We start from the raw sequence: 56,475 nt of genomic DNA on the forward strand, positions 1-56,475 counted from the left end.
CCATAATATATGGGCTATTGGCTGCTGTACCCAAACGGGTATGGCAGCTTTTTTATGTCTGCAACGAACGGAAAATCCGTAAAGTTCTATACAAAGTTTTTTGAGTTTGTAGTATAATCTATGGGTAATGCTTAACGAGTCAATAAGGAGGATGCAGAGGATGCATACATTTAGCACGGAGCTGGGGGGCAGACCCCTTACCATCGAAACAGGCAAGATTGCCAAGCAGGCCAATGGGTCTGTTCTCATCCGCTATGGGGAAACAGCCGTTGTGGTTGCTGTCACCGGTACGGATACACCGCGGGAAGGGGTTGATTTCTTTCCCCTGACGGTTGATTTTGAAGAGAAGATGTACGCTGTCGGGAAGATTCCTGGCGGCTTCCTGAGAAGAGAGGGCCGTCCGCCTGAAACGGCTATCCTGACGAGCCGTCTCATTGACCGACCAATCCGTCCCATGTTTCCTGATGGCTATCATAATGACGTGCAGATTGTTGCAACGGCTGTGTCCGTCGATCCCGATAATGCACCTGATATTCCTGCTATGATCGGTGCTTCCTGCGCTCTTTCCATTTCTGATATTCCTTTTGAAGGTCCGATTGCCGGTGTCCGTGTTGGCCGCGTGGATGGAAAATTCATCATCAACCCGACCCTTGAGCAGGCTGCGGTCAGCGAAATGAACGTTGCTGTTGCCGGAACCAAAGAGGCCATTCTCATGGTTGAAGCTGGGGCCAAGGAAGTTTCCGAACAGGTCATGCTTGATGCCATCTTGTTTGGACACGAAGAAATCAAGAAACTGGTTGCTTTTCAGGAACAGATTCAGGCTGAAGTAGGCAAACCCAAGATGGAATTTACCCCTTATGTGCCGCCTGAAGCCCTTTCCAAGGAAATCATGGAATACGGTGAACCGAAGATCCACGATGCCCTCATGGATCCCGATAAGCTTCATCGCGACAAGATGGTTTCCGAAACCAAGGAAGCGATCCTGGAACATTTTGTGGAGCTTTATCCTGAAAGTGAAATCGATATTGCCCATATTGTGCAGAAGCTTGTCAAGAAGGTCTTTCGTCACATCATTACCCATGATAAGATCCGTCCGGACGGCCGTGCCCTTGATGAGGTACGTCCTATCAGCTGCGAAGTTGGTCTTTTGGCCCGGCCTCATGGCTGCAGCCTCTTTACACGCGGTCAAACCCAGGTTCTCAACTGCCTTGCTTTGGCGCCGCTCCGCGAAGCCCAGACCCTTGATGGCCTTGGGACGGAGCTGACAAAACGTTACATCCACCACTACAATTTCCCGCCCTACAGCGTCGGTGAAACAAAACCCCTGCGCAGTCCGGGCCGCCGCGAAATCGGCCATGGTGCCCTGGCAGAACGGGCCTTGCTTCCGGTTATTCCTTCGGAAGAGGAATTTCCATACACGATCCGACTGGTTTCAGAAGTCCTGGAATCGAACGGTTCTTCCTCCATGGCCAGTACCTGCGCCAGCACCCTCAGCCTGATGGATGCCGGCGTGCCAATCAAGGCTCCTGTTTCCGGTGTGGCCATGGGCCTTGTCAAGGAAGGGGATGATATTACCATCCTGACGGATATTCAGGGCCTTGAAGACGCCAATGGTGATATGGACTTCAAGGTTGCCGGTACGGAAAAAGGCATTACGGCCATCCAAATGGATATCAAGATTGACGGCATCAACCGTCAGATCTTTGAACAGGCACTTGAACAGGCTCGCAAGGGCCGTGCCTATATCCTCGGCAAGATGCTTGAATGTATCCCGGCACCGCGGCCTTCCCTCAAGGAACATGCACCAAAAATTACGACCCTCAAGATCAATCCGGACAAGATCAAGGATGTGATTGGACCGGGCGGTAAGGTCATCAAGAAAATCACCGAGGAATCCGGTGCCAAGATTGATATCGAGGAAGATGGAACGGTTTACGTAGCTGCTGCTGATCAGGCCTCTGCCAACAAAGCTATTGAAGCCATCAATGCCATTACGGCTGAACCGGAAATTGGAAAGATTTATACAGGTAAAGTCACACGCCTGATGAATTTCGGCGCCTTTGTTGAATTCATGCCTGGCCGGGAAGGCTTGGTCCACATTTCGCAACTCGCCAAGGAACGGGTGGAAAAAGTGGAAGACGTGGTAAACGTGGGTGATGAAATTGTTGTTAAGCTCGTTGAAATCGACGCTAAGGGACGCATGAACCTGTCCCGCAAAGCGGCGCTGCAAAGCCACTGATTCTTGACCCTAAAAAGGGGCATGTTCTGAAAAAAGTCACGAACATGCCCCTTTCTTGCTATATCCAGATGGTAGAATGGGTTTCAACTTGTAAGGAGAGATCATCAATGGGATTTTTTAATTTCCATAAAAAAACAGAATTATTGGCCCCTATGACGGGACGTGTGATTCCTCTTGAAAAGGTGCCTGATGCCGTCTTTTCCCAAAAGACCCTAGGGGAGGGAGCGGCCATCATGCCTGAAGACGGTCTTGTAACCGCACCTTGTGACGGTACGATTGCCTATGTCCCGGATACGAAACATGCGATTGCCCTGACGAGTACCAAGGGAGTGGAAGTCTTGATCCATGTGGGAATCGACACCGTTTCCTTACAGGGGGAGGGCTTTGATGCCCTTGTAAAGGAAGGTGATTCCGTCTCAAGGGGACAGGGGCTTCTTCAGGTTGATCTTTCCCTTCTTGCCAGCAAGAAAATGAATCCTGTGACTCCCCTTGTTGTGACGGGTGGCGCGGCATCCATTACGCTGCTGCAAAAAGAAGGAACCCGTGTTGAAAGCGGAAAAGACGCCATTGTTTCTGTCAAGGAAGAGGAGGAGTGAAGCCATGGAAATCAACGGCAGCGGCGGCAGCCTTATCGAACGGAAATATCGTCTTCCTGTCACTGTCATTTGGCAGCTTGCCCTTGATACAGCCCGGGAGATGGAAATCAGCCTAAAGGAAGTGGATGAAAAGGAGCATCTTTTTCAGGGAAGTCTCCTCACGGGAGAAAAAACCTTTCTTTTTGGCGAGCCAAAGAAAAAAGAGGTTTCCCTCGTTGTGACGCCCGTAGAAGAAGGCTGTCAGGTCATCCTTGATATTCATAAGGAACGGATTGAGGTCTATAGCTTCCGGCCACAAAATAAGGAAACAGAAGCCTTCATGAAACGGCTTGAAGCTAAAATAGAGGCGTATACGCAGGACAGTCCTTGTCCTCACTGTGGCCGTCAGGTTCCTCATGATGCCAGATTCTGCCCCTACTGCGGCAATCTTTTGGCGTAAAGAAATAAAAAAGAACCAGTTACCGAAGTAACTGGTTCCTACCGTTTCCTCTAGCTTAGATGGCGCGGGTCACCTTGCCGGAACGTAAGCAGCGAGTGCAAACATTAACGCTCTTGACTTCGCCGTCTACAACTGCTTTGACCTTTTGAATGTTAGGTTTCCAAGAACGTTTCACATGTCTATTGGAATGGCTGACATTGTTGCCGCTCAGCTCACCTTTCTTGCAGATATCACAGATGCATGCCATGGTCCCACCTCCTTCTAGCTAATAAGGCAATGCTAATTTTTAACTCAATGCAAGTATTTTAACACAAACAAAGAGTTTCTTGCAAGTAAATTTTGGTGAAATCCTGAAGACCATAGGAAATGCCCCCATTAGGACAGAAAATCTGGTATGATTAAAAGAAATCATAGAGGAGGGATCCATCAATGAAAAAAATAGATGCCAAAACCCAGTCACTGCCATGGTGGAAAAAGCCCGTTTCCTCCTTGAAAGGGATTGGTCCTAAAAAGGCGATTGAGTTCGAAGGACTAGGAATTGTGACGATTGGAGACCTCTTGAATCATTTTCCCCGTCAAGGATGTTATCTTGATTATTCTCATGTAAAGACAATCCGGGAACTGACCCTTGATGGTTCCATGCAGCTTTTTCGCGGACAGATTGCCCGCATCATAAAACGGCGCAGTGCTCGGAATATGCGCTATGCGTCAGTCGTGGTCAGCGATGGGACGGCTTTTGCCGAAATCTTTCTTTTTGGGGCCCAAGTCTATGCCGTACGGTATCTGGAAAATGGGGATGATGTCCTTGTCATTGGGAAAGTCGGTCCGGGACGAACCGCCAAGGCTGTCACTCAGGCTGTCATTTCCAAGGTCAAAGATGAGCATCCGGAAGCTCCGGGTATCCTGCCGACCTATGCCTTAAGCGGCAGTCTTACCCAAAAAAATGTGCGTTCTGCTGTGCGCCAAGCCCTGCTTCTTGCAAAGCACCATCTCCCTGAATGCCTGCCTGATTGGATCATGAGAAAAAAAGGCTTCCTTTCCCGCTATGAGGCCTTGGAAGCCATTCACTTCCCGCCGTCCTTGGAAAAAATGGAAGAAGCAAGAAGACGCTTCATTTTTGAGGAACTCTTCTTTATCCAGTGTGGGCTTCTGCACCATCGAGCCAACATCAAGAAAAGGAGCCTAGGTATCAAGATGGGTCATTGCGGGCCCTTATGGCAGTCTGTTTTGGACCATTTAGGCTTTACCTTGACGGAAAGCCAAAAAAAAGCTTGGCAGGAAATCAATGATGATATGGAAAGTCCTGAACCCATGAATCGTCTCCTCCAAGGTGATGTTGGTTCAGGAAAGACGGCTGTCGCTATGCTGGCGCTTGCTAAAGCTGCTGAAAATGGCTATCAAGGCTGTCTGATGGCACCAACGGAAATCCTTGCAGAGCAGCATTACAAAGAAATGCAGAAGGTCTTGGAACCTTTGGGCATCCATACAGCCCTGCTTACGGGGAGCCTGGGGCAAGCGGCTCGGCGGGAGGTCTTGGAGGGACTTGCTGACGGCACCATCAAGGCCGTCGTTGGGACCTACGCTCTGATCCAAGATGCCGTTACTTTTCACTCCTTGGCACTTGCCATAACGGATGAACAGCATCGCTTTGGCGTGGAGCAGCGATCCCGCTTGTCGGGAAAATCAAGCTATACACCCCATGTCCTTGTCATGACAGCGACGCCCATTCCGCGAACCCTTGCCTTAACCGTTTATGGGGATCTTGATGTGTCTCTTATGAAGGGGCTCCCACCAGGACGCAAACCAATCAAGACCTTGTGCTACACCGATGAAAAACGGGCCGATGTCTATGCTGGCCTTATCCATCAAGTGAAAGAAGGGCATCAGGCTTACATTGTGGCCCCTCTGATTGAGGGTTCGGACACGGTCGATGCAAAATCCGCGACAGACCTATATGAGGAACTGACCCAGACTTTTTTGAAGGGTATTCCCTGCGGCCTCCTTCACGGACGCCTCAAAGCAGAGGAAAAGGATGCGGTCATGGCTGATTTTGTGAGTGGAAAGACCAAGGTCCTCATTGCTACAACGGTGATTGAAGTTGGCGTCAATGTACCCAATGCGACGCTGATGATCATTGAAGGGGCGGATCGTTTTGGACTGGCCCAGATGCACCAGCTCCGAGGCCGTGTCGGTCGTGGATCGAGTCAATCGTATTGTGTGCTGCTTACCGGTTCGAATCAGCCCCAGACATTGGAACGGCTCCAGATCATGCGCAGCTGCAGTGATGGCTTCCTGCTTGCCGAGAAAGATATGGAACTTCGAGGCGCCGGCCAGCTTTTTGGCGTTCGGCAGCATGGGCTGCCCGACCTCTATATTGCGGATATCCTTCGTGATACGGATACCCTTGTAGAAGCACGGGAATATGCCAAACGGATTATGGCCGATCCCCAAGGGGCCCGTTTCATTGAGGAAGGCGTCGCTACCACCCAGTTTGATGGACGGTTTGAACAGATTTTTAATTCCTGACTGAAGGATGGATGAAATGAATAAAAAAATTAATTGGAAAAGCGGAAGCTTTAAATGTATTACTTTTCTGCTTCTTATAGGATGCCTGTTGGCTATCCATGTTTTTGCGCCAGGCGTTACGGAAAATCTGTGTCATTTGGCCCGCGGTGGCAATCTTAAGGAGACAACGGATTATCTGAGGAGCTTTGGCCCTTGGGCCATCGTGGTCAGCTTTTTTCTCGATGTCCTCATCAATGCCCTCGGATTTTTGCCCTCCATTTTTTTATCAACGGCAAATGGTGTTATCTTTGGTTTGCCTCTTGGGATTACTGTATCCTGGCTGGCCGAAACCGTCGGTGTGGTGCTTAATTTTTTTGTGCTTCGCTATTTTTTGCGTGATGAAGCGGAAAAGCTCATTACAAAGAGCAATAACCTGAAGCGCCTTGATGAAATGAGCAGCAAGGGCGGGCTTACAGCTATGGCCCTTGCCCGGACGCTGCCTTATTTTCCGTCAGGAATCCTGACCGCGTTGGGCGCCGTAAGCCGGATGAGCGCACGGGATTATATTATTGCCAATCTGATTGGCAAATTCCCTTCAACCGCACTTGAAGTCGTCGTAGGGCATGATGTTGTCAATTTCCGGGCCCATATGGACCGCCTTGCCGTCTTGACTACCCTTGTTATCATCGTCTATGGGGGACTTCTGTACCACCGGAAACGGAAGGAGAAGAAATCGTCCTAGGATGTTATCGCTTCGTTTCAGATCCTTTCTAAACCTAATATTCACGGCAGTGAAACGTCTCTTGATCTGTAACTTACTATACAGATTAAGAGGCGTTTTTTACCGTTAAGGAAAGTCGTGCAAGAAAAGAAGGAAAATTCCAAGAAATCAGCGAAAAAGGATACCATGAGATTGTTACGAATAGATTCGATATAAAGGGGGCAATAACGTGAAAGAGTACACAGGTGATAAAATCAGGAACGTTGCTATTGTAGGGCACGGCGGTGCAGGGACGACTTCCCTTACGGAAGCCCTGCTTTATCGCAGCGGCGCCATCAGCCGGATGTGCAAAGTGGAGGATGGACAGACAACAACGGACTTTGAGCCAGAGGAAATCAAGCGCGGTGTTTCTGTCAGTGCGACCCTTGCGCCTGTTGAATGGAACGATGTCAAGATCAACTTCCTTGATACCCCGGGATTTGCTGATTTCGTAGCTGAAGTAAAGGGCGCTTTCCGCGCCGTTGACAGTGTGCTCATAGTGGTCAGTGCAACGAGCGGGGTCCAGATTGGAACGGAACAATGCTGGAATCTCGCAGAAGAAGCCGGATTGCCTCGATTGATTTTCGTTAATAAGATGGACCGTGAAAATGCTGACTTTGATCAAATCATGGATAACCTCCGGACCAAGATTGGTAAACGGGTTCTGCCGCTCCATCTGCCTTTGGGCAAGGAAGAGAATTTCTGTGGTGTCATCGACGTCTTCAATCAGAAGGCCTACCGCGGCAACGGCAATGGAGCCGATGAAATCGAAGTCCCGGATGAACTGAAGGACTGGGTCGCCGATGCTCACAGCAAGATGGTGGAAGCGGCTGTCGAAGCCGATGATGAGGTTATGGAAAAATACCTTGAAGGTGAGGAAATTCCAGACAATGTCATCATGAACTGCCTTGTTAAAGGTATCCGGCAAGGCATCATCTTCCCTGTGCTCTGCGGCAGTGCGTATAAGAACATTGGCCTTGGCCGCTGCCTGAATGCCATCGTAAACTATACTTTCCCCTCCGTTCTCAATGATTTTGAAGTGGAAAATCCGACCACCGGCAAAACGGAAGTCCGCGACTCGAACGCACCTATGGCTGCTCTCGTCTTTAAGACAACGGCAGATCCCTTTGTGGGCCGTCTGAGTTTTGTCAGGGTCTTTTCCGGTGCCATTTCGGCGGATAGTGCGGTCTATAATGCCAGCCGTGAGGAAATGGAAAAAGTCGGGCCTGTCTTTACCTTGCGCGGGAAGACGCAGATTCCTATGAAACAGATTGTAGCCGGTGATATTGGGGTCATTTCCCGTCTCCAGTTCACGGCAACGGGCGATACCTTAAGTGACAAGAACAACCCCGTCCTCTTTAAGCCCATTGAATTCCCGCTGCCTATGTACAGCCGGGCCATTTATCCGAAGAAGAAGGGTGATGAAGAAAAGATTGCCGGCGCTCTCACAAAACTCATGGATGAGGATCCGACCTTCATTGTAACTCGCAATAACGTAACAAAGGAAACGCTGATCAGTGGCATGGGGGATCAGCATCTTGAAATCATCATGGAGCGGATGACACGCAAGTTTGGTGTGGAAGCAGAACTTCGTGCACCGATTGTGGAATATAAGGAAACCATCCGCGGCACGGCAGAGGTTGAGGGCAAATACAAGAAACAAACGGGCGGTCATGGTCAGTATGGTCATGTTGTGGTTCGGCTTGAACCGCTGCCGCCTGGTGGAGGCTTTGAATTCGTCGATAAAATCTTCGGCGGTGCCGTTCCTCGCCAGTATATCCCAGCCGTAGAAAAGGGTATGCGCGAAGCCGTTGAACATGGAGTCCTTGCGGGCTATCCTGTAGTTGATATCAGGATCACCCTTCTTGATGGCTCCTATCATACGGTCGACTCTTCGGAAATGGCTTTTAAGGTGGCGGCTAACCAAGCCTTCCAGAAAGGCTGCGCGGAAGCAAAACCCGTTCTTATGGAACCGTATTATAACCTTGATGTTTACTGTGATGAACGGGTTACTGGCGACGTTATTTCCGACCTTAACAGCAAGCGGGGCCGCATCATGGGTATGCAGACCGCTGAAGATGGAAGAAGCTGTATCAAGGCCCAAGTGCCATATGCGGAGATCCTTGATTATGCAGTTGACCTCCGTGCCTTGACCCAAGGAACCGGAACCTTTGAGATGAAGTTCGATCATTATGAGGACGTTCCGCCAAAAATGGCTGAAAAGATCATTGAGGAGGCCAAGGAAAAAGAAGGAAAATAAGCACGTCATGGCCGCTGCCGCAGGCAGCGGCCCCTTTTTTGGAAGCTTTGTTGCGAAACCAAGCCAAATATCCTATAATCGTAAGGAAAGACCCAATATCCGAGTTATGGTAGGAGGAATATTGTTTTCATGAAAAAAATTGATCAAGAAAGCATCAATACCTTACGTTTCTTGTCCATTGATGAAGTCCAGGCTGCCAATTCCGGCCATCCCGGCCTTCCCCTTGGAACGGCTCCGCTTATGTATACGATCTGGGATCGTTTCATGAAGGTGAACCCCAAGGATCCGTCTTGGTTCGACCGCGATCGTTTTGTTCTTTCGCCAGGCCATGGTTCTGCCCTGCAATATGCCATGCTTCATTTGGCTGGATACAAGGTCTCCCTTGATGATTTGAAACAATTCCGTCAGTGGGGGTCCCTGACCCCGGGCCATCCGGAATATGGGGTCACGCCCGGTGTTGATGTTTCAACTGGTCCTTTAGGTCATGGATTTGCCATGGCCGTAGGTCTTGCCATGGCAGAAAAGATGCTTGCTGCCCGCTACAACAAAAAGGGGTTCCCCGTGGTAGACCATTATACCTATGGCATCACAAGCGACGGCGACCAGATGGAGGGTGTTGCTTCTGAAGCCGCTTCCCTTGCAGGGACGCTGGGACTAGGCAAATTAATTTTCCTTTATGACGATAACAAGATCACTATCGAAGGCCATACGGACATTGCCTTCAAGGAAGACGTGGGGGCTCGTTTTGTTGCCTATGGATGGCAGGTATTGCGTGTTTCTACCTCTGAGGATGTGGAAGAACTGGCCAAAGCCATCAAGGAAGCCAAAAGAGAAAAGAACCGTCCTTCCCTCATTATTGTTCCCACCCATATTGGTTTTGGCAGTCCGCGCCAGGATATGGCCAGTGCGCACGGCGAACCGCTGGGCGCTGAGAATGTGGCTGCCACTAAAAAAGCCGCCGGTTGGGATCCGGAAAAGTCCTTCTATGTGCCTGATGAAGTGCGGGCTCATTTCGAAGAAAAGATTCCCGCGGCAGAACGAAAAGAGGCTGAATGGGAAGCCCTTCTTGATGAATACGCCAAAAAATATCCTGATCTTGCAGCAGAACTGGTGGACCGCATGAATGGGAAGGTCGATCTTGATCTCAAGAAACTCATGGCTATCTTTGATGGTACGGAAAGCGCGGCTACACGTGCTGCTTCCGGTACAGTCCTGCAAAGCCTTGCCGATGCACTGCCAAGCCTTGTCGGCGGCAGTGCTGACCTTGGGCCATCCAACAAGACTGAAATGAAGGGCAAGGGGTTCTTCTCCGCGAGAACACCGGAAGGCCGCAATATCCACTTTGGAATCCGCGAACATGCCATGGGCTGTATCGTCAATGGGCTGAGCCTCCACGGCGGGCTCCTGCCTTTTGGCGCGACCTTCCTTGTCTTTGCTGATTTCATGCGTCCTGCTATCCGTATGGCCGCACTGATGGGCATTGGCAGCCATTTTGTCTTTACCCACGACAGCATCTTTGTCGGTGAAGATGGTCCGACCCATCAGCCTGTTGAACAGGCCATGAGCCTGCGGCTGATTCCTAACGTTTCCGTCATTCGGCCTGCTGATGCCCTTGAAACAGCGGCTGCTTGGAAGACGGCCTGTGAAACAAAAGACCGTCCGACCTGTCTGCTTCTTACCCGTCAGGGTATGCCCGTTCTTCATGATTATGCCAAAGTGATTGCTAAGGGTGCACCCAAAGGCGCTTACATCCTGAGCCCTTGCCCGAAAGAAGAAGACCTCAAGGCCGTTATCATTGCTACAGGCAGTGAAGTTCATTTAGCCCTTGAAGCCCAGAAAAAATTGACGAAACGTCATATCGGCGTTCAAGTTGTTTCCATGCCCAGCTGGGATCTTTTTGACAGCCAGAGTGCAGCCTACAGACGCCGCGTCCTTCCCAAGGATGTACCGGCGATTGCCGTCGAAGCAGGTGTCCGTACGGGCTGGGCCCGCTATACGGGCAGCGAGGACCACGTCATCGGTATCGATACATTTGGCGCTTCTGGTCCGGGTAAGACGGTCTATAAAGAATATGGATTCACCGTTGATCATATCGTTGATATGGTCCGCAAAGTAAAGTAGGGAGCCCGGCTCCTACGGTTCTTGGCGTCCTGTCAAATTGGCAGGACGCTCTTTGTACAGGAAAGGAAGATCCATCATGAAACATCTGCTCACCATTGCAGGTTCTGATTCCTCCGGCGGCGCGGGAATCCAGGCTGATCTAAAGACGTTTGCTGCCCATGGCACCTTTGGAATGAGTGTTATTACTGCAGTAACCGCCCAAAATACGACCGGCGTTACGAGAATCCAAAATATTGACGCTGAAGTTGTCGCCGCCCAGATTGATGCAGTTTTTTCCGATATTCATGTCGATGCCGTCAAGGTGGGCATGGTTTCCATTACGCCCATCATCGAGACCATTGCGAAAAAGATGAAAGCCTATGTACCTTCCTATCTTGTTGTCGATCCGGTCATGGTGGCGACAAGCGGAGCCTATCTTCTTGAGGAGACGGCCCGGCGGACCCTCTTGGAAAAGCTCCTGCCCCTTGCTTCAGTCATCACGCCGAATATGATGGAAGGAGAAGTCCTATCAGGCATGACAATCCGCTCAAAAGACGATATGGAAAAGGCAGCCCATGCAATCCTAGATGCCTGCGGTGCGGCTGTGCTCCTTAAGGGCGGTCATCTTGCCCAGACTGCTGATGACTATCTTTTGGAAAAAGATGGGCGCGGGACTTGGCTTTTGGGCCGTCATATCGATAACTCCAATACGCATGGAACGGGCTGCAGTTTATCGTCCGCCCTTGCTTCAGAATTGGCTTTGGGCCACACCCTTCCAGAAGCGGCTCAACTTGCCAAGGACTATGTGGCACTCGGCATTGAGCATGGCCTTCCTGTCGGTCATGGGCACGGCCCTATCCATCACTTTGTCTCTCTTTATGAAAAGGCAGGGATTGGGAAATGATGCCCCTTGAAAAGGCCTTTTGCTCCATCAGTGAGGCCATGCGGTCCCATCATCCGTTGGTTCATCACATAACAAATTATGTGACGGCCGGATTCTGTGCGGATGCGGCCCTTGCCATTGGGGCATCTCCCATGATGGCTGACGAGGAAGGGGAAATGCCCGCCATCTCACAGCTTTCTGACGCTTTGGTCCTCAATTTGGGAACTATGAATGAACGAACCTATGGCGCCATGAAAAAAGCCCTTGTCGGAACCGCTGCCTGTGGACGGCCTATCCTGCTTGACCCTGTTGGGGTCATGTCGTCGTCCTTCCGCTTTGATGCGGCCCGTACCCTGCTTCAGACTGGGGCCATCACGGTCATCAAGGGCAACAGTGCCGAAGGAAAGGCCCTCCTTTCTTGGCAGGGCGAAGGGGGAAAGGGCGTGGATTCCCTTTCTGATGACCATCCGGAACGGATTGCCAAAGCTTTGGCCTGCAAGTTTCACTGCACGGCTGCTGTAACGGGTGCCACTGATGCTGTAAGCGACGGAACCGTAACTTATCTGGCTCATAATGGAACGGCTTATCTGGGCCGGATTACGGGGGCTGGCTGCATGACGGGAACGCTTATGGCGGCAGCCCTGGGAGTCTATCCTGAATCCCCCCTTTATGCTGCCCTATGGGGCCTTACGGTCATGAATACGGGAGCTGAACTTGCGGAAAAGGACGTTCCCGGCCCTGGGACCTTCCGGGCCCATTTGATGGATGCCATCAGCCAACACGAGGGGCATAGGCTTTATAACCTTTTTAAAGGAGGGCCAGCAAAATGAAACGAACCATTGATTACAGCCTCTATTTGGTCACGGACCGAAAGGTGACGGACAAAAAGGGCCGCGATTTTTATGAAGCTGTCGAAGAAGCCCTCCAAGCGGGCATTACTTTGGTCCAGCTGAGGGAAAAGGACGTGACGACGGAAGAACGTATTGCCATTGGCCGCAAGGTCAAGATCCTGTGCGACCACTACGACGTACCGCTTCTTGTCGATGACGATATTGCCTGCGCCAAGGCCATCGGCGCTGATGGGGTCCATTTGGGACAAAGCGATGAATCCCTTGCCCGGGGACGGCAGGAATTAGGAAATGATGCCATCATCGGTATTTCTGCCCATAACCTTGAAGAGGCGCAGGCGGCCCTTCGTGGCGGCGCCGATTACCTCGGCGTGGGCGCCCTTTACCCAACAGAGACTAAAAAGGATGCGTCCTGTCTAGGCCTCGGTCCCTTCCGGGAAATCATTGCGGCCATTTCCCTTCCCATTGTTGGAATCGGCGGTATCGGTAAAAAGGAATTCCCGGAAGTCATGAAGTGCGGGGCCGCAGGCTGCGCCATGATCAGTTCTATTCTCGGCGCCGAAGACATCACAGCAACGGTAAAGGCCATGAAGATGGCCTATGAGGCTCTGCGCAAAGGGGAGTAGCCTATGCGGGAAAAAAGAAAGATTGAACGTTTGGGGCGGAAGGCCATTACCGCTTTTACAAAACGCCTGACTGATGAAATCTTCCTGTTCATCGAGCGCGACCCGGCCCTTTTGAAGGAATACAAGGAAGCGGTGAAAACCTATTCGGCCCACAGCGTCAATGCAACCTTGGGCAAGATGATTGCCGAAGCTTATGGCCTAGGCAATCTCCAAAAGGAAAGCAATCCGGACAGTGCGCTCTTAAAGCGTTATACCTGTCATTATGTCTATTGGGATCGCAACAAGGAAGAAAAGAAACGGCGGGAAAAGGAACGGGAACAGGCCTTGGGGCTTTTTGGCAGAAGCAGGAGAAAACGTAGGACAAAGGCTGTCAAAAAGCCTCGTGTGGCGTCTGCTCCGTCCCTTGAAAAGAATCTCTTCGATGGGTCAGGACATGACCCATCAGTATCATGATAAAGGATCCGTGGAGGAAGTTCTCCTCCCACATTCCTTTTTCCTAGGAGGGAAAAAGCTTCATGCAGGATGAGACGCTGTTTGCCAAAAGGATCCGCATTGGCAGACTTTATGATGTATATGGGAGTCTTCTTACGGTGCGGCAGCAAAAAATCATGGAACAGTATTTTTATGATGACCTGTCCCTTGGCGAGATTGCTGATGCCGGCGGAACAAGCCGGCAGGCTGTCTATGATCTCTTAAAGCGAGTAGAGGAGTCCCTTGAAAAGTATGAAAAGAAGCTCCGCGTCCTCCAAAAGGAAGAATCCATGCAGTTTGAACTGCGGGGGGCCCTCCATCTCCTGGGTGCGCTCAAGGAAGAAGGACTAGGGGATGAACGGCTTCAAAAAATTGAAGACATCATCCATAAGGTCATGGGTGATGCATGAAAATCAGGTGTCAAGGGAAAATACTTGACACCTTGCTGTTTATCCGCTATACTACATAAGTCGGTAAAGGACCTAGAGGTCCCACGGCCAGACAGAAAGCAGGTACACCATGGCTTTTGAAATGCTGACCGATAAATTGACGGCAGCCATCCAAAAGATTCGCGGCCAAAAGACCGTTACGGAGCAGGACCTTAAGGAAACCTTGAGGGACGTGCGGTTGGCCCTTTTGGAAGCAGATGTCAATTTCAAGGTTGTCAAGGAATTTACCACAAAGATCAAGGAACGGGTGCAAGGTCAAAAAATTGATCCTAACCTGACCGCTGGTCAATATATCGTCAAAGTCGTCCACGAGGAACTGATAGCCCTTTTAGGCGGGGAACAGAGCAAGCTCCAATTTTCCTCGAATCCACCTACGGTGATCATGCTTGCCGGGCTTCAGGGTGCAGGTAAGACTACTTCCATCGGAAAGCTGGCCAATTACCTCCGCAAAAATGGAAAGAAGCCGCTCATGGTTGCTGGTGACGTTTATCGTCCCGCTGCCATTACCCAGCTCGAAGTCATTGGAAAGGAACTGGACATGCCAGTCTTTTCCATGGGCAGTGAGGTCTCCCCTGTGACGATTGCCCAAGAGGCCATCAAAAGGGCCAATGCCCTTTTGTGCGATACGGTCCTCATCGATACAGCCGGGCGATTGCATATTGATGAAAAGCTCATGGATGAGCTGAAAAACATCAAAACCGCGGTTCATCCAGATGAAATCCTTCTTGTCGTCGACGCAATGACGGGACAGGATGCCGTGACGGTTGCAGAGGCCTTCAATAAAGCCCTTGGGATTACGGGCCTTATTGTGACGAAACTTGATGGCGACGCTCGCGGTGGTGCTGTTCTCAGCGTCAAATCCGTAGCCGATTGCCCGGTGAAGTTTGTAGGTATGGGTGAAAAGCTGGATGCACTCCAGCCATTTTATCCGGACCGCATGGCTTCCCGCATCCTTGGAATGGGGGATGTCCTATCCCTCATAGAAAAGGCCCAAGAGGCCATTGATGTTGATTCGGCCAAGAGACTGGCTGAGTCAATGAAACATAACGAGTTCACCCTCGATATGTTCCTTGACCAAATGAAACAGGTCAAGAGGCTGGGTTCCTTGGAATCCATCCTGAGCATGATTCCCGGCATGGGAAAATTCAGCAAGCAGTTTGAAGGCGTGGATCTTGATGGCAAGGAAGTCCGCAGGTTGGAGGCCATCATCACGTCCATGACTCCGAAGGAGCGGCAGAATCCCCGCATTATCAACGGGTCCCGTCGTAAGCGCATTGCCGCGGGCTGTGGCCAGCGTGTCCAGGATGTCAATCGCTTGCTCAAGCAGTTTGAAGAGAGCAAGAAGCTCATGAAGACCATGCAGGGGATGAACAAGTATGCACGGAAAGGCAGATTCAAACTGCCTTTCATGCAATAAATCAAATTCCTTTAAGGAGGTGAAAATTGTGGCAGTAAAAATTCGTCTGAAACGTATGGGTGCTAAGAAAAGACCCTTCTATCGTATCGTTGTTGCCGATGAACGCGCTCCGCGTGATGGCCGCATCATTGAAACGGTTGGGACCTACGATTCCAACGTCGATCCTGCTGTTGTAAAGATTGATGAGGAAAAGGCTCTGAGCTGGATGATGAAAGGCGCACAGCCGACGGATACGGTTCGCTCCATGTTCAGCAAGGAAGGCCTCATGACCAAACTGGCTGACAAGAAGGCTGCGAAATAAGGAGGAGACCTATGAAAGAGATAGTTGAAGTCATTGCTAAGGCTATCGTCAATCATCCCTCCGAGGTGCAGGTGGAGGAAGAAAGGCGTGGTTCCACTGTCGTTCTTAAACTCCACGTGGCACCCGATGATATGGGTAAGGTCATCGGCAAGCAAGGCCGGATTGCAAAAGCCATCCGTATGGTCATGAAGGCCGCGGCCACCCGTGAAAATGTCAAAGTGATCGTCGATATTGATTAAAGGTGGGCAAACCATGGATAAAATGATCGTAAAAGTCCCTGTAACCATTAAGGCGAAGGTGACGGAAGATCTGAAGGCACAACTGATTGCCGATATGAAACGCCAGGTCCAGGCTGCTGAACTTGATTTTGAACGGTTCCAATTCAGTGCCAAAAAGGCCTTGGATAACAATGCCGGCGCCGCTCCCCAGCTGGTTGCCAGCATGCGGGACCAGATTGAATACGAAAAGAACCAACGTGGCCATGCTCTCCAGGAGCTTAAAGATAAACTGGAACGAGCAGAAAACCTCGAAATCGGTAGCGAAATCGGTCACGGCACATTGGAGCGTTCCGTGGAAATTACCATAGGGTCCGATCTGGAAGCCCTCATGGGCGCTGAAATTGTCGTTGAAGACGGCAAGGTCATTGCATTTCGGGCGTGATGACCATGGAACAGCAAATTGTGATTGGCAAAATCGTCGCCCCGCATGGTGTGCGGGGCGAATTTCGTATCATGCCCCTGACCGACCAGCCGCAGCGCTATGCCAAGATGAAGATTGTCCATCTTGATGATGGACGGGATCTCACGGTTGTTTCCGTTCGGCAGCATAAAAATGTCTATCTCATGATGGTGAAGGAAATCACCAATATGGACGAAGCCGAAGCCCTGCGGGGCCGTCAGCTTGTCATTTCCCCCAAGGAACTTCCTCCCTTGCCGAAAGGACAGTTCTATGTGCGGGATATCTTGGGATTTGCTGTCGAAAGTCCTGACGGGGAAGCCTTTGGCACCGTAAAGGATGTCATTTCCCCGGGCAGTACCGATGTTTTTGTGATTGCTTCCCCGACAGGCGAGGAGATTCTCCTTGCCGCCATCAAGGAGAACATCCTTACCATCGATTGGGCAGAGCATAAGGTTGTTGCTAAACTGCCGGAGTGGATTTGATGAAATTTGTTTTTATTACCTTGTTCCCTGAACTCATTGCAGGCGCCGCTTCCGTGAGTATCTTGGGACGGGCCCAAAAAGAAGGCCTCATTGAGGTTCTTTGCGTCAATCCCCGTGATTATGCGACGGACCGCCACCGCAGCGTTGACGATACAACCTGCGGCGGCGGTGCCGGCATGGTCCTGCGTGTGGACACATATCTGGCGGCTCTTGAAAAAGCCAGGTGCCTTGCCCCGGATGCACTTGTGGCTGCGCTGACGCCTGTAGGTGAAACTCTTTGCCAAGCACGCGTCACCGCTCTTTCCCGAGCTGGCCGGGATCTTATTTTTCTTTGCGGCCATTATGAAGGGTTCGATGAGCGGATCCTAGAGGAAGCTGATCTGCGCCTATCCGTAGGGGATTTTGTCATGACAGGCGGTGAATTACCCGCGCTTTCCGTTATGGACGCGGTCGCTCGTTTCGTGCCAGGCGTTCTGGGAAAACTGGTGAGCGCCGAAGAGGACTCTTTTTCCGGTTCCCTTTTGGAGCATCCTCAGTACACGCGGCCCATTTCTTATGAGGGGAAAAAAGTGCCGGATATTCTCCTATCTGGAGATCACGAAAAGATTGGTGCCTGGCGCCGTAAGAAAGAATTTGAAGCCACGCTCCAGCACCGTCCGGATCTTTTTTCGACAATGACGTGGCAAAAAGGAGACGGCCGGCTCTTTCTTGAGATGCTTGGAGAACGGCACAAAAAATAGGGCAGCTGCAGCCCTTACCAGGGAGGAAAACTTCTTGCATGGGGTTTTCCCTTATGGTATAATACAGCGTATGCATTAACGGGCGGTCCGCTGTTAGCACGTGGCTAGACATGAACGTCTTGGATTCTGAGGAGGAACTAGTAAATGAACGTTATCGAAGCAATTGAAAAGGAACAGCTGCGTTCCGACATTCCTGACTTCCGTCCCGGCGATACCCTGAAAGTATACGTCAAGGTTGTTGAAGGAAACCGTGAACGTGTTCAGTTATTTGAAGGTGTCTGTATCTCCCGCAACGGTACTGGTGTCCGTGAAATGTTCACCGTCCGCCGTATCGCATCCGGTGTTGGTGTAGAAAGAACGTTCCCCGTGCATTCTCCGCGTCTGGAAAAGATTACTGTTTCCCATCGTGGTATTGTTCGGAGAGCCAAACTGTACTACTTGCGCAAACTTACGGGTAAAGCTGCCCGCATCAAGGAGCGCCGCTAATTGGAAAACGAAAAGGGGGCTGTCCTGCAGTCCTCTTTTTTTGTATACGAGAGACATGTTGCTGTATCATGTTAGAAACAGGTGAAATCCATGAGTGAAGAAAAAGAAAAGAAATCCTGGCAGGATACTGCCAGTGACTGGCTGTTTTCCATTATCATCGCTGTGGTCCTGGCTCTGGGAATCCGAACTTTTCTGGTCGAGCCCTATATGGTTTCCGGTCCGTCCATGCGGCCTACCCTGCAGAATGAAGAACGTCTGATTGTCAATAAGCTGGTTTACTACCTGCGTGAGCCGCAGCGGGGGGAAATCATTGTCTTCAAGTACCCCAGTGATACGCGGCGTGATTTCATCAAGCGTGTCATTGCTGTTGGCGGGGATACCATTGAAATCCGAGATGGCAAGACCTTCGTCAATGGGGAAGCCATTGATGAAAGCTATATCAAGGAGCCCTTTCATACCAATTACGGAAAGGTGACGGTCCCTAAGGGATTTATTTTTGTTATGGGCGATAACCGCAACAATTCCGAAGACAGTCGTTATGCTGATGTGGGTTTTGTTGATCTGTCCCTTGTGAAAGGAAAGGCCAGTGTTGTCTTTTGGCCTTTCTCGGAATTCAAGGCCCTGCCGTAAGGAGGGGAATTCATGCCAGAACTTTTGGAAGGCTATGCCTTTACGATCCAGTGGTTCCCCGGTCATATGACAAAGGCCAAACGGCAGATGGAAAGCGAGCTTAGGATGGTTGATGTCGTCGTTGAGCTCCTTGATGCTCGCATTCCTCGGGCAAGTGCCAACCCGCTCCTTAAAGGACTCATTGGCAGTAAGGTAAAGATTGTAGCCCTAAACAAAACGGATATGGCTGACCCCCTTGCCACCAAGGCCTGGCTTACCTATTTCAAGGAAGCGGGCCTTAAGGCTTTGGAAGTTGACTGCCAAAAAGGACGCGGGGTCAAAGCCCTTCTGACGGCAATGCGGGAAGCCGGACAGCCGGTAATTGATAAGTGGCTGAAAAAAGGCGTGCGGAACCATCCCATCCGAATCATGATTGTGGGGATCCCTAATGTAGGAAAATCGACACTTATCAATCGCATCTTGGGAAAAAACAAGGCGGCGGCCCAGAATCGTCCCGGCGTGACCCGCAATACACAATGGGTGGAAATTGGAAAGAATCTAGAACTTCTTGATACGCCTGGCGTGCTTTGGCCAAAGTTTGAAAAGGTGGAAACCGGTTTTCACCTTGCTGTGACAGGCGCCATCAAGGAAGACGTCTTTGATCGGGAAATGGCTGCCTCCATTCTGCTCTTGCGCCTTAAAAAGCGGTATCCTCAGGAACTGGGTGCCTCTTATGGCATTGCCGTGGAAGAGATGGATACGGCCGAATCCCTCCTTGATAAAATCGGCCGGGCACGGGGTGCCTTAAAGAGCGGTGGGGAAGTAAACCGTTCCAAGGTTGTCGATCTTTTTCTCCGCGATTTTAAATTTGGGAAATTGGGTCCCATGACACTGGAAGAACCCTAAACGCAGACTGCTGTACTTTTTGTGCAGCAGTCTTTTTGCTTTTTGATAAAACAATTCATTAGGGCCGTTCATCCCTTGAAAAAGGACTTTTAGCACGCTTGGAGACCCATTCAGCCAAAGCACCCCACATAGCCCTGGATTCATGATATAATGACGCCCATAAGGTCCTTGGACCACTCAACCAGAAAGAAAAGGAAGATGATGAGATGCATTCCATTGCAGAAATAAAAGCCGCCCTTTCTCATATGCCTGCTAAGGAGGATCTTGCTGTCTGGCGCAGGGATGAACGGAAAGGGGTCCAGCGCCTCCTTGCGTCCTATGATAAACGGTGTGCCCGCATGGCGGCGGAAAAGGAGCGCCTTGCTGCCCTTATGGAACCGGAACGGATCTTTTGGGAACAAGGATTTGTCCATGTCGCTGGAACCGATGAGGCGGGTCGAGGGCCGTTAGCAGGCCCCTTGGTAACAGCTGCCGTTATCCTGCCCCATGAAATTGACCTGCCGGGACTCAATGATTCCAAGAAAGTCCCTCCGAAACGCCGAGAGGCACTTTATGACGAAATCTTGCAGCAGGCACTTGCCGTGACGGTTCGCATCCTAGGGCCGCAGGAAATTGACACGCTTAATATCTATCAGGCGGCAAAACAATCCATGCAGATGTGTCTGACTCATCTTTCAGCAGCCCCGGATGCAGCACTGACCGATGCTATGCCACTTTCCCTGGTCGGTATTCCCGTGAAGGATCTTGTTCATGGTGATGCCCGCAGTGCGGCGATTGCGGCCGCTTCCATCATTGCGAAGGTGACCCGTGACCGTATCATGGTGGAACTCGATCAGACCTATCCGGGATATGGCTTTTCTTCGAATAAAGGCTATGGGTCAAAGGCCCATTTGGATGCCCTTGCGGCCTTGGGTGTAACGCCGTGGCACCGTAGGACCTATGAACCCATCAAGGGACTTGCCAGCCGGCTCGCCTTACCGCCTGCCATCAGCGAAGACAAGCTCCTGAAGCTCAAATAGCGCGATGCACGAACGGACTCGTTTCGGCCGCTGGGGGGAGCGGGCAGCCGCGGCCTATCTCCGGCATCAAGGGTATATCATTGAGGCCCAAAACTACAGTTCCAGTCATGGGGAACTTGATCTTGTGGCCCGCAAGGGGCATCTGCTTGTCTTTGTTGAAGTCAAGAGCCGCCGAACTGACCTTTATGGCAGACCCCGCGATGCCGTTACGGAGGAAAAAGCCGCTCGCATCAGGGAAACCGCCTATGAGTATCTGCAGGACCATAAACGCCCCGGCGACCGGATCCGCTATGACGTCATTGAAATCATGATGCTCTTTGGCCATTTTCAGCTCAATCATTTAAAAAACTATTTGTAACCGGGAACAAAGGCGGGACCTGTTGACTGTTTTTAGGCAGCTTGTCCCAAAGAAGGAGTGACGATATTGTACGCACGGACATGGGGAGAAACGACTTGCGGCATCAATGGCGAAATGATTGTTGTTGAGGTTGATGTGGCCAATGGAAAGTTTAATTTTGAAATTGTGGGACTGGCTGATACAGCTGTCAAGGAATCCCGGGAGCGTGTCCGCAGTGCCATCAAGAATTCAAGCTGCAAGTTTCCCGATCAGCATATTACGGTCAACCTTGCTCCTGCCGATCTAAAAAAAGACGGATCCGGTCTCGATCTGCCCATTGCCATAGGTATCCTGGCTGCCCAGGCAAGATTGGAACTGCCTAAGGATGATGCCCCTGTCTTTGTAGGTGAATTCGCCCTTGATGGGTCCCTGCGGCCGGTGAGCGGTATTCTGCCCATGATTTTACGAGCACGGGACGAAGGGCGGGGAAGCATCTTTATTCCCGCAGGCAATGCCGAGGAAGGGGAACTCGTAGATGGCATCAATGTTTTTACGGCCCATCATTTAAGTGAGATTGTCCGTCATCTCAAAGGGGAAGCGGCACTTTTGCCGTTAAAAAAATGCCTGCGGTTTTCTGAAGAGGAAATTCCGACAACTGTCGATTTTTCCGATGTCCAAGGACAGGTCGTGGCCAAAAGGGCCCTCGAAATCGCAGCCGCCGGCGGACATAATATCCTTATGGTAGGCGCGCCTGGCGCAGGTAAGACTATGCTGGCACGGCGTCTTCCGACCATTCTGCCGCCTATGACTGAGGAAGAAGCCCTTGAGGTTACAAAAATCTATAGTATTGCTGGTCTCCTCAGTCATCGCCATGGCATTGTCATGGAACGACCCTTTCGCAGTCCTCATCATACGGTTTCAAACAGTGCCCTTATAGGCGGCGGCAGTATCCCCAAACCGGGGGAAGTGACCTTAAGTCATCATGGGGTACTCTTTCTTGATGAACTGCCGGAATTTACTCGCAGTTCCCTGGAGGTTCTCCGGCAGCCGCTGGAGGACCGGATTGTTACCATCAGCCGCGTTCAGGCAACACTGACTTTCCCTGCTGATTTCATCTTGGTAGCAGCCCAGAATCCCTGCCCCTGCGGCTTTTGGGGAGAAGAGGACGGCATCCATCAGTGTACTTGCCGGCCCGGGGATATCCAGCGTTACCAGAAAAAGATCAGCGGGCCTCTCTTGGACCGCATTGACATCCAGATCCACGTGCCCCGTCTGCAGTACAAGGAAATGAAGGGGACCCGCCCAACGGAAAGTTCAGCCGCTATCAGAAAGCGCGTGGTTGCCGCCCGGGCGCGGCAGCAGGAACGGCTCCGAGGGACCCATAAGTTCTGCAATGCCAGTATGGGTCGTAGGGAAGTGAAGGCTTTTTGTCCCCTTACGGAGGGCGCTGAAAAGATGCTGGAATCCTATTTTACGGCGTTGGGGCTCAGTGCAAGAAGCCACGACCGAATCATCAAGGTCGCCCGAACCATTGCTGACTTGGATGAAGCCGAAAAAATAGATGAATCCCATTTGGGGGAAGCCATTCAGCTGCGGACCAGCATTCAGTCTTGAGGAAGGAATTGCATGATGCTTCTGACCCTTTTTTATATTCTTGCAGGACTTTGCACGGGAAGCTTCCTCGCACTTTGCGCGGACCGGCTTCCGCGTGGGGAAAGCCTCTTTTTTCCAGCTTCTCATTGTGATGCCTGCGGTCATCGGCTGGGCTTTTTTGATTTAATCCCGCTGTGGAGCTATCTTCGCCTCGGCGGCCGCTGCCGCTACTGTCTAGCGCCGCTTAAAAAGGATCTCTTATGGTGGGAAGTCGGGATGGGGGGCTCTTTTGCCCTCCTTGGAAGGGGCACTGCTCCATCTCCTTTGCTTTTTCTTACTTTTTATCTCTTTTCTTTTCTTGTTCTCATTTCGGTCATGGATGGGAAGGAAAAATTTGTCTATGATGCATCCCTCCTCTTTTTGATTGGCGGGGCTCTATTCCATCTTTTGTTCGGTGCATCCTTCTTTCGTATGGTGGGAGGCAGCTTGTTTTTGGGACTTCCGCTGTGGATGATTTATGGCTTATCCCGCGGCCGCATGGGTTTTGGTGATGTAACCCTCGCTTTTTCCCTCGGCCTTTTTCTTGATGGGGAGCGCAGTCTCCTGACCCTTTTTCTTGCCTCTCTCTTAGGCATTGCTTTTTCCGCCCTGATGATGGCCTTGGGCCGCCGTAAGTGGCGAGATCCTCTGCCATTTGCTCCATTTTTGTGCACGGCTGCCTTTTTTCTTTTCGTGCGTCCTGATGTGGCCCGTCTTTATTTCCAGCTCTTTTTGTTCTAATCCCTTTCCACTACGCCCTGTTGTAAGGAGACGTTCCCATGCATGCCATTTTGCTTTACTTTCTTAATCTGTTTCGTCCCTATCCGCAAAAGATGACGGTTCTCTTCCTTCAAAAGGAAGCTCTTTGTCTTGCGGCGTTCGCAAAGGGAAGAAGCGGAACCTATGAAATCCAGCGTTATGCAGCGGCTGCTTTGCCCCCTCCATTATCTGGAAAGAAACGCTGGGATGATCCGGGTGCCATGGCGGCGCTTATTCGGGAAATCTGTCAGCACAAAGGCATTCCTTTGAAGGCCCTTGCTATTGTCCTTTCCCATGGGGATGGGTTCCTCTCTCAGTTGGAACTCCCGGAACTGCCGGAAAAGGAGTGGAAGGATGCCGTATTATGGGAGGCTCTCCAGTATGTCCCGTATGAAGAAGGAACCTTCGGACCAGTCCTTGAAGTCATGGGGAAAAAAGGATCGCCTCTTTCCGCCCTCATCGCCGCGGCGCCTCTTGTGGAACTGGAGTTTTTTGAATGTCTTGCAGACATGCTTTCCTGCTGCTTGGTAAAAATTGAACCAATGGCACTGTCCCTGGGGCGGCTCCTTCCTGAGACGGAACGCGGGACGGCCCTTGTTCTTTCCCGAGAAGGGACGGGTGGAACCTTGACTGCCTATGAAAAAGGACTCCCCATAGCGAGTGAAACCTGGGACACCTTGCCATCTGCCAAAGTCTATGGACCCTATTATGAAAAGGAAAAGGCTGCTGGCCTTTCCCCGGAAGAAGAGGCTCAGCGCTGGAAATCCCAAGTCAAGCATCTCACCTCTTATTTGGATGAAGCCATGGAGCTTTCCTTTACGGATCTTTTCGTATGGGGAGAAAAGGAAGCTGAGGACGCCTTCCTTTCCACCCTTGCTGAAGTGACGTCCCTTGCCGTACACAATTTCCCAAGCTCCGGTTTTGGCATGGCTGCAGAGCGTTTTGAACAGGCGCACTGGAAGCTTGACCGACAGAAGATCCTACCCCTTCTAGGAGCCGCACAGAAAGGAAGTCCCCCTTATTATCTTGATCTGCAAGCCGGACGTGATAAGGAAAAGTGGCTTCCTCGTCGTTTTATAGAGCCTTTGACAAGGGCCCTTGCTGCTATGACTTGCGTTTTGGCCGTTTTTCTTTTTTCGTCTCATCTTTACCTTGTCCATGAAAAAAAGCAGCTTCTCGAGCAAAAGCGGGCGATTTCCCTTTGGAAAGACCGGCTTTTTCAGCATCGGAGGACGGAACAAAGCATCCATACTTTGACAGAACTTCTTTCAGAGGCGGAAAAACGGACGCTGTCTTGGCACACTCTTTTGACGGAACTGGGCACAAGCCTTCCCAGTGAATGTGTTCTTGAAAGCGTGGAGGACCGCCGCTCATCCAAAGGTGCCATCCTTGAAATCAGGGGAAAGACAAGAAAGCGGCAGCCTCTGTTTATTTGGACGAAGGATCTTTCCCGTTTGCCTGCGGTCAAAAAAGTGACGCTGGGAGATATGGAAGGCAAAGATAGCCAGGATAAGACAGGTAAGGCCCTTGATTTTACTGTCTTGATCCATTTGGAGAAAGGAAGGACCCATGATGGAACGGACTGAGTCCTGCTTTTTTGTGAAGCAAAGCCTTCCCAAAGGTCTTATGGGAGCCTTCCTGCTTTTTTGCGTGACCTTTCTTATGTTTCTTTTTGTGGAGGGCGCATTCTTTTATCCCCGTTATGGATTTCTGCAGCAGCTTCGTAAAGAGAATCAGGAGGTCTTGTTTTTTTATCGTCATTATGACGCGGAAAGGGAAAATCGTCTTTATGGTCAGCTTGCGGCCTTGGAAAAAGAGGTCCCTCCTGAGCGTTCTACTTCCCAAATCCTTCAGGCACTGACTCAATGGGGGGAGGCAAGCGGCTGTCGCCTGCTTTTTCTTCGTTCGGGTCCTGTAAAGGAAAAAAATGGCGTCATGGCACAGACTGTCGAGCTTTCTTTAGAAGGAAGCTATTTTGAAATCTTGGTTTTTTTTGAACTCTTTGAGCAAAAAGGACAAGGCATGCACGCGGAGGAAACCCTCTTGAAACGGAGCGAAAAAGGGAATAAGTTGATACTTCAAACTAAAATTGTTCACTTTGCAACGGAAATTGTAACGATATAGAATCATTTCCCTAACGATTGACCAAAATCCCAAATGATGAGATAATAAACAATAGAGCGCTATGCCCTATAAATATTCGTTATATAATGAGTTCCATGTAAGATGGATTGGGCACGGAAAGGCCCACATCGAGGGGAGGATTTATTCTATGTCAATCAGCTGTGTAGCACCGCATGCACAAGGGAAATCAGCAAAGGACCGTATTTTTGGTGCCAGCGAAGCGGCCCAGAATCGGATCAAGGAAATTGGCGCAGATAAGGTCACAAATTCCACGATTGGCGTGATGCTGGATAATGATGGCAATTTTGTTGTACTGCCGACGGTTGCCAAAGTCTATCATAGTTTGTCCGATGCGGAACTGTTTAGATACGCACCTATTACAGGACTCCCGGAATTCCTGGATCTTGTCCAGGGTGCCTGTTTTGGCCAGTCCCGTCCGGATGGCTGCTACACGGCTGCAGTTGCAACCGCTGGCGGCAGCGGTGCCGTCCATCACTGCATCTGGAACTACACGATGCCTGGTGATACGGTGCTTACAAGCGCTTGGTATTGGGGCCCTTACAAGACCATGTGCCGCGATATGAACCGCAATTTTGACACCTATCCCATGGTGACAGAAGACCACCGGTTCAATTTGGAAGGACTTCGGGAAAAAGTACAGGAGCTTCTCAAGAAACAGGACCGTGTCCTTGTCATCATCAACACGCCGGCCCATAATCCGACAGGATTCAGCCTGACGCCGGAAGATGTTGAAAATGTGCTTCACATGTTGGAAGATTCCATCAAGGGAACAAATAAAAAGGCTGTCCTTGCCCTTGATGTAGCCTATATTGACTATGCCGGTGAAAGGGAAGAGGTCCGCAAGATCTTCAAGAAGCTCAGCCATTTGCCAGAAAATATTTTTGTCTTGATCTGCTACAGCCTTTCCAAGAGCTTTTCCATGTATGGACAGCGCAGCGGCGCCCTCATCGGTGTTTCTTCCAGCAAGGATCAGATCCAGGAATTCGTGGACGTCAATAAGTTTACGAGCCGCAGCACCTGGTCCAACTGCAACCGCGGTGCCATGGATACGCTTGCCACCATCTACAAGGACAAAAAGCTTCTGGATGATATCCAGAAAGAACGGAACCATTACTATAAGATGATTCAGGAACGGGGCGATGTCTTCACGAGGGAAGCCCAGGAATGCGGCCTCAAGATGATGCCTTATATTTCCGGCTTCTTCCTGTCCATCCCGGCAAAGGATTCGGAGGCAGTCTGCAATAAGCTCCATGAAGACAATATCTTCTGTGTGCCGCTTGCAGCTGGTGTCCGTGTTGGACTTTGCTGTACACCGCTCAGTAAAATCTACGGTATGGCCAAGAAAATCAAGAAAGCCATGGATGCCGTTGGTGAATAAGGTCGTCAAAGGGGTGTTGCGTGAGGCAGCACCCCTTTTTCCTTAACGCGATAACTTTAGAAGGAGCTGATTCGATGCAATTCGTTGGACCCGATGGAAAACAAAGAAATTATCAAGAAGGTACACCATTAGTGGACATTGCTCCTGACTATCAGGCAGCGTATGATACTCCTATTGCCTTGGGAGTCCTGAATGGACGGGAAGTTCCCTTGCAAATGATTCCTCAGGAAGGGGATCGAATTTGTTTCCTTGATATGAACAGTGTGGAGAGTTATAATACGTACATCAGCACTTTTTTGTTTGTCCTTATTGCTGCCATGAACCGAGCTCGTCCGCAGGTTATGCTGGAAGTGCAGAATACGTTTGGCAATGCACTTTATTGCGACATCAAGAATAAGATTGTCCTCAGCGATTACGACTTGGCCGATGTGGCTGCCGAGATGAAAGCTATGATCCAGGAAAAGACCCCCATCACGCTTTCCTTTAAGAAAAAGCAGGAAGCCTGGTCCTATGTAAAACCTCGTTTTTATTGTGATCAGGCGCCGCTTCTGTCTGCCTTGCCGGATGATGTGGAGATTCCAGTTTATGAACTGGACGGAGTGAGTGCCTATTTCGTGAACCCCCTTTTGCCTCATTTGGGCTATCTTAAGGAATTTGAACTGATCCGAATGGGGTCAGGAATCCTCCTGCGTTATGGAAAAAGGGGACACTATGACCGCCTTGAACCATTTGCTCGCCGGGATAAATTGGCCGCGGTCTATGCCGATTCTGAAAAGATGGGGCAGCGTCTGCATTGTCCGACGGTTGCTGCCCTGAACCAGTTCATCAAACGGGGCAACAGCCGGGAAATCATCCTGGCCTGTGAAGCACAGCATGAAAAAAAGATTGCCCAGATTGCAGATGCCATTGCCAGTGAGGAGCGGGGGGTTCGGTTAGTCCTCATTGCTGGTCCATCCTCATCGGGAAAAACAACTTTTTCCCAGCGTCTGGCCGTTCAGCTGCGCGTCAATGGCATGCGACCCATCCCGATTTCCATGGATAACTATTTCAAGGAACGCAAGGATACGCCGCGTCTTCCTGATGGAAGTTATGATTTTGAATCCTTGGGTGCCCTTGATACGGATCTTTTCAACGAGCAGCTTCACGAGCTTCTTCAAGGAAAAACTGTAACCATTCCTCATTTCAGCTTTCACACGGGGACCCGGAGCTACCGGGACCAAAAGGAACAGTTGGGAGATGACGGTGTCCTTATTGTAGAAGGAATCCATGGTCTCAACGAAGCGGTCTCGTCATCCGTACCGCGCCGGGAAAAGATGAAGATCTACATCAGTGCCCTGACGCCCCTTTCCTTTGATGACTACAACCGGATTCCCACAACGGATATGCGTCTCTTGCGCCGGATGGTGCGGGATTCACTCTTCCGGTCCCACGATGCTATCACAACAATCCAAAATTGGCATAAGGTGAGGGACGGAGAGGAAAAATATATTTTTCCTTTCAGTGAAGAAGCCGACATCCTCTTTAATACGACCCTTATCTACGAACTGGCAGTCTTCAAGAAGTATGCTTACCCCTTATTGGAACGGATCCAGCCAGATACAGCAGAGTACACGGTGGCATCCAAACTGAAAAGTATGCTGAGTATCGTTGAACCGATTGATGATGAGCCCATTCCCAACAACTCCATCATTCGCGAGTTCATCGGCCATTCTGTATTTGGAGATTTATTGTAAAGGAGAAGGCTCATGTATATTTCTGAACGCACAAAAAAAATCCCCACTTCCCCCATTCGTAAGCTGGCACCAATGGCCAATGCAGCAGAGAAGGCAGGACGCAAGATCTACCATTTGAATATTGGTCAGCCTGATATTGCAACGCCGGACAGCTTCTTTGACGCCGTGAAAAAGTTCCATCCGGCTGTGCTTGAATATGGTAAGTCCCAGGGACAGGAAGGCCTGATCAAGGCTATCCAGATGTATTACCATGACTGGGGGATGGACTACAATCTAGATGACATCTATGTAACCAATGGCGGCAGCGAAGCCATTGCCTTTGCCGTCATGACGACCTGCGATCCTGGCGACAACATCCTTATGTTTGAACCTTTTTATGCCAACTATAAGAGCTTTGTCGGTGCTTATAATGTTGAAATCAGCGGCGTTCCCACGTCAGCACACGATGGGTACCACCTGCCCAGTGAAGCCGAGATCGAAAAGCACATCAATTCCCGGACGCGGGCCATTCTGATTTCAAACCCAGGAAACCCGACGGGCGTCATTTATACGGAACAGGAAATGGCTCTTATCAGCCGCATCGTCCGCAAACATGACCTTGCCCTTATTGCCGATGAAGTTTATCGTGAATTTGTCTATGATGGCGAATATAAGAGCTTTGGCACCATGCCGGAACTGGCAGAGCACCTTATCATGATCGATTCTGTTTCTAAACGCTACAGTGCGTGTGGGGCCCGGATTGGCTGCGTGATGACCAAGAACAAGGAACTCAGTGCCCAGCTCCTTAAATGCTGCCAGGCACGTCTTTCTGTTTCCCAATTGGATCAGGCCGGGGCAACGGGGCTTTATACGACACCGGCTTCTTATTGGGAAGAGGTGCGCAATGAATATACGCGCCGCCGCGATACCCTGAAGGAAGCCCTCTCTGCTATGCCTGGCGTCATTTCGTCCGAACCGAAAGGGGCTTTTTATGTCATGGTCAAATTGCCTGTTGACAACATCGAAAAGTTTGCCCAATGGCTCCTCACCGATTTTGCCATCGATAATGAAACGGTCATGATTACGCCAGGAAATGGCTTCTATGTATCTTCTCCGGACCGGGGCCGCGACGAATGCCGCATTGCTTACGTCCTCAACTGTGAAGACCTCAAAAAAGCCATGCATATCCTTGCCGAAGGCTTGAAACAGTATCCAGGACGGACTCTGTAAGGCGCATCTGCGTGCCGCAGCATGGCGGGAGCTATGAACACAACCTAAAAAGGCCGTTGTAATAAGGTGGCGGGAAAGAACGCATGATTCTTTTCCGTCCACCCTTTTCAATGGCTGCCGCCGGTACTATATGGAAAAAGGCTAATGGCAAGAGATCGTTTCCTTAAAATCAAGACTTTTGATCATAAAAATACGGAAGAAAGGGGGATTTCTCCACTTTCTTCCGTTTTTTATATAGGGCTGTTTTCATTCCTAAGGGGTACGTGAAATTACGAGCGGCAGATTCCATCCAGCCAATCAAACAGTTCTGACAGGTCATAATCTCCTGCATGACCTTTTCCCCAAGCTACTTCAAAATTAACGTCCTTGCCGCGTTTTTGAAGCAGTAAGGCAAGTTCAGCAGGAATGGCAAGAGCAGTATCCCGATCGAGGCTGCCATGACGGATCCGCCAGTGCGGTGCCGCTTTTCCTTCCTTTTCCTGAAGGAAGGAAACGGGGTTGATCAGGCGTGCTTCCTTATCTGGTACCATGGAGCGAAGGTCCGTGCGATGGTCCATGGAAAAACGGGTGAAGTGGCGCGGCGTGCCGTCCGACGTGCCAAATTCATCATTTTCGGGAGCGGAACTATCCAGTTTATCGAAGGCCGGTGCTGCTTTAAGTCTCGTTGCAAGAAGGGCATAAAGGGATAGATCCATATCAACGACTTTTCCATCGCTTACTTGAATCCAATCCGTTTTTGACACGTTGACGCCTTGGTCCAGTGCCTTTTGGGCCGACGCCATATAAAGATCTTTGATATAGTCTTTAAAAGAACCGTTTCCTTCGGCGTCAAGCAAGAGCTTTCCATAGTCCTTGGTTTCAAGTCCCAGCGCGTTGACATAGGCTGGATAGGCGGCTTTCAGTTCTTTGGAAATAGCTTGTTCCGTTTCTGTCATGGAATGCTCGGTCAGGCTTTCCTGCAGCGCATGAAGGGGACGGTCACTGGGTGCTGCCTGAGTGGGCCCCTGCTGCTGAAAGTAGGTGTTGACGCCGCTGAAGATCCACTCATAGGCCATGTCGGCATGGGATAGATCCGTTATGGGACAATAGACGCTCGCCGCAAAAATATCATCCCGTTCCTTGGCTGCGCCAATTTCTTTGAGATAAGGCTCATAGGCATCGCTATTTCCCGTCGCGCCCAATAGGGCAGAAAGCGCTCCCCCTGCGCTGGTTCCATTTGCAATGATCCGCTGGGTATCGCCCGCGGGCAGGCGGTCCCTGTTATGCCGCAAATAGCGGACCGCGGCTTTGTAGTCCACGATGAGTGCCGGCGCCTTTCCTACATACGTGTTTTCACTATTTGTAGTAGTGCGGCCCCGTATGGCGGGAGCTGCAACTACATAACCGCGAGATAGGGCATAAAGGACGGCGTTTGGACCGGTTCCTTCGCGATTTGTCTCACTAGGAGCCTGGATTTTGCCAGGCATATAGCCGCCCACCCCGTTTGGCATGAAAATGGGGGCTGTTTTTGCACTGTAGCCATTGATGCGGCCGCCTTCCAGATAGGCGGCAGGAATGTAGAGGGTCAGGCTCTCTGATTCAGCCGCCTTGGGATGGCTGACATAGACTCGGTTTTCGTAGGCATAGAATGGAACGGCTTTGCCATTTACCGTGAGGGTTTCCTTGCGGTCTGGTTTAGGGATAAAAGTAAGATCATAGCGCTGATTTTTCGCGTCAGGCCGCTTTTGCGCGGTAAGGACTGTAGGCATTATTTGTTCGGAACAGATAGCTTCCTTTGCGGCAGCCACGCTGGCAGTCCCAATAAGAAGGCTCAAGCCTCCTAAGAGAACGGCTTTTTTTGATATCATCAAGGTCACTCCTTTTTGCGTATGGATTAAAGCGCAGTTTTTTATCCGTTCCTATTGTAGAAGGGAATGTAGGGGTTGTCAAAGGACGGAAGCAGCGTCCTTTTGCAATGAAAAAGAAGAATGGCAGGGGACCCTCCGTTGCCTGACTCTTGGTCTTTAGTATATAATGAAGAACATGAAATTTTGATGAATAGGAAGGGAGAGACCCCCATGCCAAGTAGTTTTGCTCAATTTGCGATTGCGCCTTCTCTTGTTGAACGACTCCATCAGACTGGAAAGGATATTCCGACGCCTGTGCAGGAACGCGCCATCCCCGCCCTTTTGCAGGGACGGGACGTCATTTGCCGCGCCCAGACGGGGGTGGGGAAGACCCTTTCCTTTGTCGTGCCTCTTTTTACAAAAATTACGGAAGTAAAGACCTTCGTCCAGGCCCTCATTCTTTCCCCGACAAGGGAGCTGGCCCAGCAGACGGCAGGTGAAATCAAGAAGCTTGCTGACGGCACGCCAGTCCGCGTCCTTGCCGTGAGCGGCGGCAAGGACTATGACGAAGAACGGCGGAAACTGGGCAATAAGGCCAACGTCCTTGTGGGGACGCCAGGTCGCCTCTTGGACCACTTGCGCAAGGGCAACACGAGCCTTGGCGGCATAACTTACCTTGTCCTTGACGAAGTGGACGAAATGCTGCGCCAAGGCTTTGGCGAGGATATTGAAACCTTGCTGTCCCTTATGCCCCAGCCCCATCAGACCATGATGTGCTCGGCAACCCTTGATGAAGAAGTGCGGAAACTTGGCAAGATGATCACCAAGAATCCCCGCCTCATTGACATCGATCCCAAGGAAGCGACGGCATCGACCATCCACCAGGTCTGCATCAAAGTAAGTGAGGACCATAAGGAAGAAGCCCTCCAAACCATCATTGATCGCTGCAATCCCTTCCTCATGCTCGTTTTCTGCAAGAGCAAGGAACGAGCTATCGAGGTCTACGACTGGCTCTATGGCAAAGGCTTCAATGCCGATGTCCTTCACGGCGATATGTCCCAGCAGAAACGGCGCCAAGCTATGGAACGCTTCCGTAAGGCCAAGACCCAGATCCTTGTGGCAAGCGATATTGCCGCCCGCGGTCTTGATGTGGAAGGCGTGACCCAGGTCGTGAACTTTGATATTCCCCATGACCCTGATTGGTACGTCCATCGCATTGGCAGAACGGGACGGGCCGGCAACGAAGGGGAGGCCATCACCTTTTATACAGCTGATGAGACTCGCTGGCTGACCCATCTTGAAGATAAGCTCGGCATCACCTTGGAGCGGCAGAACCTTGCCGGTGAAAAGGTGCGGCGGACCGTAAAGCCCGTGCGCCCCAAGAAAAAGCGGCTCCCTAAACGCGGCAAGAGTGCCGTCGGGTCCAACAAACGGGGAACAAAATACGCCGAAGCTTCGCGCAAACAGAAGAAGTGACGGCTTATGCACGGTCAAAAAATCCCCGCATGGAGGGAGAAACGTGCTATAATGAAGATTATATGTTTTCAGATTTAGATAAGAGGTGCTTCCATGGATAAAGAAGTTCGCGTACGATTTGCCCCGAGTCCAACGGGATATTTGCATATTGGCGGTGCCAGAACGGCCCTTTTCAACTGGCTTTTTGCGAGAAGCCAAGGCGGCAAGCTGGTCCTTCGTATTGAAGATACGGATCAGGACCGCTTGAAGGAAGATTCCGTCTCCCAGATCATTACGAGCTTGAAGTGGCTGGGGCTTAGTTGGGATGAAGGCCCTGAGGTGGGCGGCCCTGTCGGTCCGTACTTCCAGTCCGAACGGTTTGATATCTACCGCAAATATTGCCAGCAGCTTATTGATGAAGGAAAGGCCTACTACTGCTTCTGCTCGGCCGAAGACTTAGCGGAGCAGCGTGAAAAGCAGCGTGCCTTGAAACAGCCCTTCCACTATGCTAGGACCTGCCGCGACATTCCGCCAGAAGAGGCCAAGAAGCGTGTCGAAAATGGCGAATCCTATTCGGTCCGCATCAAGGTGCCTCTCGAAGGAACGATTGGCTTCCATGATATGATCCATGGCGATATCCAGTTTGATGTGAACCAATACGATGATTTTGTCATCATGAAGAGCAGCGGTATCCCAACCTATAACTTTGCCGTTGTCGTTGATGATCATCTCATGGGCATGACCCATGTCCTGCGCGCCGAAGAACATGTCTCCAACACGCCGAAACAGCTCTTTATCTATCAGGCACTGGGCTGGGAAGCCCCTCAATTCGGTCATATGCCCATGATCCTTGCACCGGATCGGAGCAAACTCAGTAAACGCCACGGAGCAACGAGCGTTGAGGAATTCCGCAGCCAAGGTTATCTTCCAGAAGCTATCATAAACTATCTGACCCTTTTGGGCTGGGCGCCTGGCAATGACGAAGAAATCTTCTCTCTCGAAGATACGGTGAAGGTCTTTGACTTCAGCAAGATGAGCCAGAAAGCAGCTGTCTATGACGTGAAGAAACTGACCTGGATGAACGGTCAGTATCTTTCCAGCCTGCCTCTTGACCGCATCGTTGAAGCTGCCATTCCTTTCTTCAAGGAAAAGGGCCTTGTCGATGATGCCTATCTTGCAGCCCATAAGGATTATTTTGCTCACCTTGTCGATGTGGTTCGCGTCCGTGTCAAGACCCTTGCCGAAGTGGCCGATGCGTCGACGTATTTCTTTAAGGACCTCGACGGCTACGAAGAAAAGGGCGTCGAAAAGCATTTCAAACCGGGAAACGCATCCCTTCTTAGGAAATGCCACGACAAGCTGGCCGCTCTTCCTGTCTTTGACCTTGCGACGACGGAACAGGCCTACCATGAAATTGCGGATGAAATGGGTATTTCCTTTGGAAAGGTCATTCATCCGACGCGTCTTGCCCTGACGGGCCGCACCTTCAGCCCGGGCATGTTCGATGTCATGGTTCTTCTTGGTCGTGAAAAGACCTTGGAACGCTTGGAAAAGGCCATCGCCTTCATTGAAAATAAATAGGAGCACCCGTGGAAACCATCCTTACCATTGATATTGGCGGTACAGCCATTAAGTTTGGGGTTGCAGATGAAACAGGCAGGTTTCTCCAAAAGGGGAGCCTGCCTACCCGTATTCGGGAAAAAGGGGTGGACGCCTTCCTCGCAGATCTCCTTTCCCTTGTGCGGCGCGTCAGAAATGCATTCCCCATTACTGGGATTGCCGTTTCCCTTGCAGGCGTTGTAAACGGCGATACGGGAGAACTGCTCCTTCCAAGCCAGTTTTTTCCCGGCCTTCACCGCATGAACCTTGTGGATTTCCTTGAAAAGGAAACAGGCCTTCCTGCTCTTTGTGAAAATGACGTCAACTGCGCGGCCCTTGCTGAATACTGGCAAGGCGCTGGCAAAGGAGCTCATATGCTGCTGTGCATGACTCTCGGAACGGGGATTGGCGGTGCTTTGGTCCATGAAGGCAGGCTTTACCGCGGCGCGTCCTACGCGGCTGGTGAAGTGGGGCAGGCCTATTTGGGGTCTTCTGAGACGTGGGAGAACTGGGCCAGCGTTTCAGCTCTTCTCACGGCGGCGGAGATAAAGCGGGGCCTTACGCTCGGATCCCTTACGGGGCAGGAATTTTTTGCCTTTGTGGAAAAAGGGGAGGAGATGGAGACACATCTCCTGCGCGAATGGGTGGACCGCTGGATGGTGGGCATCGTGTCCCTGGCGTGGATCGTAAATCCGGACCGTATCGTTATTGGCGGCGGAATCTCGGCCCAAAGGAAGCTCCTCATGCCCTATCTCAAGGCGGCCTTTGACGCCAAGATGCCGGCCATTTTAACGCCTCATACGACCCTTTCCCTGGCCCAATTCCAAAACGACGCGGGCATGCTGGGCGCCCTCTATCTCTACCAGCAGCGCCGCCAGGAAGGGAAAAAATGATTTGACATTTTAAAGGATAGTCACTATAATATTAGGGTATCACTTTGAGATTGTGTCGTTAGCCCCGATGCGATTGATAAGACTCATCACTGGATACGACAATTGATTGAGTTTTTATTTAGGAGGAATCAGGATGAAAACATATATGGCAACCCCGTCTACCATTGAACGCAAATGGTACGTAGTGGATGCTGCCGATAAGACCCTCGGCCGTCTTGCTGCCGAAGTCGCAAAGGTGCTCCGCGGTAAACATAAACCAACTTTCACGCCCCATATGGACACGGGGGATCATGTCATCATCATCAATGCTGACAAGGTCCGTCTGACGGGCAAGAAACTGGTTCAGAAAGTTTACTTCCGTCACTCCGGTTATCTGGGCGGCGATAAATATACTAAAGCAGGCGATATGCTTGCCAAGAATCCGGTCAGAATGGTTGAATTGGCCGTTCGCGGAATGGTTCCCCACAATCGTCTGGGCAGCCAAATCATTAAAAAACTGCATGTATACGCTGGTTCTGAACATCCTCATGCTGCACAAAAGCCTGAAGTTCTGACCATCGATATTCGCTAAGAGGAGAGGAGAACTAGACAATGGCAAAAGTTACTTATGATGCAACTGGCAGCCGCAAGAGCTCTGTCGCTCGTGTTCGCCTTGTTCCGGGCGAAGGCAAGATCGTAATCAACGGCCGCGAATTGAGTGAATATTTCAGCCTCAAGACCCTCGAACTGGTTGTTCGTCAACCGCTCGAAACGACTGAAACCCTGGGTAAATATGATGTTACGGCTAACGTCGTCGGCGGCGGTATCGCTGGCCAGGCTGGCGCTGTCCGTCACGGTATTGCCCGTGCCCTTCTGAAAGTTGACGGAGATTACCGTCCCCTTCTGAAAAAAGCTGGTCTCCTGACCCGTGACCCGCGCGAGAAGGAACGTCGTAAATACGGCTTGAAGAAAGCTCGTAAGGCTTCCCAGTTCTCCAAGAGATAAAGAGCCTTACAAACCATTGCAAGTTTATGCAAGAGAAAAAGCGCATCCCAAGATGGGATGCGCTTTTTTTATTGCAAAATTGTTTAAAACCAACAAAAATTAGCTGCGCAATTTTCTATAGCGTACAAATAATTAAATCCGGTTAATGGCCGCAACTCGCTGAGTCATAGCCTTGTGAGTATAAATCCGGTTCGTGATATCCTTGGAAGAGTAATCAAGGATAAGCTATCTTATTTTAAGGTCCACTTCGGCGTTACTGAGAAGTGTCATATTGGTATAGAGCATGCTCATATTATTTTGATAACTCAGGGGGATACTTGGAAATTTGGTCCCGAACAGAATCAAATGATGGCTATCACCATGGCAGCGTCACCTATATGTAGGAGCTGCCGAAATACACAGCTGATCTTGTGAACTGGGTGCGGCGCAGTAGGGATAATCTTTCCGATAAGGAAAAGAAAGCATTGCTGAAGGCCATCCGAAAAGTAAAGGGACAGGCCGATGGATTAAGACCCGATACAACCGCCTACAATCACTTTGGAACGTCGTTATATGAGCTCCTCGAAAAAGTAGACGAGGGAAACAAAAAATCCATTGAGAGAGCCATCCAGACGGCTATAGAGGAAAAAAGCCGGTACGTTGCTGAACGAATTGCCCGGACGGAAGCGGTGAGGGCCCGTTACGACGCGTTCACAGCCCGCTACGGAGAAGATGAAGATGTGGTGGCCTACCAGTGGAAGCTAGGAAGCAGGCATCCGGCGGAAGACATTTGTGATATGTACGCTGATGCTGAACTGTACGGCCTAGGGAAGGGCGTTTTCCCAAAGGACGCCGCTCCGGTGAATCCGGCTCATCCCCATTGCCTGTGCCACTATGCACCGGTGTACCGGAGTGAGCTGGAAGGGAAGAAACGGTCCGATGATGTGGAAGCTGGCGGCAATGCCTGGCTGAAGAATCAGTCTCTCAGCGTCCAGGAGAAAATCCTAGGCGTTAAAGGGCGGGAGGAATGGAAGGCCGGCAGGGCTGGCTGGATGGAGAAGGCAAGGAACTTCGAGATATTGGGGATAAAGGAGAGCCGCCTTTTCCGTGTGTTGGAGAGAAGGAAGAAAAACACGCCTGATTTCTCGGGTTTTAAGGTATTGATGAAGATGAAGTCAGTAAAGGAAATTTGCAGAAAATACGACTTGAAAACGCATGAAATTTCATATAAGATACAGTTAGATAAAGGGAGTATAAGAGGCGGATATTATGGATCCTCAGACCCTAGGTATATTGGCCGGATAGACTTGTTCCCCAATGCGTTCAGGGATGAAGATGAATTGCTCAAAACAATAATTCATGAGAATTGTCACGTGTTGCAATTTAAGAAATACGAATCAATTTATGTGCAACATCATATGGACAGAATGGAAGTCGTAGCAAGACGTTTTGAAAGCTTTTTCTTTTATGTAAAAAGGCTAGGAGAGGATAAGAAATGAAATGGGTTGATGAAATGGTACAACTCAATGATGGAGTGCCTCATGTCAAATGTCCTCTTTGTGGTAAAGAGAACCTTGATTACGGATTTATTTTCATGAGTAAAGAGGATAATATAGGAATTTCGGCCGTTTGGTGCAACGATTGTAACCGTGGCAAGGTGCTAAGTCGCACTAGTCCAATGCCAAACACCAAAGTAATTGAAGATCTTCCAAAGCACATTGAGTTTACGTATTAATATTGCAAGCCCCTGTTTCAACAGCGGGCTTTTTTGATGCCTGAAAGGAGGCACAATGTGAAACCAGAAGAACCTTTTGTTTTGTGCGATAAATATACGAAACTCCAGGTAAAAAAAGAAGATGGTACAACCGTTGCCGCTATTACAACAGACGATTGGGACATGGCTGACGGTTATACCATCGTACTGATTCCTAATTACGAATACAAAGATTAACCTTTAGGAGGAAAAGGGTCATTGCCGTGACTATCTTTATGAGAAATCTGACCATTTCTATTATGAATCACGAGTTTTGACCCTTGATTGCGAGCTATTTTGCGACCAAAATCAGTAGCGTCTGATTTTCTGCTGAAAGTCTTAGTTACTTTTGCATTGTGTTCGCTTAACAGCCCAGTTCCCATTGAGAGGAACAACATGCTGGTTTTTACCCATTCTTATTACCTCCTTTCTTAAGGAGATTACAACAAAACATTCTTCTAAGAGCAGACCTTGTGGCCTGCTTTTTTATTACCCTAATAGCTTCGGCCAGGCGCCGATCTATATACATCAAATTGCTCCGGGCGGGCAGGGTAAGCCCGGCTCATCCCCACTGTCCGTGCCTTTACGCACCGGTCTATAAAAGCGAGCTCAAAGCAAGAAACGGTCTGACGATGTGGAAGCTGGCGGCAATGCCTGGCTGAAGAAACAGTCTCTCAGCGTCCGGGGAAAAATCCTAGGCGTCAAAAGGCGGGAGGAATGGAAGGCAGGGCGGGCTGGCTGGATGGAGAAGGCAAGAAACTTTGAAACCGAGGGGTTAAAAGAATCAAGATTGACCAAAGAATGATAAAAATAACCCCAAAGGTAAACGTCGCATGGCGTGCGCAGATCTTTACTATCGTGAAATTATCAACAACGGGAAGGAAGCATGTAGCGGAAAAATTTAAAGAACACGGGATTGACCATTCGTTTTATTGGGGCAGTTTATGATCATGTTTTTGTAAATAAACATGTTCTCAGTGATGGATATCGGACTTTTGGTAAAAGTTACGATATGGCGGTCTCTTTCCAAAGGTTATTGACGAATCAATCCACAAAGGCCGATTTAGTGCTTTTACGGCATGAGCATATTGAAAGCGCAATAGAAAAAAGGTACAATTAAAAAATCACAAAAGCGCATAGTATGGCTGAACGGAAGTATAGTTACAATCAGGCTTTGAAAAAGGCGGGGAAGATGATTACTTTAATTCTTGATGGGGGTTTAGGTGATGAACTGATTTATCGTTATTCTCCTGATCCTGTAAAAAGTGGCTTGGTTGCGTTCAATCGCAATAATGGAGAATGGCGATATATAAAAAAATTGAGGATTTGCCGGATGCTTATACAGAAATGCTTGCAAATGCAGCGAATAAGGTTATGAACGCCACACAAATTCTTCAGAATTTTGTGGTTGTGTTTTTTTTATGTTAGCGTGACGGAGCCCTTTGTCGTGAGCAGAGGGCTTTTCTTATGCCCGAAAAGGAGAGAAAAACATGAAAAAGGATGAACCCATTCCTGACAACAAGAGCACCGGAAGCGATGCTCCTCGAAAAGGCCAGTGCGCCTGGCATTCGGCTGCATAGGCACCGTCCTTAGGCGGGTTCGGTACTTGCCATACAAAGGCATCAGCTCTCCGCAGTGAGGACAGAGGAAATCGGTATGGCGTTTCTGGCTGGTGACTATCCATTCTGTGGAATCGGCTAAAGGATCTTCGGATGCCAGACAAGGTAATCGGGGTCTTGGCAAAACAGGTCTGCTTGAATAATCTATTGGATAGAGGATTGCTCAATTCTCCTTTATTTTGGCTTGGTTACCTTATATTTTGGGGAATTTGATGTTTTTTTCAATATCTATTTGTCTACGACCTCGCAGGTTTAAACGAAGATCCATTTGATGAAGAACACCATAGGAAAATCGAGACCTGTAAATGAAACTTGTCCTCTTCCATTGACCCAGCTCGGGTAACAATAATATAATGGTAAGTCATGGAGGTTACTATGGACCCAATTATCGAAACAAGAGCGCTCACTCATACGTATGTGGATGGGCAAAATGAAGAAATGATAGCTCTGGATGGCATCAGTTTATCTATCATGCCTGGTGAGTTTGTAGCCATCATTGGCACCAATGGGAGCGGTAAGTCAACGTTGGCTCGTCATTTCAATGCCCTTTTGACGCCGACGAAGGGAACCTGTTTGGTAGGCGGCCTTGATACGTCTGTTGAGGAAAACCTTTGGCAGGTACGTCAGACCGTAGGAATGGTTTTCCAGAATCCTGATAACCAGATTGTTGCAGCTGTCGTTGAAGAAGATGTGGCCTTTGGCCTTGAAAACATTGGCGTGCCGGGACCAGAAATCCGGCCTCGAGTGGAAAAGGCTCTTACTGATGTGGGCATGCTTTCTTACGCTAAGCACGCACCGCATCGCTTGTCGGGCGGACAAAAACAGCGCATCGCGATTGCCGGCGTTGTCGCTCTTGAACCCAAATGCATTGTCTTTGACGAGCCAACAGCCATGCTCGATCCGAAAGGACGCAAGGATATTGTCGATACGGTGCTTCGTCTTAATAAGGACAAAGGCATTACCATTGTCTATATTACGCACAAGATGGAAGAAGCCATTTTGGCGGACCGCGTCATTGCCATGAAGGACGGACATATTGAGCTTATGGGGTCACCGAAGGAAGTCTTTACCCAGGTAGACCGGATCCGTGCCTTGGGCCTTGAATGTCCCCTTGCGGCGGAAGTGGCATCGGCTCTTAAAAAAGGCGGCCGCGACTTGCCGAAAATCCTGACCCATAAGGAGCTGTGTGAAGCATTATGTCCATCGAAGTAGATCATATTTCCTATACCTATATGGCCCATACGGCTCTTGAGAACAAGGCCCTCGATGATGTGTCCTTTACGGTGGATAAGGGCGAATTCGTGGCTCTTATTGGTCATACGGGAAGCGGCAAGTCAACCTTGGCAGAGCATTTGAACGGCCTTCTTCACCCCGATACGGGCGAGGTCCGCGTCGATGGGGTGGACCTTGCAGGAAAGGATGCCGCGGCAAAAGCAGCCCGCGGCAAGGTCGGCATGGTTTTCCAGTATCCGGAACATCAGCTCTTTGCCGAAACCATCTATGAAGATATTGCCTTTGGGCCCCGCAACCAGAAAAAAAGTGAAGATGAGGTGGAAGCGTCTGTGCGGCGCGCCATGGCCTTTGTTGACCTAGATTTTGATACGTTTTCTCAGCGTTCTCCCTTTCAGCTTTCAGGCGGACAGATGCGCCGCGTCGCGATTGCTGGCGTCGTTGCCATGGAACCGGATTACCTGATCATGGATGAGCCCAGTGCCGGTCTTGATCCTGTGAGCCGGGACAACATTTTCTCCCAGCTGATGAAAATCTTCGAAAAGCGCCAAATGGGTGTCATTCTCATTACCCATTCCATGGAGGAAGCGGCCCAGTACGCCAGCCGCATCCTTGTCATGAGCGGCGGCAAACTTCATTTGGACGGGCCCAGCCGCGATATCTTTACAACGGAAGGAAAGACCCTCCAGAGACTTTCCATGGATGTGCCGGAAAGCGTCAAGCTTGCCCAGGAGCTCCGTGAGAATGGCCTTCCCCTTGAGGGAACCCCGCTTACGAAAAAAGAGCTCATCAGGGCCATTCAAAAAGCAAAGGGGTGGAAGGTATGCTGACAGAAATTACGTTGGGACAGTACTATCCCGGGTCGTCGCCCATCCATCACCTTGACCCGAGGACCAAGATCCTGGGCGTCCTGTTTTATATGGTCATGGTCTTTTTGGCATCCGATCCGCTAGGATATGGGCTCTTAATTGCCTTTTTGGTCCTTGCCGCGGGTCTTGCTAAACTGCCGCCCGGTCTTCTGCTGAAATCCATCAAACCCCTCTGGGTCATCATTCTTTTAACCCTCTTGATCCACTTTTTTACCGATCCTGGTGAAGTGCTCTGGCACTGGAAGTTCTTGAGTCTCACTAAGGAAGGCATCATCATGGGCGTCAAGATGTCTCTTCGTCTGGTCCTACTCCTTCTTGTCTCGAGCCTCATGACCTTTACGACATCGCCTATTGTCCTTACGGACGGTATTGAAAGCCTGCTGCGGCCTTTCCGCCGCATTGGCGTGCCCGCCCATGAACTTGCCATGATGATGACTATTGCCCTGCGCTTCATTCCGACCCTTCTAGAGGAAACGGACCGCATCATGAAAGCGCAGATGTCCCGCGGCGCTGATTTTTCATCAGGCAATCTCGTTCAGCGAGCAAAGAATCTGCTGCCGATCCTGATTCCTCTTTTTATTTCCTCTTTCCGACGGGCCGATGAGCTCGCCCTTGCCATGGAAGCGCGCTGCTACCATGGTGGGGAGGGACGGACCCGGATGCATGAACTTGTTTACGGGAAACGGGATGGCGCTGCCCTTGCCGTCATGCTGATTCTCTTTATCGTTCTTGTGTACCTGCGCTGGGGGATGAGCGCATGAAAAAGACCATCATGGCTGTGGTTGCCTACGATGGCACCAATTACCAAGGGTTCCAGCGCCAAAAGGACTATGGTGTCGGTGTCCAGCAAGTCCTTGAAAAGGCGCTTTCCACGGCCCTTCATGAGGACATTTCCATCAAGGCCGCAGGCCGTACGGACGCGGGGGTCCATGCCTTGGGCCAGGTCATTTCCTTTGAAACGTCGTCACCCATTCCTCCGGAGAATTATCGGCGTGCCCTGCAGCATCTCCTGCCGCCTGATATCGCCATTCGTGAAGCCTTTATAAAGCCTGACGGCTTCCATGCCCGTTTTGACGCTCTTGATAAGACGTATCGCTATACCGTCCTTTATGCGCCTCTGCCGGATCCCTGCGCGCGGCGCTATGCTTGGGAAGTGCGGTCGTCCCTGACGCTTGCTGCCATGAATGAGGCGGCTGCCCTTCTAGTGGGGACCCATGATTTTTCTTCCTTTAAGAACCAAGGCAGCGAAAAGACGTCGCCTGTAAGGACCCTTTATGAGGCCTATTGGACGCAGGAAAAGGAACGCTTCACCTTTACGATTCGGGGTGATGGCTTCCTCTACCGAATGGTGCGGAACATCGTCGGATGCCTTGTGAAAGTGGGGACGGGGGAGTGGACCGTCGCTGACTTTGCGGCTGTCATGGCGGCCAAGGACCGGAAAAAAGCCGGCGTGGCGGCGCCTGCCTGTGGATTATCCCTGGTTCACGTATCCTACCCGGAAGAGACTGCAGAGAGATAAGAACTTTCTTTGCAGTCTTTTTTGCTATATCTTAAAGTTATGGATTCATTATCTTTTATTGTATTTTTAAACGTGGGATGCCCTTGGTATACTAGGTGGTGGGTTCTTATAGAAGGGTAAGGAGATCTATCGATATACCATCGATTGTATTTTCTGTTAGGCTTTAGTAAAATAGGAATTCAAAAAAGAAACTTGGAGGAGGCTGTTTATTTTGATTTTTGGGAAGCATCAAGTGGCCCTAGGTGTCCTGGGGATGCTTATTATGGGGCGTGCCCTGCCAGTATGGGCAGCTGAAACTGCTGATGGGAACGTGCAGGAAATTGTCATTACGGCAAACCGGATGGAAAATAAGAAGGTTGATACACCGGCCAATGTGAGCCTTGTTTCCAGTGAAGACCTGACGAACTGGAACAGCCGTTCCGTTGCCGACGCCCTTGAAAACGTACCGGGCGTACGGGTTGTACGAAACGGTCTTGGCACCAATGGAGCGAATGTATATCTTAATGGGGAAGAACGGGTCCTTTTCCTCGTGGATGGCCGCCGCGTCAATACCAGTATGGGGAATACGTCGACGCGGGAGACCTTTGATGCCAATACGCTGCCGCCTGTGGATCTGATCGATCATATTGAAATCGTCAAGGGCGGTGCTTCCACCGTATATGGGGCTGACGCCGTGGGCGGTGTCATCAATATCATCACCAAATCCCCGGAAAAGGTTTCGGGCAAGGTCCATGTGGGCTACGGCTCCTGGGGCAACCAGCAGTGGGGCTTTGATGTAGGCGGTAAGGAAGGAAAGACCGGTCTTGTTGTGGCAGGAAATAGGGAAAAAGTCTCCTACCTCAAATATAAGGACACGAACGGCGATACCAAGAAATGGCCCGGTCAGTCCAACTACACGCAGGACAGCATGTCCCTCAAACTGACCCAGGACTTCACTGACCAGGATGGCCTCACTTTTACCTATGATTATTCCGATCTCGATGGGTTCAGCCCCTATTCTGTTGTAGATTATTACAGTTCCTCTTTTGTGACGAAAAAGACCAATAACGTAAGCCTTATGTATGACTGGAACCGCAATGAAAAAAACAGCGGTTTCCTGCGGGCTTACCGGAACTACAACCACTATTATAACTACGGTCATATGTACGAAATGGACTGGGCCGTAGAAGGACAGCAGAACGTGGCCCTTTCCGATACGAACCGTCTCCTTGCTGGGGCCGAGTTCCGTCATGCCAGCGTCAACAATACGGACTTTTATGACGAGAAAAAAAGCTATGAAAATCGTTCCCTTTATCTCCAAGATCAATGGGAATTGGCACCGACGTGGCAGCTCAATACGGGCCTTCGCTATGACAACTATCACAATCTGGCAAGCCGCACAACAGGAAGCGCTGCTATCAATAAGAAGTTTGATGAAGATAGCCATGCCTATTTCGCGTGGAATCAGGTCTTCAAGGTCCCGAATATGGATGACCTCTATTACTGGTCTTCTTGGGGCAATGGCGCTGGTTATTTTGCCAATCCTAACCTTAGGCCGGAAACGGGCAATGTCTATACCTTGGGCTGGGACTTCAAATCCTCTCCGTCAACGGATTGGCATGTGAGCGCCTTCTACAGCAATCTCCATGATGCGATTCGCTGGGTCACAGATGACTATATGGCCTATCATACACTCAATGTAAGACGCGAAAAGAAACAAGGCTTTGAAGTTTCGGCAACGCATAAACTGAATGACCATTGGGACCTCAATGCATCCTATACGTATGTGAAGGTCCGTAAGGATGAAAGCGGCGACGGCTATGTCCGCGACCTTAACTATGCGCCCAACTATTATCAGTTCGGTGCCCGCTACCATGATGATGCGTGGAACGTGAACCTTGTGGGCCGTGCAGCAAATGGCCTATCTGGACAGCGCTATGGGGAAAATCGCTATCTTACGCTGGACCTCAATGCCCGCTATACCTTTGATAAGCACTGGACGGGCTTTGCCACGATCTATAACCTCAATAATGCTGCCTATGCGGAAATGGGCGGTGCCCTAAACGGTCAGGACCACTATCCTATGCCGGGCCGCCGCGTCATCGTTGGGGCAGAATATAAGTTCTAAAATAGGCCAAATCCTCCTTACAGGAAGGGCCAACCATGATATAATAAGGGAACCGCTTACGGGCGGTTCCTTTATTGCTTACCATGAAAGGAGGCGTCTCATGAAAAGAAAGCCTGCGCTTTTATTGTGCGTCCTCTTCCTTTTTCTCTTGCTGCTGACGAGCTGCGGCAAAAGCACTACAGAAGGCGCTTATTCGGCGGTGGATGCCCGGGGAAAGACCGTTTCCCTTTCCCACGAGCCGCGGCGCATCCTGACAGACTCCCTGCACCTTGACGAGACGCTCCTTACGGTTGTTCCTAAAAGCCATCTTGCAGGGGCCTATTATCTTGACGGCGAGCCCGGTCTTTCCTTTATTGCCAAGGAAACAGAAACGCTCACAAAGGTGCGGGAGTATACGCCGGAACGCATTGCTGCCTTACAGCCTGATGTCTTTGTCGTGTCAGACTGGTCAGACCCTCTGCTTGTAAAAAAAGTAGAAGAAATGGGGATTCCTGTTTTTTTCTGCCACGGACCTGTTACGGTCGCCCAGATTGAGGATAATGTGCGCCTCCTTGCCCTTTTGACGCGGCAGGAAATCGTGGGCCGTAAGGTCATTGCCAGAATGGAGCGCGAACTGGACGAGATTGAAGAGGTTACTGCAAGCCAAAAAGGCCGCAAACCGGTGGGCATCCTCCTTTCTCTCATGAGCCAGTACGGTGGGGCAGGGTCCCTTTACGATGAATTGGCCGCTCGCGGCGGCTGGGTTAACGGTCTTAGTAAGGGAGGATTGAAAAACGGGATGCCTTTATCGAAGGAAGCTATCCTTGCAGCGCGGCCTGACTTTTTTCTCGTCTCTGACCCCTATCCGTCTGAATATGAGGACTATGAGCATTTTTTGCAAGGCTTTTTCGCTGATCCCTTTTACGCATCCTTGAGGGACTCTGTACGGATGGAACGACTGGCCGATCGTTACGTCTATGATGCATCGCCTATGGCGGTTTACGGCATCAAGAAAATGAGCAATCACGCCTATGGCAAGATTCTTTTTCCTGACGAACCGGAAGAACTCCTGAAAGGATATGAACCATGATCGACCTTATCGATGTGACGGCAGGCTACAGGAATCGGCCTATAATCAAGAACTTTTCCCTTCGGTTGGAACGGGGCAATTTTGTCGTCCTCATTGGCCCCAATGGGGCGGGAAAAAGTACGCTGCTGCGGGTTATGGCAGGCCTTTTGCCGATCAACCGCGGAATGCGCCATCTTGACGGAAAGGATTATGAACGTTATTCACGGCGTCTTTTTTCCCAGCGCGTGACCTATCTTCCCCAAGACCGGAACCTGTCCCTTCCTTATACGGCCGGGGAAATCGTCCTTTTTGGTGCCTATGCCCGTCATGGGCTTTGGGAAACGCTGGGTGAATCGGAACAGCGTAGGGCTCGTGAGGCCCTCAAACAGGTCGGGGCAGCTGCCCTTTTTGATCGGCCGGTGACAGAACTATCCGGTGGAGAGCGGCAGCGCGTCCTTCTGGCCCGCTCTCTTTTTGCGGGTGGGGAGACTTACCTGCTTGACGAGCCAACGGCAGAACTTGATCCTGTTGAAGAAGAACGGGTCATGCATACCTTTCAGGGACTTTCCCGGAAAGGGGCCTGCGTCGTCATGGCCCTTCATGATCTGTCCCTTGCCGCACGTTATGGAAATCAATTGGTCCTGCTTGGAAAAACGGGAGCCATCGCAGCCGGGCGTCCTGCCGAGGTCCTTGCTGCGGGCGTACTTTCAAGGGCCTATGGCGTTCCCCTTCAGGTAGAACGCAGCGAAGGGTTCATTATTACAGAAGATAAAGGAAATCATCCTACTAAGGAAGAAGGAATTTGGGAATGATTGGTATCAAACAAGGCGTTGAATGGTTTTTGCGGGGCGGTCCTGTCATGTGGCCCCTGCTCCTATGTTCTATGGCCTCATTGGCACTCATATTAGATCGCTTTGCTTTTTTTCATCGGGCCGATACGGACCGCAGCTTTGCCCGTACTTTTTGCAAGGCTTTGCGCCGCAATGACTGGCAGGAAGCTGATCGTGTCGCCCAAGCGACCAAGGGTGGGGAGGCTCATCTTGCCGTGCGGCTCCTTGATGCACCGGAAGAAATTCGCGCCCAAGAAGCCTTTATCATGAGCGAAAGCAAACAGGTTCTTGACCGTTATAAGGAAGGCCTTTCCTATCTATCCGTCATCATTACCTTGGCGCCTCTTTTGGGACTCCTTGGGACCATTACGGGAATGATGGCTTCATTTGGAAACCTAGGTTCCCGCTGGGAAAATCCCTTTGCCGTGACAAGCGGCATTGGGGAGGCCCTCATTACTACGGTCTTTGGTCTTGCCATTGCCATCGTGACTCTTTGCTGCCATGCCTATTTTGAGGAACGGGTCCACCGCATTGCCCTTGATATGGAAATGATTGCCAGTACTTTCAGCGAAGCCATCGTGCGCCAAAAGAAAGGAGACCAGTCATGATCCGTCTGACTGATGACTCGGAAAAGGAGCCAATCATCCAGCTAAGTCCTATGATTGACCTTGTGTTTCTGCTCCTTGTGGTCTTCATTGTGGCGACGATGTACCTTACCCAGACCCATGCTCTCCCTGTTAATCTTCCCAAAGGAGAGGCCCCCCTTGTTGAGCAGAAAGCAGTAACGGTTACGATTGATAAAAAAGGAACCCTCCATCTGGATGGAAAGGCACTTTCACCGAAGGAACTTGAAGAGGCTGCGCAGCAGCTTCCTAAAGCGACTCCTGTCATCGTGGAAGCAGATGAAACCGTGCCTTATGGCCGGGTTATGGGAACCCTTGAAATCCTGCGCCGCGCCCGCGTCACAGATTTTTCCCTTGCTGTAGAAGGCGGTAAGGCATCATGAAGCGTTTGCCCTTAAAAGGGCCTTTGCTGCTGTCCCTTGTCCTTCATCTTATTCTTCTTTTTGCCGTAGGATTGATGGCCGGCCGGCGTACGATCCAAAAACCACGTCTTCTTATAGGCGTAAAGCTTATGGAGCCGGGCCGTGGGACAGAAGGTCACGATTCTTCTGCAGGCGGCAGCAAAGAGGCTTTGGAACATTCGCTTTCCTCCCTTACCGCTTCTATGCTGGAAGAAGGCCCTGTGAAGGATGATGCGTCGCCTGATAAACCGCGGAAAGCCTCCATGGCATCCTACACAGGGAATGGGTCCGCTGGTGGAAAAAAGGCACCCATGGAATCAGGGGCCGGTACTGGAAGCGGAACGGGAATCGGCGTAGGCAGCGGTGATGGCAACGGTGACGGCCGTGGCGGCGCTTCCGGGGAAGGCAATGATGCTTCGCGGGGGGCAACGCTGACGAGCTACCGCAAGATCTATCCCCAAAGTGCCCGTCGAGCCGGTGAAACAGGGAGTGTCGATGTTGGTGTTGCCGTCAGTGAAGAGGGCAGCGTAACAAGTGCTTGGGTGACTGCTTCAAGCGGTTACGAACGACTGGATCAAGCCGCCCTTGATTCAGCCTACACTTGGCATTTTGACCCTGCCCTTGATGCAGCCGGCCGTCCCATAGCAGGAGAAACCGTGATTCGTGTTCGTTATGAATTGAACTGATTGTGAAAGGATGGATTGCCATGAAAAAACTTATGACAGCACTTTTCATTTCAGCAGCCCTTGGTATGCCGTTTTTAGCTGCTGCAGAGGCGAAGGGAATCGACCTTGTCCAAGCCGCTCATCTGACGGTTGAGCAAAAACTTGAAGGGACCGTGCATAATCAAGTGGTCTATGCCCAGAATGGTCTTGCAATATGGGATCAGATCATTGAAAAAGAGTCCCTTGCCATCCACTATCCAAAGATTCATTTGGCAGGTCATGGGGATGAGGCCCGGCGCATGAACCGTTATTTTCGGAAACGGGCCAAGTCATCGATGAAAAATTATGAAAAAGCGACGCTCCCTGATGCGAAACTGACAAGTCATGTCAATTATCTGCTTTCCTATCATGGCGATCAGTTTCTTTCCTTCCGGGAATATGGCTATGATTACTTTGAACGGGCGGCTCATCCAACGAGCTGGGAATTGGGTGTGACTTTTTCCATAGAGACGGGCCGGCCTGTTTCTTGGCAGGAAGTGCTTGCGGCGGAAGGAAAGAAAGCTTATACGTTAAAGGAAATCAATCGCCGCCTCTTCGCGTCGTCCTATGGAAAGGCGCATGCTTTTTATTACGATTTTAAGGGCCTCACGGCACTTCCTAAAAATTATTACCTAGATGAAAAGGGAACCATCCATTTTGTTTTTGGACAATACGAAATTGCTCCTTATTCAAGCGGAATCATTGATCTTCCGATGAACTGAGGAATCGCCCCATGAGGCGAAACGGAGGTCTTCCCCAAGGAAGGCCTTTTCTTTGCAAAGTTTCGTTAACCTATATAAAATATAGTTGAACGAAAAAGAAAAAAAGAGTAGGATAACAGCGTATGAAACGAGTACTGGATTTTATCAAAGCCTTGGGGGCGTTCCAAGGAAAACGCTATGACCACAGCTATATTGGGCGAGTAAGCATTGCTTTTTGGGGCGAGGAGGATGCTTCCTGCACGTTTTCCTGCCACCGTCAGTGGCAGAAAAAAAGCGTGGAATGCCTGCGCGTGGAAGCAACGAACAAGGCAGGAATCCTTGTGGGTCTTTTGGAAGCTTGGATTTTCTTTTCTCCCAATATCGTTCCTGCAATACCCAAACAGGATCCTTTTCCAATGGGGACTCTGTGGAAGACCTATTCCCGTGAGTCGGTCATTCAGTTTGCCAAGGAAACAGGGGACATGAATCCCATCCATTTAGCGGAGCGTCCCGTTGTTCAGGGGCTCTTGCTCCTAAAGGACCTTGCTGCCTATGGGAACGATCCGGACTTTTTATCCATGACATTTTCGTCACCCCTTTACGTTGGGGAACCTATTTATCTTGTGGAGGAACCTTGCCATGACCGAAAACTCTATGCATCAAGCTCGCGGGACTTTGTCCGCTCAATCGTCCGTCCGGAAGATGACCTTGACGGGTGTCTGTGTCGCGCTGTTAGCGGCTTCGGCGTACATTTCTTTTCCGCTGCCTTTTACTCCGGCCATGGTGACGGCACTCACCATCATGGTTAATTTCGTTGCTTTTGTCATGACCCCCAAGGAAGCGGGACTGACGCTCTTGATCTATCTTTTATTGGGAATTGTCGGAGTTCCTGTCTTTGTTGGCGGGACGAGCGGGATTGCCAAGATCATTGGACCAACGGGCGGTTTCAATATTGGATTTTTGGTGGCGGCTATGGTGATGAGTGCTGTACGCGGCAAGAGCCATGATTTCAAGAAACTCATCATGACGGGAATCTTTGTCGGCATGCCCATCATCTATATTGGCGGCTGCATCAGTATGTATGCCGTAAACCGCGTCAGTGTTTGGGCTACCCTTTTGACGGCCGTCATTCCTTTCCTTTTTGGAGATGTTGTCAAAGTTGTCATTGCTGCCATGATGGCCGTTAGGGTCAGTAAATTCCGCGTAGGTGCCTGATGGAGGAGGCGGTCTATCTGTTAGGGGGACTTAGAAGTCCCATTGGCCTTACTGGCGGTGTTTTTCAAGCGATTCGTCCGGAAGAATTGGGGGCTGCCCTCTTCCGGGCGATTTTTGCTAAGCTGCCTGAGGCAAGAAAAGCAGACGAAGTGATGGGGGGCAATGCCGTTGGGAGTGGGGGAAACCTCATGCGTCTTACGGCCCTTATGGCAGGACTTGATGAAAAAGTGCCTGCCCTGACCCTTGATATGCAGTGTGCGTCTGCCGCAGCGGCGATTGTTATGGGGTATGCCAAGATTCGGAGCGGTCTTTCGGACCTGATCATCTGCGGCGGCCTGGAATCGACCAGCCTTCAGCCTCTTCGACAGTATGCCCCCAAGGATCCTCGCTATCATGAAAAAGGCTTCATGGTGGCCCAGTTTTCCCCGGATACGATAAGTCCCCGAGCCATGCTCGAAGGCGCGGAACGGACGGCTCAGCTCTTTGACGTAACGCGGGAGGAACTTGATCCTTGGGCCGTGAGGAGCCATGCTCGAGCGGCTGCGGCTAGACCTGTTGTAGCCCCTTTTATCGCCCCCTTATTCGGTGTTTGTGAAGATGAAGGCATCCGGCCTCACTTTTCCCAAAAACTGGCACGCCGCATGCCGACACTCTTTACGGAAGAAGAAACGAGGAACCTTCTGGGGGATGCGGCACCGATTCGGAAAATCGTCCCGACCTTGACCGCGGCAACGAGCTGCCTCACTCATGATGGGGCGGCCTTTGTCGTCCTTGCGTCGCAAAGGAAAGTGGCGGACCTTGGACCCCACGTAAAACCGCTGGCACGGATCATAGGCGCTGCCGACGTTGGTGTTGATCCACGGTTAAGTCCTTTGGGGACCCTAAAGGTCGGAGAAAAGCTCTTGCAGCAGGCTGGACTTCATTTTTCTGACATGGACAGCATTGAATATAATGAAGCCTTCGCGGTGATCAGTGCTCTGTTTGCCCGGCAGCATCCGGAAGCCTTGGATGCCTATCTGCCTCTAGGAGGTGCTCTTTCCTATGGGCATCCTTACGGCGCAAGCGGGGCTATCCTGACCCTTCATGCTTTGGCCCATCTCACGCGGAAAAAGGGACACTTTGGCCTTATTGCTGTGGCTGGGGCCGGTGGAACGGGCAGCGGTCTTTTATTGGAACGGGTGTCATGATGAATTATATGGATCTATTGCTGACGCAGGCAGGAAAACTGCCGCAAAAGGTGTTTCTGGTGACGGAAACGAAACGCTTGACCTATGAGGCCGTGTGTGATGTGGCTCTTTCCTACGCAGCGCGTCTCCAGTCCCTTTCCTGCCCCAAAGGGACGCTTCTTATTGTCCGGAAAGACCCGGTGGCCCAGCTCACTGCTTTTTTAGGTGCCCAAAAAGCAGGGTTTGTGCCTATTTTAGGTCATCCGGACCTGACGCCTCTTCTAGCGGAAACACTGTCCAAAAAGCGGGGCATTGCCTATATTGATGATGGGCAGTTCCGAGTGGGGCAATCGGGGAGCATGGTGCCCCAAGGGGCCATTATGGGCGTCCTCAGTTCCGGCTCAACTGACCTGCCCAAGCTTCTTTTTCGGACTTATGAAAGCTGGGCTGATTTCTTTCCTGAGCAGTGCCGCATTTTTGGCCTCAAGAGGGATTCCGTTGCCTTTACGGAAGGAAGCATGAGCTTTACGGGAAATCTCAGCGTCTTTGCCAGTGTGCTTTATGCGGGGGCTTCGCTTGTCATGGGAGAGGGGCTTTATCCCAAAAGATGGGAAACCCTTCTTTATCGGGAAGGCGTCACCTATCTTTACCTTGTTCCTGTTAAACTAAAACTCTTTTTGCGGATCATCAGGCACCCTTTTCTTTCTGTCACTACTGTTATGGCGGGGTCCCAACTCCTTGACCGCGATACAGCAAAGGCCTTGAAGCGGGCTTTTCCCCATAGTGAGATCTATCTTTATTACGGAGCCACGGAACTCAATTATGTTACGTACCTTACCTACAAAGAACTGCTCCAGCATCCTATGAGCGTTGGGCGTCCTGTGAAAGGGGTCAGCGTCGACATTCGGGATGGCCTGATCTATATTGATACCCCGTATCATGTAGCGGGCCTTTCCCAGCCTTGTACCTTGGGGGATGAAGGCTTTTTTGATGAAGCAGGATATCTAATCTTTTTAGGCCGAAAGGGGGATGTGGTAAGCATCGGCGGTCTGACCATCAGCTGCAGCAAAGTGGAAAACGCGCTCTTGTCATTGCCTTATGTGTCGGATGCCATTGTCCTTTCTGTAGCCGATAGAAAGCGGGATGAAACCATGGCCGCTTTTCTTGTCCTTAAAGAAGAAAAGAACCAGTCGGCCATCCGGATGGACCTTAAGACCAGGCTCATGATTCAGGAAATGCCCCGTTATCTCATCATCTGCTCTGAACTGCCTCTTACTGCAGCTGGAAAGGTTGATCGCAGAGCCCTTCTAAAAATGCTCGAAAACAAAGGAAGTCCGATTGTCTGATAGGAAAACTCGTTGCTTTACCTCTCCTCATCCCAATGAACCTTTCTGGTTGATTGGGACTTTTTTGTTGGGGAAGGTCCCTTTTATTGGAATTTTTACCTATTTTTGCCCTTTTTCCTGTTCCTTTCGCAATTTTTTCACAACCCTTATTTGAGATTACCCCGTGAAAAAGGTATACTATAAAGATAGAATCTATTGTCTTGTACAAAAGGAGAGTCTTTCTATGCGGATACATCATTCATTGGTTCTTGCCGTTCTTCTGTCTTTGGGAACGACCGGTACGGTCTTTGCAGAAACAGTCCCTGCCGTGGCTGCCCAAACGGAATCTGCAGCAACCCAGACACAGCAGGCTGTGCCTTCACTGCCTGTCATTCCCTCCGATGAAAATGGGGAAGTCCTCGATCCCAGTCTCTTTAAGGCCGTAAAGACGGTTTCAGGGGAAACGCTAAGTCTTGGGGATGGCTATGCAGCTTCTCAGCAGGATCAAAATGCCTTGTACTTCCAAAATGGGGCCAACATCACGGTAACCCACAGCAATATCAGTAAGCTGGGGCATACGACGAGCATCAAGGGAAGCCGCCTGAACGGCCAAAATGCGCTTGTCCTTTCACATAACAGTACGGCCCTTTTGGAAGGCTGTGTCCTTAACAGTCAGGCTGATGGAGCGGCTGCGGTGTTTGCTGCTGGACCGGAAGCTTCCGTGAAACTCCATAACACCAATGTACGCACGTCGGGACTTTGGTCTCCTGGTCTTGCCGTTCAAAAAGAAGGCAAGGCAGAAGCCAATAATGTCAATATCGGTACGACCGGTGCTTATTCAGCGGCACTTTCCGCGGGGGGCGGCAAATCGACCGTGACCGTGACCCAGAGTACCCTTTCGACGACGGGGGTTGAAAGCCCCATCATTTATTCCGGCGGTGATATTGCTGTTTCCGAAGTGCGCGGCGGGGCTGGAGCTTCCAGTCTTGTTGTCGTTGAAGGTTCCAATGTAGCCCATCTTGAGTATGCGGACTTTACTGGCGGTGGTACAGAAGGCATCCTCCTTTACCGTCAACTCAGCAAAGTCCCCGATGCTGACCATGTGACCCGTTTTTCGGCCAAACATGCCTCCCTGCGTCACGTTGGGGCAGGCCCCATGTTCTTTGTGACGAACACCAATGCCCGCATCTATGCAGAAATGACAGGCTTTCAGTATGAAGGTAAAGAGCTCATCCGTGTTGGGGCCAGCCACTGGGGCAAAGAAGGTCAAAATGGGGCTGTCCTTGAATTCATCGGCAATAACCAGCCGATGAGCGGTGATATTACGGTTGACGACTTAAGCTCCGTCACCATGACCCTTCAAAACGAAAGTCATTGGTATGGGAGCATCAATGAAAAGAAAACGGCCAAATCCGTCAAGGTTGGCCTTGACGGAAAATCAACATGGAGCCTTTCCGGAGACGCCCATGTAAACATCTTCATCGACGGTGATACGACGCTGAAGAACATCACGGGGAACGGATACTGCATTTTCTATGATTCGGCAGATCCCTTGAATCACTGGCTTGAGGGCAAGACCTTTACGCTTACAGGTGGCGGCGCCGTGACGCCGGAACCGGCCGTCATGACGGCAAAATAAGGAGTCTTGTCTCTTCCTTCCTGTTCTAGATTGGAGGCCCATCCATGAAACGTCTGCAAAAGCTAGCTGTCTTCCTTCTTGCCCTTCTCCTTGTGACCGTGCCCGCCCTTGCGGCTGCACCGACCAAAGCCGATAAAAAAGAGGCTGAGCGCCAGGAACTTCGCACGAAAACATACCAAGCCCTAAAGCTTCTTTACGAAAAGAAACCGAAATCGAAACGGGCCATTGAGCATGCCTACGGCTACGCTGTCTTTGTCGATACAAGCTACACGGCCGGTTTCATTGGCGGCGGTCACGGAAGAGGCCGGGCTGTCAATAACAGTAATGGTACGGAAGTCTTCATGAAGATGGCCCAAGGAAAATTGGGCCTTGGCCTAGGTGTCCGCCAGACCAATACAATCTTTGTCTTTGATACGATCGATGCTTTTACCAGCTTCATCACCAAAGGCTGGACATTTGGCGGACAGGCTGCGGCAGCTGCCACGGATGATGTCCATGGTGACAGCCTTGAAGGGTCCTTCCAGGTAGCACCGGGAATGTGGATGTATCAAATGACGACCAAGGGGCTTGCGGCGGAACTGACGGCAACAGGAACGCGGTTCTATGTTGACAACGACCTGAATAAAACGCAGATTCCGGCGGTCAAGGAATAAGTTATGGAAGACCAGCTGACCCTTTCCCCCGTTGCCTATTATGAAGGCCCTTTGACGGAGAAGTTTGGCCTGCCTCGGCAGAGCGGGCTGGTGCCGGAAATTGAAGGCACCCTTGTCTTTACGCCGCCGTATCGGATGCGGGAAGCGTTCCGCGGTATGGAAGGCTTTTCCCATCTGTGGCTGATCTGGGGTTTTTCAAAGAACCATACTTGGTCCCCGACGGTGCGTCCGCCCCGCCTTGGCGGCAATGAACGGCTCGGCGTTTTTGCCACCCGCGCGCCTTTTCGGCCCAATCCCTTGGGACTCTCTCTTGTAGAACTTGTAGAAATC

The 56,475-nt window shown here is 50.6% G+C and carries 59 protein-coding genes and 1 pseudogene (1 of these 60 only partly in view); 57 read left to right on the forward strand and 3 right to left on the reverse strand.

What is annotated here, in order from left to right; genetic code table 11:
* Positions 1-160: 160 nt before the first annotated feature.
* From HMPREF1246_RS04970 to HMPREF1246_RS04980, 3 genes are all read left to right on the forward strand, one after another.
* On the forward strand, positions 161-2,239 hold the full coding sequence (locus tag HMPREF1246_RS04970; RefSeq protein ID WP_014128123.1) for a polyribonucleotide nucleotidyltransferase: 2,079 nt from the start codon (positions 161-163) through the stop codon (positions 2,237-2,239).
* 107 nt (positions 2,240-2,346) lie between these two features.
* Entirely contained in the window at positions 2,347-2,835 is a 489-nt protein-coding gene (locus HMPREF1246_RS04975; RefSeq protein WP_014128124.1) for a PTS glucose transporter subunit IIA, read from the forward strand.
* Between the two features lie 4 nt (positions 2,836-2,839).
* Positions 2,840-3,274 carry a zinc ribbon domain-containing protein gene (locus tag HMPREF1246_RS04980; protein ID WP_014128125.1) on the forward strand — a complete coding sequence of 145 codons (435 nt, stop codon included), beginning with the start codon at positions 2,840-2,842 and terminating at the stop codon, positions 3,272-3,274.
* Positions 3,275-3,329: 55 nt separating this feature from the next.
* Here HMPREF1246_RS04980 and rpmB read toward each other — a convergent pair whose 3' ends face one another.
* Positions 3,330-3,521, reverse strand: coding sequence for a 50S ribosomal protein L28 (gene rpmB / locus HMPREF1246_RS04985; protein WP_009016002.1), 192 nt, complete (start codon positions 3,519-3,521; stop codon positions 3,330-3,332).
* Between the two features lie 182 nt (positions 3,522-3,703).
* Between rpmB and recG the strand changes: the two genes are divergently transcribed.
* The 27 genes from recG to HMPREF1246_RS05120 all read left to right on the forward strand — a co-directional run bounded on the left by recG (position 3,704) and on the right by HMPREF1246_RS05120 (position 30,007).
* Positions 3,704-5,800 carry an ATP-dependent DNA helicase RecG gene (gene recG, locus HMPREF1246_RS04990; RefSeq protein WP_014128126.1) on the forward strand — a complete coding sequence of 699 codons (2,097 nt, stop codon included), beginning with the start codon at positions 3,704-3,706 and terminating at the stop codon, positions 5,798-5,800.
* A gap of 16 nt (positions 5,801-5,816) precedes the next feature.
* Positions 5,817-6,521: a TVP38/TMEM64 family protein gene (locus HMPREF1246_RS04995; RefSeq protein ID WP_009016004.1), complete on the forward strand. Its 705-nt coding sequence runs from the start codon at positions 5,817-5,819 to the stop codon at positions 6,519-6,521.
* A gap of 208 nt (positions 6,522-6,729) precedes the next feature.
* Positions 6,730-8,799, forward strand: a complete 2,070-nt coding sequence (gene fusA, locus HMPREF1246_RS05000) for an elongation factor G (RefSeq protein WP_009016005.1) — start codon at positions 6,730-6,732, stop codon at positions 8,797-8,799.
* Between the two features lie 129 nt (positions 8,800-8,928).
* Positions 8,929-10,920 (forward strand): transketolase, encoded by a 1,992-nt coding sequence (gene tkt, locus HMPREF1246_RS05005; RefSeq protein WP_009016006.1) that lies wholly within the window; start codon positions 8,929-8,931, stop codon positions 10,918-10,920.
* Between the two features lie 76 nt (positions 10,921-10,996).
* Entirely contained in the window at positions 10,997-11,803 is an 807-nt protein-coding gene (gene thiD, locus HMPREF1246_RS05010; RefSeq protein ID WP_009016007.1) for a bifunctional hydroxymethylpyrimidine kinase/phosphomethylpyrimidine kinase, read from the forward strand.
* Positions 11,800-12,612, forward strand: coding sequence for a hydroxyethylthiazole kinase (gene thiM, locus HMPREF1246_RS05015; protein WP_009016008.1), 813 nt, complete (start codon positions 11,800-11,802; stop codon positions 12,610-12,612). The genes thiD and thiM overlap by 4 nt, the downstream gene beginning before the upstream one ends.
* A complete protein-coding gene (gene thiE, locus HMPREF1246_RS05020; protein ID WP_009016009.1) occupies positions 12,609-13,256 on the forward strand; it encodes a thiamine phosphate synthase in 648 nt (215 codons plus the stop codon). The genes thiM and thiE overlap by 4 nt, the downstream gene beginning before the upstream one ends.
* A 3-nt stretch (positions 13,257-13,259) precedes the next feature.
* A complete protein-coding gene (locus HMPREF1246_RS05025) occupies positions 13,260-13,709 on the forward strand; it encodes a hypothetical protein (RefSeq protein ID WP_021736917.1) in 450 nt (149 codons plus the stop codon).
* Positions 13,710-13,771: 62 nt separating this feature from the next.
* On the forward strand, positions 13,772-14,137 hold the full coding sequence (gene ylxM / locus HMPREF1246_RS05030) for a YlxM family DNA-binding protein (protein WP_009016011.1): 366 nt from the start codon (positions 13,772-13,774) through the stop codon (positions 14,135-14,137).
* A gap of 109 nt (positions 14,138-14,246) precedes the next feature.
* The gene (gene ffh / locus HMPREF1246_RS05035; protein ID WP_014128129.1) at positions 14,247-15,593 is read left to right on the forward strand and encodes a signal recognition particle protein; all 1,347 of its coding nucleotides are present in this window, start codon (positions 14,247-14,249) and stop codon (positions 15,591-15,593) included.
* A 28-nt stretch (positions 15,594-15,621) separates the two neighbouring features.
* The gene (gene rpsP / locus HMPREF1246_RS05040) at positions 15,622-15,894 is read left to right on the forward strand and encodes a 30S ribosomal protein S16 (protein WP_016459745.1); all 273 of its coding nucleotides are present in this window, start codon (positions 15,622-15,624) and stop codon (positions 15,892-15,894) included.
* 11 nt (positions 15,895-15,905) lie between these two features.
* Complete coding sequence (locus HMPREF1246_RS05045; protein ID WP_009016014.1) at positions 15,906-16,133, forward strand: KH domain-containing protein; 228 nt, start codon at positions 15,906-15,908, stop codon at positions 16,131-16,133.
* A gap of 13 nt (positions 16,134-16,146) precedes the next feature.
* On the forward strand, positions 16,147-16,554 hold the full coding sequence (locus HMPREF1246_RS05050; protein ID WP_009016015.1) for a YlqD family protein: 408 nt from the start codon (positions 16,147-16,149) through the stop codon (positions 16,552-16,554).
* 5 nt (positions 16,555-16,559) lie between these two features.
* Complete coding sequence (gene rimM / locus HMPREF1246_RS05055) at positions 16,560-17,054, forward strand: ribosome maturation factor RimM (protein WP_035196225.1); 495 nt, start codon at positions 16,560-16,562, stop codon at positions 17,052-17,054.
* Complete coding sequence (gene trmD, locus HMPREF1246_RS05060) at positions 17,054-17,794, forward strand: tRNA (guanosine(37)-N1)-methyltransferase TrmD (RefSeq protein WP_014128132.1); 741 nt, start codon at positions 17,054-17,056, stop codon at positions 17,792-17,794. Before rimM ends, trmD begins: the two co-directional genes overlap by 1 nt.
* 144 nt (positions 17,795-17,938) lie before the next feature.
* On the forward strand, positions 17,939-18,280 hold the full coding sequence (gene rplS / locus HMPREF1246_RS05065; RefSeq protein WP_009016018.1) for a 50S ribosomal protein L19: 342 nt from the start codon (positions 17,939-17,941) through the stop codon (positions 18,278-18,280).
* A gap of 90 nt (positions 18,281-18,370) precedes the next feature.
* Entirely contained in the window at positions 18,371-18,910 is a 540-nt protein-coding gene (lepB, locus tag HMPREF1246_RS05070; RefSeq protein ID WP_009016019.1) for a signal peptidase I, read from the forward strand.
* A gap of 12 nt (positions 18,911-18,922) precedes the next feature.
* Positions 18,923-19,795 carry a ribosome biogenesis GTPase YlqF gene (gene ylqF / locus HMPREF1246_RS05075; RefSeq protein ID WP_009016020.1) on the forward strand — a complete coding sequence of 291 codons (873 nt, stop codon included), beginning with the start codon at positions 18,923-18,925 and terminating at the stop codon, positions 19,793-19,795.
* Positions 19,796-20,001: 206 nt separating this feature from the next.
* On the forward strand, positions 20,002-20,814 hold the full coding sequence (locus HMPREF1246_RS05080) for a ribonuclease HII (protein ID WP_009015571.1): 813 nt from the start codon (positions 20,002-20,004) through the stop codon (positions 20,812-20,814).
* Positions 20,815-20,818: 4 nt separating this feature from the next.
* Positions 20,819-21,172 (forward strand): YraN family protein, encoded by a 354-nt coding sequence (locus tag HMPREF1246_RS05085; protein WP_009015570.1) that lies wholly within the window; start codon positions 20,819-20,821, stop codon positions 21,170-21,172.
* Between the two features lie 66 nt (positions 21,173-21,238).
* Positions 21,239-22,765 (forward strand): YifB family Mg chelatase-like AAA ATPase, encoded by a 1,527-nt coding sequence (locus HMPREF1246_RS05090; protein ID WP_021736893.1) that lies wholly within the window; start codon positions 21,239-21,241, stop codon positions 22,763-22,765.
* Positions 22,766-22,777: 12 nt separating this feature from the next.
* Complete coding sequence (locus tag HMPREF1246_RS05095; RefSeq protein WP_009015568.1) at positions 22,778-23,524, forward strand: A24 family peptidase; 747 nt, start codon at positions 22,778-22,780, stop codon at positions 23,522-23,524.
* A gap of 38 nt (positions 23,525-23,562) precedes the next feature.
* The gene (locus HMPREF1246_RS05100) at positions 23,563-25,128 is read left to right on the forward strand and encodes a hypothetical protein (protein WP_021736892.1); all 1,566 of its coding nucleotides are present in this window, start codon (positions 23,563-23,565) and stop codon (positions 25,126-25,128) included.
* A gap of 220 nt (positions 25,129-25,348) precedes the next feature.
* Positions 25,349-25,666 carry a hypothetical protein gene (locus HMPREF1246_RS10820; RefSeq protein WP_231368240.1) on the forward strand — a complete coding sequence of 106 codons (318 nt, stop codon included), beginning with the start codon at positions 25,349-25,351 and terminating at the stop codon, positions 25,664-25,666.
* 148 nt (positions 25,667-25,814) lie between these two features.
* Positions 25,815-27,065, forward strand: coding sequence for a pyridoxal phosphate-dependent aminotransferase (locus HMPREF1246_RS05110; RefSeq protein ID WP_021736899.1), 1,251 nt, complete (start codon positions 25,815-25,817; stop codon positions 27,063-27,065).
* 74 nt (positions 27,066-27,139) lie between these two features.
* Positions 27,140-28,798 (forward strand): nucleoside kinase, encoded by a 1,659-nt coding sequence (locus HMPREF1246_RS05115; protein ID WP_035224374.1) that lies wholly within the window; start codon positions 27,140-27,142, stop codon positions 28,796-28,798.
* 12 nt (positions 28,799-28,810) lie between these two features.
* Positions 28,811-30,007, forward strand: a complete 1,197-nt coding sequence (locus HMPREF1246_RS05120; protein ID WP_021736897.1) for a pyridoxal phosphate-dependent aminotransferase — start codon at positions 28,811-28,813, stop codon at positions 30,005-30,007.
* A 269-nt stretch (positions 30,008-30,276) separates the two neighbouring features.
* Here HMPREF1246_RS05120 and HMPREF1246_RS05125 read toward each other — a convergent pair whose 3' ends face one another.
* Positions 30,277-31,854: a subtype B tannase gene (locus HMPREF1246_RS05125; protein WP_021736900.1), complete on the reverse strand. Its 1,578-nt coding sequence runs from the start codon at positions 31,852-31,854 to the stop codon at positions 30,277-30,279.
* Positions 31,855-32,064: 210 nt separating this feature from the next.
* Between HMPREF1246_RS05125 and HMPREF1246_RS05130 the strand changes: the two genes are divergently transcribed.
* From HMPREF1246_RS05130 to HMPREF1246_RS05165, 8 genes are all read left to right on the forward strand, one after another.
* The gene (locus tag HMPREF1246_RS05130; RefSeq protein ID WP_014128138.1) at positions 32,065-33,309 is read left to right on the forward strand and encodes a DEAD/DEAH box helicase; all 1,245 of its coding nucleotides are present in this window, start codon (positions 32,065-32,067) and stop codon (positions 33,307-33,309) included.
* A gap of 93 nt (positions 33,310-33,402) precedes the next feature.
* Positions 33,403-34,869, forward strand: coding sequence for a glutamate--tRNA ligase (gene gltX, locus HMPREF1246_RS05135; RefSeq protein WP_009015560.1), 1,467 nt, complete (start codon positions 33,403-33,405; stop codon positions 34,867-34,869).
* 8 nt (positions 34,870-34,877) lie between these two features.
* Positions 34,878-35,780 (forward strand): ROK family protein, encoded by a 903-nt coding sequence (locus tag HMPREF1246_RS05140; RefSeq protein ID WP_021736913.1) that lies wholly within the window; start codon positions 34,878-34,880, stop codon positions 35,778-35,780.
* A 133-nt stretch (positions 35,781-35,913) separates the two neighbouring features.
* Positions 35,914-36,351 (forward strand): 50S ribosomal protein L13, encoded by a 438-nt coding sequence (gene rplM, locus HMPREF1246_RS05145; RefSeq protein WP_009015558.1) that lies wholly within the window; start codon positions 35,914-35,916, stop codon positions 36,349-36,351.
* Between the two features lie 20 nt (positions 36,352-36,371).
* Complete coding sequence (gene rpsI / locus HMPREF1246_RS05150; RefSeq protein WP_009015557.1) at positions 36,372-36,764, forward strand: 30S ribosomal protein S9; 393 nt, start codon at positions 36,372-36,374, stop codon at positions 36,762-36,764.
* Positions 36,765-37,228: 464 nt separating this feature from the next.
* Positions 37,229-38,242 (forward strand): hypothetical protein, encoded by a 1,014-nt coding sequence (locus HMPREF1246_RS05155; RefSeq protein ID WP_021736914.1) that lies wholly within the window; start codon positions 37,229-37,231, stop codon positions 38,240-38,242.
* Complete coding sequence (locus HMPREF1246_RS05160; protein WP_016459737.1) at positions 38,239-38,478, forward strand: hypothetical protein; 240 nt, start codon at positions 38,239-38,241, stop codon at positions 38,476-38,478. The genes HMPREF1246_RS05155 and HMPREF1246_RS05160 overlap by 4 nt, the downstream gene beginning before the upstream one ends.
* Before the next feature lie 57 nt (positions 38,479-38,535).
* Positions 38,536-38,694, forward strand: a complete 159-nt coding sequence (locus tag HMPREF1246_RS05165; RefSeq protein ID WP_021736891.1) for a hypothetical protein — start codon at positions 38,536-38,538, stop codon at positions 38,692-38,694.
* On the opposite strand, the pseudogene HMPREF1246_RS05170 reads toward HMPREF1246_RS05165, so the two are convergent.
* Positions 38,691-38,910: pseudogene (locus tag HMPREF1246_RS05170) on the reverse strand (DUF2188 domain-containing protein). The gene HMPREF1246_RS05165 and the pseudogene HMPREF1246_RS05170 overlap by 4 nt on opposite strands.
* A 727-nt stretch (positions 38,911-39,637) precedes the next feature.
* Here HMPREF1246_RS05170 and HMPREF1246_RS05175 point away from each other — a divergent pair.
* The 19 genes from HMPREF1246_RS05175 to tsaA form a co-directional block, all read left to right on the forward strand.
* Positions 39,638-39,874 (forward strand): hypothetical protein, encoded by a 237-nt coding sequence (locus HMPREF1246_RS05175; protein ID WP_035224381.1) that lies wholly within the window; start codon positions 39,638-39,640, stop codon positions 39,872-39,874.
* A gap of 616 nt (positions 39,875-40,490) precedes the next feature.
* Positions 40,491-41,327: an energy-coupling factor transporter ATPase gene (locus HMPREF1246_RS05180; protein ID WP_021736906.1), complete on the forward strand. Its 837-nt coding sequence runs from the start codon at positions 40,491-40,493 to the stop codon at positions 41,325-41,327.
* A complete protein-coding gene (locus tag HMPREF1246_RS05185; protein WP_021736889.1) occupies positions 41,312-42,175 on the forward strand; it encodes an energy-coupling factor transporter ATPase in 864 nt (287 codons plus the stop codon). The genes HMPREF1246_RS05180 and HMPREF1246_RS05185 overlap by 16 nt, the downstream gene beginning before the upstream one ends.
* Complete coding sequence (locus HMPREF1246_RS05190; RefSeq protein ID WP_014128147.1) at positions 42,169-42,975, forward strand: energy-coupling factor transporter transmembrane protein EcfT; 807 nt, start codon at positions 42,169-42,171, stop codon at positions 42,973-42,975. The genes HMPREF1246_RS05185 and HMPREF1246_RS05190 overlap by 7 nt, the downstream gene beginning before the upstream one ends.
* Positions 42,972-43,733: a tRNA pseudouridine(38-40) synthase TruA gene (gene truA / locus HMPREF1246_RS05195; RefSeq protein WP_009015552.1), complete on the forward strand. Its 762-nt coding sequence runs from the start codon at positions 42,972-42,974 to the stop codon at positions 43,731-43,733. The genes HMPREF1246_RS05190 and truA overlap by 4 nt, the downstream gene beginning before the upstream one ends.
* A gap of 211 nt (positions 43,734-43,944) precedes the next feature.
* A complete protein-coding gene (locus HMPREF1246_RS05200; RefSeq protein WP_021736902.1) occupies positions 43,945-45,840 on the forward strand; it encodes a TonB-dependent siderophore receptor in 1,896 nt (631 codons plus the stop codon).
* Between the two features lie 100 nt (positions 45,841-45,940).
* Positions 45,941-46,909: an ABC transporter substrate-binding protein gene (locus HMPREF1246_RS05205; RefSeq protein WP_009015550.1), complete on the forward strand. Its 969-nt coding sequence runs from the start codon at positions 45,941-45,943 to the stop codon at positions 46,907-46,909.
* Positions 46,906-47,700: an ABC transporter ATP-binding protein gene (locus tag HMPREF1246_RS05210; RefSeq protein ID WP_009015549.1), complete on the forward strand. Its 795-nt coding sequence runs from the start codon at positions 46,906-46,908 to the stop codon at positions 47,698-47,700. The genes HMPREF1246_RS05205 and HMPREF1246_RS05210 overlap by 4 nt, the downstream gene beginning before the upstream one ends.
* On the forward strand, positions 47,697-48,326 hold the full coding sequence (locus HMPREF1246_RS05215; RefSeq protein ID WP_014128149.1) for a MotA/TolQ/ExbB proton channel family protein: 630 nt from the start codon (positions 47,697-47,699) through the stop codon (positions 48,324-48,326). The genes HMPREF1246_RS05210 and HMPREF1246_RS05215 overlap by 4 nt, the downstream gene beginning before the upstream one ends.
* Positions 48,323-48,724, forward strand: a complete 402-nt coding sequence (locus HMPREF1246_RS05220; protein WP_009015547.1) for a biopolymer transporter ExbD — start codon at positions 48,323-48,325, stop codon at positions 48,722-48,724. The genes HMPREF1246_RS05215 and HMPREF1246_RS05220 overlap by 4 nt, the downstream gene beginning before the upstream one ends.
* Positions 48,721-49,428: an energy transducer TonB gene (locus HMPREF1246_RS05225; protein ID WP_009015546.1), complete on the forward strand. Its 708-nt coding sequence runs from the start codon at positions 48,721-48,723 to the stop codon at positions 49,426-49,428. The genes HMPREF1246_RS05220 and HMPREF1246_RS05225 overlap by 4 nt, the downstream gene beginning before the upstream one ends.
* 20 nt (positions 49,429-49,448) lie before the next feature.
* Positions 49,449-50,168 carry an RsiV family protein gene (locus tag HMPREF1246_RS05230; RefSeq protein ID WP_016459734.1) on the forward strand — a complete coding sequence of 240 codons (720 nt, stop codon included), beginning with the start codon at positions 49,449-49,451 and terminating at the stop codon, positions 50,166-50,168.
* 122 nt (positions 50,169-50,290) lie between these two features.
* Complete coding sequence (locus tag HMPREF1246_RS10825; RefSeq protein WP_021736916.1) at positions 50,291-50,956, forward strand: MaoC family dehydratase; 666 nt, start codon at positions 50,291-50,293, stop codon at positions 50,954-50,956.
* Positions 50,949-51,362 (forward strand): biotin transporter BioY, encoded by a 414-nt coding sequence (locus HMPREF1246_RS05240; RefSeq protein ID WP_014128150.1) that lies wholly within the window; start codon positions 50,949-50,951, stop codon positions 51,360-51,362. The genes HMPREF1246_RS10825 and HMPREF1246_RS05240 overlap by 8 nt, the downstream gene beginning before the upstream one ends.
* Positions 51,362-52,549, forward strand: coding sequence for a thiolase family protein (locus HMPREF1246_RS05245; RefSeq protein WP_021736909.1), 1,188 nt, complete (start codon positions 51,362-51,364; stop codon positions 52,547-52,549). Before HMPREF1246_RS05240 ends, HMPREF1246_RS05245 begins: the two co-directional genes overlap by 1 nt.
* Positions 52,546-53,874 carry an AMP-binding protein gene (locus HMPREF1246_RS05250; protein ID WP_021736911.1) on the forward strand — a complete coding sequence of 443 codons (1,329 nt, stop codon included), beginning with the start codon at positions 52,546-52,548 and terminating at the stop codon, positions 53,872-53,874. The genes HMPREF1246_RS05245 and HMPREF1246_RS05250 overlap by 4 nt, the downstream gene beginning before the upstream one ends.
* A gap of 223 nt (positions 53,875-54,097) precedes the next feature.
* A complete protein-coding gene (locus HMPREF1246_RS05255) occupies positions 54,098-55,492 on the forward strand; it encodes a hypothetical protein (RefSeq protein WP_021736895.1) in 1,395 nt (464 codons plus the stop codon).
* 44 nt (positions 55,493-55,536) lie between these two features.
* Positions 55,537-56,145, forward strand: coding sequence for a YSC84-related protein (locus tag HMPREF1246_RS05260; protein ID WP_014128152.1), 609 nt, complete (start codon positions 55,537-55,539; stop codon positions 56,143-56,145).
* 3 nt (positions 56,146-56,148) lie between these two features.
* On the forward strand, positions 56,149-56,475 hold the 5' end (the start) of the coding sequence (tsaA, locus tag HMPREF1246_RS05265) for a tRNA (N6-threonylcarbamoyladenosine(37)-N6)-methyltransferase TrmO (protein WP_021736898.1). The gene runs 363 nt beyond the window's last position; the window shows 327 of its 690 coding nt (coding positions 1-327); its start codon is at positions 56,149-56,151; its stop codon lies off the right edge, out of view.

This window comes from Acidaminococcus sp. BV3L6 (genome assembly GCF_000468835.1).
Lineage (GTDB): Bacteria > Bacillota > Negativicutes > Acidaminococcales > Acidaminococcaceae > Acidaminococcus > Acidaminococcus intestini.

Coding starts and splice junctions, on each gene's coding strand:
- HMPREF1246_RS04970 (WP_014128123.1), top strand. CDS start 161: ATGCATACATTTAGCACGGAGCTGGGGGGCAGACCCCTTACCATCGAA.
- HMPREF1246_RS04975 (WP_014128124.1), top strand. CDS start 2,347: ATGGGATTTTTTAATTTCCATAAAAAAACAGAATTATTGGCCCCTATG.
- HMPREF1246_RS04980 (WP_014128125.1), top strand. CDS start 2,840: ATGGAAATCAACGGCAGCGGCGGCAGCCTTATCGAACGGAAATATCGT.
- rpmB (WP_009016002.1), bottom strand. CDS start 3,521: ATGGCATGCATCTGTGATATCTGCAAGAAAGGTGAGCTGAGCGGCAAC.
- recG (WP_014128126.1), top strand. CDS start 3,704: ATGAAAAAAATAGATGCCAAAACCCAGTCACTGCCATGGTGGAAAAAG.
- HMPREF1246_RS04995 (WP_009016004.1), top strand. CDS start 5,817: ATGAATAAAAAAATTAATTGGAAAAGCGGAAGCTTTAAATGTATTACT.
- tkt (WP_009016006.1), top strand. CDS start 8,929: ATGAAAAAAATTGATCAAGAAAGCATCAATACCTTACGTTTCTTGTCC.
- thiD (WP_009016007.1), top strand. CDS start 10,997: ATGAAACATCTGCTCACCATTGCAGGTTCTGATTCCTCCGGCGGCGCG.
- thiM (WP_009016008.1), top strand. CDS start 11,800: ATGATGCCCCTTGAAAAGGCCTTTTGCTCCATCAGTGAGGCCATGCGG.
- thiE (WP_009016009.1), top strand. CDS start 12,609: ATGAAACGAACCATTGATTACAGCCTCTATTTGGTCACGGACCGAAAG.
- HMPREF1246_RS05025 (WP_021736917.1), top strand. CDS start 13,260: ATGCGGGAAAAAAGAAAGATTGAACGTTTGGGGCGGAAGGCCATTACC.
- ylxM (WP_009016011.1), top strand. CDS start 13,772: ATGCAGGATGAGACGCTGTTTGCCAAAAGGATCCGCATTGGCAGACTT.
- ffh (WP_014128129.1), top strand. CDS start 14,247: ATGGCTTTTGAAATGCTGACCGATAAATTGACGGCAGCCATCCAAAAG.
- HMPREF1246_RS05045 (WP_009016014.1), top strand. CDS start 15,906: ATGAAAGAGATAGTTGAAGTCATTGCTAAGGCTATCGTCAATCATCCC.
- HMPREF1246_RS05050 (WP_009016015.1), top strand. CDS start 16,147: ATGGATAAAATGATCGTAAAAGTCCCTGTAACCATTAAGGCGAAGGTG.
- rimM (WP_035196225.1), top strand. CDS start 16,560: ATGGAACAGCAAATTGTGATTGGCAAAATCGTCGCCCCGCATGGTGTG.
- trmD (WP_014128132.1), top strand. CDS start 17,054: ATGAAATTTGTTTTTATTACCTTGTTCCCTGAACTCATTGCAGGCGCC.
- rplS (WP_009016018.1), top strand. CDS start 17,939: ATGAACGTTATCGAAGCAATTGAAAAGGAACAGCTGCGTTCCGACATT.
- lepB (WP_009016019.1), top strand. CDS start 18,371: ATGAGTGAAGAAAAAGAAAAGAAATCCTGGCAGGATACTGCCAGTGAC.
- ylqF (WP_009016020.1), top strand. CDS start 18,923: ATGCCAGAACTTTTGGAAGGCTATGCCTTTACGATCCAGTGGTTCCCC.
- HMPREF1246_RS05080 (WP_009015571.1), top strand. CDS start 20,002: ATGCATTCCATTGCAGAAATAAAAGCCGCCCTTTCTCATATGCCTGCT.
- HMPREF1246_RS05085 (WP_009015570.1), top strand. CDS start 20,819: ATGCACGAACGGACTCGTTTCGGCCGCTGGGGGGAGCGGGCAGCCGCG.
- HMPREF1246_RS05095 (WP_009015568.1), top strand. CDS start 22,778: ATGATGCTTCTGACCCTTTTTTATATTCTTGCAGGACTTTGCACGGGA.
- HMPREF1246_RS05100 (WP_021736892.1), top strand. CDS start 23,563: ATGCATGCCATTTTGCTTTACTTTCTTAATCTGTTTCGTCCCTATCCG.
- HMPREF1246_RS05110 (WP_021736899.1), top strand. CDS start 25,815: ATGTCAATCAGCTGTGTAGCACCGCATGCACAAGGGAAATCAGCAAAG.
- HMPREF1246_RS05115 (WP_035224374.1), top strand. CDS start 27,140: ATGCAATTCGTTGGACCCGATGGAAAACAAAGAAATTATCAAGAAGGT.
- HMPREF1246_RS05120 (WP_021736897.1), top strand. CDS start 28,811: ATGTATATTTCTGAACGCACAAAAAAAATCCCCACTTCCCCCATTCGT.
- HMPREF1246_RS05125 (WP_021736900.1), bottom strand. CDS start 31,854: ATGATATCAAAAAAAGCCGTTCTCTTAGGAGGCTTGAGCCTTCTTATT.
- HMPREF1246_RS05130 (WP_014128138.1), top strand. CDS start 32,065: ATGCCAAGTAGTTTTGCTCAATTTGCGATTGCGCCTTCTCTTGTTGAA.
- gltX (WP_009015560.1), top strand. CDS start 33,403: ATGGATAAAGAAGTTCGCGTACGATTTGCCCCGAGTCCAACGGGATAT.
- rplM (WP_009015558.1), top strand. CDS start 35,914: ATGAAAACATATATGGCAACCCCGTCTACCATTGAACGCAAATGGTAC.
- rpsI (WP_009015557.1), top strand. CDS start 36,372: ATGGCAAAAGTTACTTATGATGCAACTGGCAGCCGCAAGAGCTCTGTC.
- HMPREF1246_RS05160 (WP_016459737.1), top strand. CDS start 38,239: ATGAAATGGGTTGATGAAATGGTACAACTCAATGATGGAGTGCCTCAT.
- HMPREF1246_RS05175 (WP_035224381.1), top strand. CDS start 39,638: ATGGCTGAACGGAAGTATAGTTACAATCAGGCTTTGAAAAAGGCGGGG.
- HMPREF1246_RS05180 (WP_021736906.1), top strand. CDS start 40,491: ATGGACCCAATTATCGAAACAAGAGCGCTCACTCATACGTATGTGGAT.
- HMPREF1246_RS05185 (WP_021736889.1), top strand. CDS start 41,312: ATGTCCATCGAAGTAGATCATATTTCCTATACCTATATGGCCCATACG.
- HMPREF1246_RS05190 (WP_014128147.1), top strand. CDS start 42,169: ATGCTGACAGAAATTACGTTGGGACAGTACTATCCCGGGTCGTCGCCC.
- truA (WP_009015552.1), top strand. CDS start 42,972: ATGAAAAAGACCATCATGGCTGTGGTTGCCTACGATGGCACCAATTAC.
- HMPREF1246_RS05205 (WP_009015550.1), top strand. CDS start 45,941: ATGAAAAGAAAGCCTGCGCTTTTATTGTGCGTCCTCTTCCTTTTTCTC.
- HMPREF1246_RS05210 (WP_009015549.1), top strand. CDS start 46,906: ATGATCGACCTTATCGATGTGACGGCAGGCTACAGGAATCGGCCTATA.
- HMPREF1246_RS05215 (WP_014128149.1), top strand. CDS start 47,697: ATGATTGGTATCAAACAAGGCGTTGAATGGTTTTTGCGGGGCGGTCCT.
- HMPREF1246_RS05220 (WP_009015547.1), top strand. CDS start 48,323: ATGATCCGTCTGACTGATGACTCGGAAAAGGAGCCAATCATCCAGCTA.
- HMPREF1246_RS05225 (WP_009015546.1), top strand. CDS start 48,721: ATGAAGCGTTTGCCCTTAAAAGGGCCTTTGCTGCTGTCCCTTGTCCTT.
- HMPREF1246_RS05230 (WP_016459734.1), top strand. CDS start 49,449: ATGAAAAAACTTATGACAGCACTTTTCATTTCAGCAGCCCTTGGTATG.
- HMPREF1246_RS10825 (WP_021736916.1), top strand. CDS start 50,291: ATGAAACGAGTACTGGATTTTATCAAAGCCTTGGGGGCGTTCCAAGGA.
- HMPREF1246_RS05240 (WP_014128150.1), top strand. CDS start 50,949: ATGGTTAATTTCGTTGCTTTTGTCATGACCCCCAAGGAAGCGGGACTG.
- HMPREF1246_RS05245 (WP_021736909.1), top strand. CDS start 51,362: ATGGAGGAGGCGGTCTATCTGTTAGGGGGACTTAGAAGTCCCATTGGC.
- HMPREF1246_RS05250 (WP_021736911.1), top strand. CDS start 52,546: ATGATGAATTATATGGATCTATTGCTGACGCAGGCAGGAAAACTGCCG.
- HMPREF1246_RS05255 (WP_021736895.1), top strand. CDS start 54,098: ATGCGGATACATCATTCATTGGTTCTTGCCGTTCTTCTGTCTTTGGGA.
- HMPREF1246_RS05260 (WP_014128152.1), top strand. CDS start 55,537: ATGAAACGTCTGCAAAAGCTAGCTGTCTTCCTTCTTGCCCTTCTCCTT.